The organism is Aureimonas sp. Leaf454, assembly GCF_001424685.1.
Taxonomy (GTDB): domain Bacteria; phylum Pseudomonadota; class Alphaproteobacteria; order Rhizobiales; family Rhizobiaceae; genus Plantimonas.
Window position 1 is genome coordinate 281,196 of sequence record NZ_LMQT01000024.1, and the last position, 56,984, is coordinate 338,179.

General features: G+C 68.9%; 54 protein-coding genes and 1 pseudogene (1 of these 55 only partly in view). 40 read left to right on the forward strand and 15 right to left on the reverse strand.

Features of this window, described 5'->3' with window-relative positions; genetic code table 11:
• Positions 1-20 precede the first annotated feature (20 nt).
• On the forward strand, positions 21-1,772 hold the full coding sequence (locus tag ASG43_RS20610) for a hypothetical protein (RefSeq protein ID WP_156386813.1): 1,752 nt from the start codon (positions 21-23) through the stop codon (positions 1,770-1,772).
• A 55-nt stretch (positions 1,773-1,827) separates the two neighbouring features.
• Here the strand turns inward: ASG43_RS20610 and ASG43_RS20615 are convergent, their stop codons facing one another.
• From ASG43_RS20615 to ASG43_RS20645, 7 genes are all read right to left on the reverse strand, one after another.
• A complete protein-coding gene (locus ASG43_RS20615; RefSeq protein ID WP_056508861.1) occupies positions 1,828-3,051 on the reverse strand; it encodes a phosphatidylglycerol lysyltransferase domain-containing protein in 1,224 nt (407 codons plus the stop codon).
• A 240-nt stretch (positions 3,052-3,291) separates the two neighbouring features.
• Positions 3,292-3,603 (reverse strand): HPr family phosphocarrier protein, encoded by a 312-nt coding sequence (locus tag ASG43_RS20620; protein WP_056509238.1) that lies wholly within the window; start codon positions 3,601-3,603, stop codon positions 3,292-3,294.
• Positions 3,604-3,608: 5 nt separating this feature from the next.
• The gene (locus ASG43_RS20625; RefSeq protein WP_056509242.1) at positions 3,609-4,010 is read right to left on the reverse strand and encodes a PTS sugar transporter subunit IIA; all 402 of its coding nucleotides are present in this window, start codon (positions 4,008-4,010) and stop codon (positions 3,609-3,611) included.
• A 301-nt stretch (positions 4,011-4,311) separates the two neighbouring features.
• On the reverse strand, positions 4,312-4,773 hold the full coding sequence (locus ASG43_RS20630) for a hypothetical protein (protein WP_056508867.1): 462 nt from the start codon (positions 4,771-4,773) through the stop codon (positions 4,312-4,314).
• A 35-nt stretch (positions 4,774-4,808) separates the two neighbouring features.
• The gene (locus ASG43_RS20635) at positions 4,809-6,506 is read right to left on the reverse strand and encodes a sensor histidine kinase (protein WP_244488188.1); all 1,698 of its coding nucleotides are present in this window, start codon (positions 6,504-6,506) and stop codon (positions 4,809-4,811) included.
• Positions 6,507-6,684: 178 nt separating this feature from the next.
• On the reverse strand, positions 6,685-7,383 hold the full coding sequence (locus tag ASG43_RS20640; protein WP_056508878.1) for a response regulator transcription factor: 699 nt from the start codon (positions 7,381-7,383) through the stop codon (positions 6,685-6,687).
• 414 nt (positions 7,384-7,797) lie between these two features.
• The gene (locus ASG43_RS20645; RefSeq protein ID WP_056508881.1) at positions 7,798-8,277 is read right to left on the reverse strand and encodes a pyridoxamine 5'-phosphate oxidase family protein; all 480 of its coding nucleotides are present in this window, start codon (positions 8,275-8,277) and stop codon (positions 7,798-7,800) included.
• A 311-nt stretch (positions 8,278-8,588) separates the two neighbouring features.
• Between ASG43_RS20645 and ASG43_RS20650 the strand changes: the two genes are divergently transcribed.
• From ASG43_RS20650 to ASG43_RS20675, 6 genes are all read left to right on the forward strand, one after another.
• Positions 8,589-10,199: a phosphoenolpyruvate carboxykinase gene (locus ASG43_RS20650; protein ID WP_056508883.1), complete on the forward strand. Its 1,611-nt coding sequence runs from the start codon at positions 8,589-8,591 to the stop codon at positions 10,197-10,199.
• Between the two features lie 308 nt (positions 10,200-10,507).
• Complete coding sequence (gene arfB, locus ASG43_RS20655) at positions 10,508-10,948, forward strand: alternative ribosome rescue aminoacyl-tRNA hydrolase ArfB (protein WP_056508886.1); 441 nt, start codon at positions 10,508-10,510, stop codon at positions 10,946-10,948.
• 356 nt (positions 10,949-11,304) lie between these two features.
• Positions 11,305-11,862: a fasciclin domain-containing protein gene (locus ASG43_RS20660; RefSeq protein WP_056509244.1), complete on the forward strand. Its 558-nt coding sequence runs from the start codon at positions 11,305-11,307 to the stop codon at positions 11,860-11,862.
• Between the two features lie 214 nt (positions 11,863-12,076).
• Positions 12,077-12,574: a peptide-methionine (R)-S-oxide reductase MsrB gene (gene msrB / locus ASG43_RS20665; RefSeq protein WP_056508889.1), complete on the forward strand. Its 498-nt coding sequence runs from the start codon at positions 12,077-12,079 to the stop codon at positions 12,572-12,574.
• 210 nt (positions 12,575-12,784) lie between these two features.
• Positions 12,785-13,222 (forward strand): Hsp20 family protein, encoded by a 438-nt coding sequence (locus tag ASG43_RS20670; protein WP_056508892.1) that lies wholly within the window; start codon positions 12,785-12,787, stop codon positions 13,220-13,222.
• A 148-nt stretch (positions 13,223-13,370) separates the two neighbouring features.
• Entirely contained in the window at positions 13,371-13,619 is a 249-nt protein-coding gene (locus ASG43_RS20675) for a DUF1150 domain-containing protein (protein WP_056508894.1), read from the forward strand.
• A 283-nt stretch (positions 13,620-13,902) separates the two neighbouring features.
• Here the strand turns inward: ASG43_RS20675 and ptsN are convergent, their stop codons facing one another.
• The 6 genes from ptsN to ASG43_RS20705 form a co-directional block, all read right to left on the reverse strand.
• A complete protein-coding gene (gene ptsN, locus ASG43_RS20680) occupies positions 13,903-14,367 on the reverse strand; it encodes a PTS IIA-like nitrogen regulatory protein PtsN (protein ID WP_056508897.1) in 465 nt (154 codons plus the stop codon).
• A gap of 163 nt (positions 14,368-14,530) precedes the next feature.
• Entirely contained in the window at positions 14,531-15,109 is a 579-nt protein-coding gene (raiA, locus tag ASG43_RS20685; protein WP_056508900.1) for a ribosome-associated translation inhibitor RaiA, read from the reverse strand.
• Positions 15,110-15,356: 247 nt separating this feature from the next.
• On the reverse strand, positions 15,357-16,925 hold the full coding sequence (gene rpoN / locus ASG43_RS20690) for an RNA polymerase factor sigma-54 (RefSeq protein WP_056508901.1): 1,569 nt from the start codon (positions 16,923-16,925) through the stop codon (positions 15,357-15,359).
• Positions 16,926-17,134: 209 nt separating this feature from the next.
• Positions 17,135-17,869: an LPS export ABC transporter ATP-binding protein gene (gene lptB / locus ASG43_RS20695; RefSeq protein WP_056509248.1), complete on the reverse strand. Its 735-nt coding sequence runs from the start codon at positions 17,867-17,869 to the stop codon at positions 17,135-17,137.
• A 240-nt stretch (positions 17,870-18,109) separates the two neighbouring features.
• Positions 18,110-18,679: an LptA/OstA family protein gene (locus tag ASG43_RS20700; protein WP_056509252.1), complete on the reverse strand. Its 570-nt coding sequence runs from the start codon at positions 18,677-18,679 to the stop codon at positions 18,110-18,112.
• Positions 18,680-18,684: 5 nt separating this feature from the next.
• On the reverse strand, positions 18,685-19,392 hold the full coding sequence (locus tag ASG43_RS20705; RefSeq protein WP_156386815.1) for a hypothetical protein: 708 nt from the start codon (positions 19,390-19,392) through the stop codon (positions 18,685-18,687).
• 260 nt (positions 19,393-19,652) lie between these two features.
• Between ASG43_RS20705 and sppA the strand changes: the two genes are divergently transcribed.
• From sppA to ASG43_RS20720, 3 genes are all read left to right on the forward strand, one after another.
• Positions 19,653-20,633 carry a signal peptide peptidase SppA gene (gene sppA, locus ASG43_RS20710; RefSeq protein ID WP_056508904.1) on the forward strand — a complete coding sequence of 327 codons (981 nt, stop codon included), beginning with the start codon at positions 19,653-19,655 and terminating at the stop codon, positions 20,631-20,633.
• Positions 20,634-20,732: 99 nt separating this feature from the next.
• Positions 20,733-21,017 (forward strand): integration host factor subunit beta, encoded by a 285-nt coding sequence (locus ASG43_RS20715; RefSeq protein ID WP_056508908.1) that lies wholly within the window; start codon positions 20,733-20,735, stop codon positions 21,015-21,017.
• Positions 21,018-21,325: 308 nt separating this feature from the next.
• A complete protein-coding gene (locus tag ASG43_RS20720) occupies positions 21,326-21,706 on the forward strand; it encodes a lipopolysaccharide assembly protein LapA domain-containing protein (RefSeq protein WP_056508911.1) in 381 nt (126 codons plus the stop codon).
• 260 nt (positions 21,707-21,966) lie between these two features.
• Here ASG43_RS20720 and ASG43_RS20725 read toward each other — a convergent pair whose 3' ends face one another.
• Positions 21,967-22,446 carry a carbon monoxide dehydrogenase subunit G gene (locus ASG43_RS20725; RefSeq protein WP_056508914.1) on the reverse strand — a complete coding sequence of 160 codons (480 nt, stop codon included), beginning with the start codon at positions 22,444-22,446 and terminating at the stop codon, positions 21,967-21,969.
• Positions 22,447-22,702: 256 nt separating this feature from the next.
• Between ASG43_RS20725 and ASG43_RS20730 the strand changes: the two genes are divergently transcribed.
• The 5 genes from ASG43_RS20730 (at position 22,703) to ASG43_RS20750 (ending at position 27,339) form a co-directional block, all read left to right on the forward strand.
• On the forward strand, positions 22,703-23,731 hold the full coding sequence (locus ASG43_RS20730) for a class I SAM-dependent methyltransferase (protein ID WP_056508917.1): 1,029 nt from the start codon (positions 22,703-22,705) through the stop codon (positions 23,729-23,731).
• 4 nt (positions 23,732-23,735) lie between these two features.
• Positions 23,736-24,602, forward strand: coding sequence for an RNA methyltransferase (locus ASG43_RS20735; protein WP_056508918.1), 867 nt, complete (start codon positions 23,736-23,738; stop codon positions 24,600-24,602).
• A gap of 23 nt (positions 24,603-24,625) precedes the next feature.
• The gene (gene lspA / locus ASG43_RS20740; RefSeq protein ID WP_056509254.1) at positions 24,626-25,111 is read left to right on the forward strand and encodes a signal peptidase II; all 486 of its coding nucleotides are present in this window, start codon (positions 24,626-24,628) and stop codon (positions 25,109-25,111) included.
• A gap of 78 nt (positions 25,112-25,189) precedes the next feature.
• Positions 25,190-26,182 (forward strand): MDR family oxidoreductase, encoded by a 993-nt coding sequence (locus tag ASG43_RS20745; protein WP_056508922.1) that lies wholly within the window; start codon positions 25,190-25,192, stop codon positions 26,180-26,182.
• Between the two features lie 311 nt (positions 26,183-26,493).
• Positions 26,494-27,339: a GNAT family N-acyltransferase gene (locus tag ASG43_RS20750; protein ID WP_244488189.1), complete on the forward strand. Its 846-nt coding sequence runs from the start codon at positions 26,494-26,496 to the stop codon at positions 27,337-27,339.
• A gap of 52 nt (positions 27,340-27,391) precedes the next feature.
• On the opposite strand, the gene ASG43_RS20755 is transcribed toward ASG43_RS20750, so the two are convergent.
• Positions 27,392-27,700 (reverse strand): DUF1236 domain-containing protein, encoded by a 309-nt coding sequence (locus ASG43_RS20755; RefSeq protein WP_056508930.1) that lies wholly within the window; start codon positions 27,698-27,700, stop codon positions 27,392-27,394.
• A gap of 346 nt (positions 27,701-28,046) precedes the next feature.
• Here ASG43_RS20755 and mutS point away from each other — a divergent pair, with 346 nt between their 5' ends.
• From mutS to infB, 25 genes and pseudogenes are all read left to right on the forward strand, one after another.
• Positions 28,047-30,743, forward strand: a complete 2,697-nt coding sequence (gene mutS / locus ASG43_RS20760) for a DNA mismatch repair protein MutS (RefSeq protein WP_244488179.1) — start codon at positions 28,047-28,049, stop codon at positions 30,741-30,743.
• A gap of 132 nt (positions 30,744-30,875) precedes the next feature.
• Complete coding sequence (locus ASG43_RS20765; RefSeq protein WP_056509260.1) at positions 30,876-32,330, forward strand: MFS transporter; 1,455 nt, start codon at positions 30,876-30,878, stop codon at positions 32,328-32,330.
• A gap of 185 nt (positions 32,331-32,515) precedes the next feature.
• Complete coding sequence (locus ASG43_RS20770; protein WP_056508933.1) at positions 32,516-33,361, forward strand: SDR family oxidoreductase; 846 nt, start codon at positions 32,516-32,518, stop codon at positions 33,359-33,361.
• 223 nt (positions 33,362-33,584) lie between these two features.
• Entirely contained in the window at positions 33,585-36,437 is a 2,853-nt protein-coding gene (locus ASG43_RS20775; RefSeq protein ID WP_082491090.1) for a [protein-PII] uridylyltransferase, read from the forward strand.
• Positions 36,438-36,465: 28 nt separating this feature from the next.
• Positions 36,466-38,067 carry a murein biosynthesis integral membrane protein MurJ gene (gene murJ, locus ASG43_RS20780; protein ID WP_056508934.1) on the forward strand — a complete coding sequence of 534 codons (1,602 nt, stop codon included), beginning with the start codon at positions 36,466-36,468 and terminating at the stop codon, positions 38,065-38,067.
• Positions 38,064-38,450: a VOC family protein gene (locus tag ASG43_RS20785; protein WP_056508935.1), complete on the forward strand. Its 387-nt coding sequence runs from the start codon at positions 38,064-38,066 to the stop codon at positions 38,448-38,450. The genes murJ and ASG43_RS20785 overlap by 4 nt, the downstream gene beginning before the upstream one ends.
• Positions 38,451-38,615: 165 nt before the next feature.
• Positions 38,616-39,854 (forward strand): acyltransferase, encoded by a 1,239-nt coding sequence (locus tag ASG43_RS20790; protein WP_056508938.1) that lies wholly within the window; start codon positions 38,616-38,618, stop codon positions 39,852-39,854.
• Positions 39,855-39,997: 143 nt separating this feature from the next.
• Positions 39,998-41,077 (forward strand): tryptophan--tRNA ligase, encoded by a 1,080-nt coding sequence (trpS, locus tag ASG43_RS20795; protein WP_244488180.1) that lies wholly within the window; start codon positions 39,998-40,000, stop codon positions 41,075-41,077.
• Between the two features lie 146 nt (positions 41,078-41,223).
• The gene (locus ASG43_RS20800) at positions 41,224-41,715 is read left to right on the forward strand and encodes a universal stress protein (RefSeq protein WP_056509266.1); all 492 of its coding nucleotides are present in this window, start codon (positions 41,224-41,226) and stop codon (positions 41,713-41,715) included.
• Positions 41,716-41,858: 143 nt separating this feature from the next.
• Positions 41,859-42,425: a NifU family protein gene (locus ASG43_RS20805; RefSeq protein WP_056508947.1), complete on the forward strand. Its 567-nt coding sequence runs from the start codon at positions 41,859-41,861 to the stop codon at positions 42,423-42,425.
• Between the two features lie 11 nt (positions 42,426-42,436).
• Positions 42,437-43,138 carry a tRNA (adenosine(37)-N6)-threonylcarbamoyltransferase complex dimerization subunit type 1 TsaB gene (tsaB, locus tag ASG43_RS20810; RefSeq protein WP_056508950.1) on the forward strand — a complete coding sequence of 234 codons (702 nt, stop codon included), beginning with the start codon at positions 42,437-42,439 and terminating at the stop codon, positions 43,136-43,138.
• A gap of 177 nt (positions 43,139-43,315) precedes the next feature.
• Positions 43,316-43,837 (forward strand): GNAT family N-acetyltransferase, encoded by a 522-nt coding sequence (locus tag ASG43_RS20815; RefSeq protein WP_056508952.1) that lies wholly within the window; start codon positions 43,316-43,318, stop codon positions 43,835-43,837.
• Between the two features lie 151 nt (positions 43,838-43,988).
• A complete protein-coding gene (locus tag ASG43_RS20820) occupies positions 43,989-44,783 on the forward strand; it encodes a lysophospholipid acyltransferase family protein (RefSeq protein WP_156386826.1) in 795 nt (264 codons plus the stop codon).
• 124 nt (positions 44,784-44,907) lie between these two features.
• Entirely contained in the window at positions 44,908-46,449 is a 1,542-nt protein-coding gene (gene miaB, locus ASG43_RS20825; RefSeq protein WP_156386817.1) for a tRNA (N6-isopentenyl adenosine(37)-C2)-methylthiotransferase MiaB, read from the forward strand.
• On the forward strand, positions 46,446-47,492 hold the full coding sequence (locus ASG43_RS20830) for a PhoH family protein (protein WP_056508960.1): 1,047 nt from the start codon (positions 46,446-46,448) through the stop codon (positions 47,490-47,492). The genes miaB and ASG43_RS20830 overlap by 4 nt, the downstream gene beginning before the upstream one ends.
• Positions 47,489-48,067, forward strand: a complete 579-nt coding sequence (ybeY, locus tag ASG43_RS20835; RefSeq protein WP_056508962.1) for an rRNA maturation RNase YbeY — start codon at positions 47,489-47,491, stop codon at positions 48,065-48,067. The genes ASG43_RS20830 and ybeY overlap by 4 nt, the downstream gene beginning before the upstream one ends.
• A 19-nt stretch (positions 48,068-48,086) precedes the next feature.
• A complete protein-coding gene (locus tag ASG43_RS20840) occupies positions 48,087-49,133 on the forward strand; it encodes a hemolysin family protein (RefSeq protein ID WP_056509270.1) in 1,047 nt (348 codons plus the stop codon).
• A gap of 130 nt (positions 49,134-49,263) precedes the next feature.
• Entirely contained in the window at positions 49,264-50,910 is a 1,647-nt protein-coding gene (gene lnt / locus ASG43_RS20845; protein WP_156386828.1) for an apolipoprotein N-acyltransferase, read from the forward strand.
• A gap of 126 nt (positions 50,911-51,036) precedes the next feature.
• A complete protein-coding gene (locus tag ASG43_RS20850; RefSeq protein WP_056508969.1) occupies positions 51,037-51,462 on the forward strand; it encodes a helix-turn-helix transcriptional regulator in 426 nt (141 codons plus the stop codon).
• Between the two features lie 194 nt (positions 51,463-51,656).
• Positions 51,657-52,367, forward strand: a complete 711-nt coding sequence (locus tag ASG43_RS20855; protein WP_162244756.1) for a tRNA (guanosine(46)-N(7))-methyltransferase TrmB — start codon at positions 51,657-51,659, stop codon at positions 52,365-52,367.
• A 318-nt stretch (positions 52,368-52,685) separates the two neighbouring features.
• On the forward strand, positions 52,686-53,315 hold the full coding sequence (rimP, locus tag ASG43_RS20860) for a ribosome maturation factor RimP (protein WP_056508975.1): 630 nt from the start codon (positions 52,686-52,688) through the stop codon (positions 53,313-53,315).
• Between the two features lie 106 nt (positions 53,316-53,421).
• A complete protein-coding gene (nusA, locus tag ASG43_RS20865; protein ID WP_056508978.1) occupies positions 53,422-55,020 on the forward strand; it encodes a transcription termination factor NusA in 1,599 nt (532 codons plus the stop codon).
• 17 nt (positions 55,021-55,037) lie between these two features.
• A complete protein-coding gene (locus ASG43_RS20870) occupies positions 55,038-55,754 on the forward strand; it encodes an RNA-binding protein (RefSeq protein ID WP_082491092.1) in 717 nt (238 codons plus the stop codon).
• A 79-nt stretch (positions 55,755-55,833) separates the two neighbouring features.
• Positions 55,834-55,983, forward strand: a pseudogene (locus tag ASG43_RS23825) (translation initiation factor IF-2 associated domain-containing protein); the annotation flags it as partial.
• Positions 55,984-56,262: 279 nt separating this feature from the next.
• A protein-coding gene (gene infB, locus ASG43_RS20875) for a translation initiation factor IF-2 (RefSeq protein WP_348271100.1) crosses the window boundary here: on the forward strand, positions 56,263-56,984 show its 5' end (the start). It continues 2,092 nt past the right edge of the window; only the first 722 of its 2,814 coding nucleotides appear in the window; its start codon is at positions 56,263-56,265; the stop codon falls past the right edge of the window.

The following is a 56,984-nucleotide window of genomic DNA, read 5'->3' on the forward strand; positions in this document are numbered from 1 at the left end:
GCAAACGGGAGACGAGGACCATGACGAACACCCGACAGGGGGGCCGAAGCCCCTTGCCGCTTCGCACGCGCCTTTGCCGGACTGCCGCCGCGCTCGGCCTGTCCGCGCTCCTCCTCTCGTCGCCCGCATCGTCCACGTCTGCCCGGGCCGACGATCTCCCTGCGCTGAACCCGTTCTCCAACCTCCTCGCGCAGGGCTCGGTGGAGGGCGGGATCGCCCGCTTCCTCCTGCCCTACAGTCCCGCGATCTTCGATGTCGTGGTGACGCTGGCGCGCAGCGTCGTCGTCCTGACCTATGACGGCCGCGCCTACGATCCGCTGACGCAGACCTTCGTGCTGCGCGGCCTCAGGATCGCGCGCGGCGACTTCGAGGCCTCCGTCGATCGCGTCCGGATCGGCGCATCGACCTCCGTCTACCAGGGCCTTTCCATCGACACGCGCCGCCTGACGCTGGAGCCGGAGCTTCGCGACGCGCTGAAGCGCGTCGGCAGCGAGGTGATCGAGGGCGACATCGCGGTGTCGGTCGACCAGGATGCGCCCTCCGCCAGCTACGCGGTCGACGTGTCGGCCGATCTTCGGCGCATCGGCCGGATCGATTTCGCCGCCAGCGTCGCCGGCTTTCACCTGCTCGTGCCGCTGGACGGGACGGGCACGGACATCGACGGGGACGGCGATGTCGACGCCCTGCCAAATGCAACCGGCGGCGGCGAGCCGCAGGTGGTGGGCGAGCTTCTCGGCGCGAGCCTGTCCTTCCGCGATGCCGGCCTCGCCGATGCCGCCTTCGCCTTCGCCAAGGAGGCTCAGAACCTTTCGAAGGACGAGATCCAGGGCATCGTCGCGGCGACGATCGGACCGGTGATGCAGGGGCTCTTCCAGGATCTGCCGGGCGGGGCGAGCCCCGATCTGCAACGCCGTTCGACCGAATGGTCGCAGACGCTCCAGGCCTTTCTCGCCGAGCCCGACCATCTGGAGATCCGCTTCTCGCCCGAGCGGCCGGTGGCGCTCGCCGAACTGCAGAAGGGCGCGGTCACCTCCGCCCTCGTCGAGGCGCTCAATCCGACCGTTTCGCTCGTGCCGACGCGGGCGCCGGAGCTGATCGATCCGGCCGCCCCGGCCGGGGACGACGACGGCATCGCGATGTCGCGACGGCTCGTGGAGGGTCTCGGCGTGCCGCAGGACATTCCCGCCGGCGTGCGCCTCGCGCTCGGCGACGCCGTTCTCGGCGACGAGGCGGCGATCGACATCGCGGTCTCCGGCATCGTCCTCGATCCCGAAGCGGCCATCGGCTCCGAGGACGCGACCGATCCCTACGCTCTCCTGCTGCTCGCCAAGGCGCGGGGCGTTGCGGTGCCCGAACGCGTGCTCCAGGCCTTCGCCGACCGGCTGCCGGCCGAGACGCTGGCCTCCGGAGAGGACAAGGCCTTGTCCCAGTGGGAGAAGCTCGACACCGGCAAGGCCGCCGCCGAAGCGCTCGACGCGGCTATCGCGGCGCAGGACTGGAGCGCGATCCGGCAAGCCGCCTTCGATCATTACGAAGGCGACCGGGCCCCCCGCAACCTCACCGAGGCCTATGCGCTCGCCCAGGTCGCGGCGGCCGGCGGCGATCGGATCGCGGCCGGTCTGCGGGACCAGCTGCGCAACGGCAACACCGAAACGCGCGTCCTCTTCCCCGCCGCCACCGCCAGGGCCAAGGCCGACGCCTTGTGGCGTCGCGTGATCGCGGCGAACGGGGCCGGCGAGGGGCAGGAGGAGAGAGAGCCCGCGCAGCCCTGATCGGTTTCACCTCACCGAGGCCGTCGACGCGGCTTCTGCCCAGAACTGGGCGGTCTCACTTGCCGAAGACGCCGCGCAGCCCGCCGCTGATGAGGAGCGCGACGTCCATGACCGCGAGATAGGGATTGGCATTCGCGGGAACCGCGAGATAGCGCGACTGCCATTGCGGCTCGAACTTCGACTTGAAGGCCCGAAGGCCCTGGAAGTTGTAGAAGCTCTCGCCGCATTCGAAGATGGTGCGGCCGAGCTGGTTCCACAGCGGCGCGCCGTCCGCGTCGGCAAGGCCCGAGAGCGGCGCCATGCCGAGGTTGAGGGCCGAAAAGCCGTCCGACCGCAGGTGCTCCATCACCTTGATGAAGAGAAGGTCCATCAAGCTGCGATGGACCCCCGGCACGAAGCGCATGAGGTCGATGAAGGCCGACTGGCGCAGCGGCGTCGTCAGCACGGAGGCGAAGGCGACGAGGCGGCCGTCGAGGCGAACGACCGCCACCGGCTGCGTCGCGAGATAGTCGGGCATGAAGCTGCCGAGCGAGAAGCTCTTCTCGCGCGCCCGCGTCGCCGCCAGCCATTCATCCGAGACCGTCTGGAGTTCGCCGAGAAGCGCGGGGACGTCGCTGACCGGCACGAAGGCGAAGGCGAGCCCGTCGCGTTCGGCGCGGTTGAGGTTGCGGCGCAGGCTCTGCCACTTGCCGCCCTTCAGATCGAAGCCTTCGAGGTCGACGACCGCCTGCTCGCCGAGCTTCAGGGTCTTCAGTCCGGCCTCGAAGCAGGGACCGAGGAGACCCGGCGAGATCTGGTAGAAGACTGGCCGCAGCCCTTGGTCCCGCGCGAGGCCGACGAAGCGCTCGACGAGGTCCGGGAAGGCCTCGGCGGCTCCGACCGGATCGGACAGCGCGATCAGCGAGCGACCGCGACGCGCATGCATGACGAAGGCCTCGCCGTCTCCGGAGAGCAGGATGTCCTTGTCGGCCATGCGCACGAGATTGGCCTCGCCGTGCCCCTGCGCTTCGACGATGCGGATCGCGGCTTCCAGACCCGGGATGCCGCCGCGATCCGCCATGGCCGGCGCTTTGGAGGGAACGAGGCCTTTCAGTGCGCCGAAGATCCGGCGCCTGCCGAGCGGCGACGGGCCGGATTGCGCCTCTCCGGTGGGCCGGGCCGGACCGGGCGTCAGGCGGATGGCAGCCGGGGAAGCGTCGGCCGCCGGAAGGCCGGCGGGGACGAAGGGCGCGTCGGACGTAAGCGCGCCGGGCGAGGGCACGAGAGCGAGGTTCGGCATGACAGGTCCAGAAGGGTCGCGGAGAGCGGGGCGGGCCGCGTCTCGGCTCGGGAGAGCCGTCTCGACCGTGGAGATGCCACGCGGGCCTTTCGCAACGCTTACAACCGTCGTGTCACGGCCTGAAAATCAGGTTTGCATCGCCATCCGCGCTCGGATCTCGCCGGTCCGTTTCGCGTCGCTGCCGCGATCCTCGCGCCGTCGCTCCCGCGGCGTCGCGGCTGCGGCAGCGCCGGAAAGCGGTCAGGCTTCTTCGCCGAAACGGTCCGCGACGAGGGCGGTGATGGCGTCGAGCGCGGCCGAGGCCTCCGGTCCCGTCGCCGCGACGTCGATGCTCGAGCCGATGCCGGCCGCCAGCATCATCAGGCCCATGATGGACTGGCCTCCGACCGAGAGCCCGTCCCGGCTGACGGTGATCTCCGCGTCGAAGGTCTCGGCGAGCTGGACGAACCTCGCGGAGGCCCGGGCATGGAGCCCGCGCCGGTTGACGATCGGCAGCGTCCGCCGCAGGGCACCCTCGTCCGATTCGTCCGCCTGGTCGGTGTCGCTCGTCATCTCGTTCACTTGCCGCTGAGGATTCGGCTGGCGACGTTGATGTACTTGCGTCCCGCCTCCTGGGCGTGCCGCAGCGCCTCGCCGATCGCTTGATCCTGCCGGACGCTGGCCAGCTTGATCAGCATGGGAAGGTTCATGCCCGCGAGAACGTCGATCTGGACCCCGTCCATCACCGAGATCGCGAGATTGGAGGGCGTGCCGCCGAACATGTCGGTCACGATGATGACGCCGCTGCCTCGATCGGCCCGCGCAACGGCATCGACGATGTCGGTCCGCCGCTGCTCCATGTCGTCCTCGGGACCGATCGAGATCGTCTCGAAGGCGTCCTGCGGCCCCACGACATGCTCGACGGCCAGACGGAATTCGTGCGCCAGACGACCATGGGTGACAAGCACCAGTCCGATCATGAGGGGCATGCTCCGCTCTGGCACCGCTCCGCTCTCGGCGAGCCCGGCTTCGATACGAGGCCCGCGCGGCGACTGGCGTGCGGGCCGTAAACTGTTGGCGTCAATCCACGCGCTCCGTTGGATGCGACAGGCAGGAGCCGCAGGTCTTTGGCCGAAGGGCCGATCACTCGTTCGAGCGGACCCCGAGAAGGCTCCGCCGGAAGCCGAAGAAGCGCCCGATACGGCCTCTCGGCGATCGGTCTGCCCTCGGGCCATGGCGGCGAAGACTGCCATCGGGGCTGCGGTAAGGGAAGCCCGTCCTTTAGAATTGGTTAAGATCGTGGTTTCTGGGCCGCTTCGCAAGACTGACCAGAATGTCTGCCCCGAAGCTTGCGTCGCAGCGGGGCAGGGCGATGCGGGCGATGTCGGCCCCGGCGAACCGGATCGTGGCGCGCGCCGGCAGCCGCTCGATAGAGGCGGGGTCCTGGAGATCGACGAGAAGGCCGATGGTGGCCCGTTCGATCGAGGGCTCCTCCAAGATACCGACGCCGGAAATCTCGATGAGACCTCGGGTGGCCGGGGGTGCGACCATATCGAGCATCGCGCCCATCGGCTCGAGGAACAGCTGGTCGTCGGCGACGAGCGCGGCTTGGAGACCCGCGGCCTCCGCCCGGCGCAGGGTGGCGAGCGCCAGCGAGGACTTGCCGCTGCGCGCCGGTCCGCGGACGAGAATGCCGAGCCCGCCGATCCGGATGCCGGTCGCGTGGACGTTGTTGCGGGGCAAGGACGTGCCGGGTCCCGCCGACGGCCGCCGCTCGCTCATTCCGCCGGCAACGATACGGTGAACCGCGCGCCGGCCAACCCGTTCGGCGCATGGGGATCGCGGATGTTCTCGGCCTCCAGCGTGCCGCCATGGGCCTCCACGATCTGCCGCGAGATCGAGAGGCCGAGGCCGGAATTCTGCCCGAAGGCCTCGCCGGAGGGACGGTCGGTGTAGAAGCGCTCGAAGATGCGCTGGATGTTCTCGGCCTGGATGCCCGGTCCGTTGTCGGAGACGACCACGATGACGCGCGAGCCCTTGCGGCTCAAGCGGACGCGGATGCGCCCGCCTTCCATCGGCACGAAGGAGCGGGCGTTGTCGATGAGGTTGGTGAAGACCTGGGACAGGCGCAGGTCGTGCCCGGCCACGCGATAGGGCTTGGAGCCCATCGTGGGAAGCGCCGGCTCGACGTCGAGGCGGATGTCGGTGTCCCAGCCGTCCTTCGTGTGCGCCCGCGCGCCATCGACGACGGATTCCAGGAGGCCGGCGAGATCGACGCGCTCGCTCAGCTCGCGCGCGAGTTCGGCATCGAGGCGCGAGGCGTCCGAGATGTCCGTGATCAGGCGGTCGAGGCGACGCACGTCGTGTTCGATGACGGCGAGGAGCCGCGCCTTGGAATCCTCGCTCCGCGCCATGGGCAGCGTCTCGACAGCCGAGCGCAGCGAGGTCAGCGGGTTCTTCAACTCGTGGCTGACATCGGCCGCGAAGCTCTCGATGGCGTCCATGCGCTTGTAGAGGGCGTTGGTCATGTCGCGCAGCGCGGTCGCCAGATTGCCGACCTCGTCGGCCCGATCGCCGAAATCGGGGATCTCCTCGCGGGACTTGACGCCCCGCTTCACCCGGATCGCGGCGGCCGACAGGCGTCGGAGCGGCGTCGCGATCGTCGAGGCGAGGAGGATCGAGAGGACGATCGTGACGAGCGCGGCCACCGCGAAGACGCGCACGATCGCCATTCGCTCGGCCTGCACGATCTTGTCGATGTCACCGCCCTGCGTCGACAGGAGGAGGACGCCGAGCACGGCGCGGAACCGCTGGATCGGCACGGCGACGGAGACGATCAGCTCGCCCTTGTCGGTGACGCGAACGACCGTCGCCGGGCCGCCGGTCAGCGCGTTCATCACCTCGGGATAGGTCGCGCCGGAGCCGCCCGGCGTTTCGGAATAGATCGGGAGGTCCGAACGCTGGAAGAGGTGCTGGACCCAGCCGAGCGCGGTCTCCATCGGTCCCGTCTCCTCGTCGGCGAGCGGGGGCAGGTCGTAGCGCAGGATCTGGCCGCGCGAATAGAGATGGCGCGAATCGAGGATGAGATTGGCGTCGCGGTCGTAGAGCCGCGCGCGGGTTCGGGTCGGCGAGATCAGGCGGCGCAGGAGGGGCGCGACGCGCTCGGGATTGATCGGGAAGTCGAGGCTTTCCGCGGCGTCCGATCCCGGCTGCAGCGTGTCGCCGGCCTGGAGTTCCAGAAGGCGCTCGGGGTCGAGCGTGATCGAATTGGTCTCCACCGTGGCCGAGGAGGCGATGGCCCCGGCGATGATTTCCCCTTGCGTCAGCAGGCTCTCGACCCGCGCGTCGATGAGGCCGGCGCGGAACTGGTTGAGATAGAGGATGCCGGAAACGAGAACGATCAGCGCGACGAGGTTGAGGAAGACGATCCGGCGCGTCAGCGAGGAGAAAATGGAATGGCCGAGCAGCCAGCGCATCCTCTGGAGACTGCGTCGCACGAAGGGAAGCCGACGGAACCGTGCACGGCCGACCGCTCCCAGCCGTCGCCGTCGTTCGGCGGCGGGGTCGCGCCTCGTATCGGCCTCGCCCGATGCGGTCATCGATCCACCCGTTCAGAGCGCCGCGGCCCGACGCTCCACGCAAGGCCGTTCGGCATCAGATCTCGCGGAAGCGATAGCCCACGCCGTAGAGCGTCTCGATCATGTCGAAGTCGTCGTCGATCGCCTTGAACTTCTTGCGCAGCCGCTTGATGTGGCTGTCGATCGTGCGATCGTCGACATAGACCTGCTCGTCGTAGGCCGCGTCCATCAGCGCGTCGCGGCTCTTCACGACGCCCGGACGCTGGGCGAGCGAATGGAGGATCAGGAACTCGGTGACGGTCAGCGTCACCGGCTGGCCCATCCAGGTGCAGGTGTGGCGCTCCTGGTCCATGACGAGCTGCCCGCGCTCCAGCGAGGCTTCCGGCGAGGGACCCGCCTTCACGCCGACCTGCGCGCCGCCGCGCCGCAGGATCGCGCGCACGCGCTCGACGAGCAGGCGCTGCGAGAAGGGTTTGCGGATGTAGTCGTCGGCGCCCATCTTGAGGCCGAAGAGCTCGTCGATCTCCTCATCCTTCGAGGTGAGGAAGATCACCGGCAGGTCCGATTTCTGGCGCAGCCGGCGCAGGAGTTCCATGCCGTCCATCCGCGGCATCTTGATGTCGAAGATCGCCAGATGCGGCGGCCGGTTCGACAGTCCCTCCAGCGCGGAAGCACCGTCGGTGTAGGTCTCGACGCGATAGCCTTCGTTCTCGAGCGCGATCGAGACCGACGTCAGGATGTTCCTGTCGTCATCCACCAGCGCGATTGTCGGCATTGCGTCGTTCTCCTGTTCCAGCCGGGCGATTCGGTCGGACCGCCTCGGTCCGGTCGATCCCGTCGTCCGTCGTCGACATCGAGGCTGGACCGCGGTCTTTGCGAACCTGTCCTAGCACACTGTGCTTTCGCGACAACAATCGGCATTAAATGTGGCGCGGGGCGAGAATTACAAACAATCAATCTTTCACCCGCCGGCCACGAGCGCCTCCCAGCCGTGCGAGCGCACGATGTCCGCGGTTCGGCGGCCATCGTGCGCTCTCGGTCTCCTGACGTCTTCCGACGTCTTCCGCCTCGGTCCGCCTCGGGCGTCCGCCCCGACATCGGTCCGGTGGTCCGAGCCCTCCGGGTGGAGGCCGCGGCATCGCGCGGGCAAGGGTCTTTCCCCGCGGATGGCTCTTCGTGCGGAAGGTCCTTAGAGGGTGACCTTCTCGTGCTTGGTCGTATCCGGCCGGTCCTTGTCGCCGAGATAGGCCTTCGCGAATTCCCAGGCCTGCTTCACCTTGTTGCTCGTCACGTCCCAGATCTCGGCCTCGTCCGGATCGACCACCAGCACGACGACGGTCGGATCGTCCTTGCCCTGCGGCATCCAGGCTTCCGCTTCCTCGTCCCAGATCGAAGCGACGAGCGCGCGGCTCGTCGAGATCGAGGCGCGTCCGGAGGCCGACACGTATTCGCCGTGCTTGGAGAAGGTGAGGGCGACCTGCGGGTTCGCCTCGATCTCGTCGACCTTGTGCGAACGGCTGTCCGTCAGGAAGAGGATCTGGCGCCGCTCGTCGGAGACGCGGGGCGCCATCGGCCGCGCCCGCAGCTTCCGGCCGTCGGATGTGACGACCATGCAGGTGCCGAAATCATCGACCATGTTCCAAAACGTCTCGGTGGTATCCGCAGCCATTGCGAAGGCTCCTCGCTGTCGTCCGGAGCGCGTCCGCGCTCCGCTTCCACCGGGAAATGCGGCAGGACCGAAAAAGTGCCGGACGACGCATCACCGAAACGCTCCCGGCCGAAACACTCCTTCTTTCAATGGTTCGACAAAGTGAGGAAAGATGAGATCCAATATCGAACCGATTAGAATGCTCGCGACACAAATATAATCGATTAAGATCCTGATGTCGTTAAGCAAATTGGCCAATCTCCGCTTGCTGCAGCGCCGCAATGCCCCTATGGATTCAGCATCGGGCACTCGGCACACGGAGAATCGGCGACATGAACGAGATCGGGTTGCGCAATCCTCTCAAGGGCATCGAGACCACGGGCCTCTCCGGCCTGTCCTCGGTGCGTTGGAATCTCGGCGAGCCCGACCTCGTCGAGACCGCGATCCGTCGCGGCGAAGCGCGGCTGACCGCCCATGGCGCGCTCGTCGCCACGACCGGCCAGCACACCGGCCGCTCGCCCAAGGACAAGTATGTCGTCCGCGACGCCTCGACCGAGGGCGCCGTCTGGTGGGACAACAACAACGCCCTGACGCCCGAGGCTTTCGAGCGCCTCTACGACGACTTCAAGGCCCATGCCGAAGGTCGCGATCTCTTCGTTCAGGACCTCGTGGGCGGCGCCGATCCCGCCAACGCCTTGGCGACGCGCGTCGTCACCGAATATGCCTGGCACTCGCTCTTCATCCGCAACCTCCTGATCCGTCCCGCGCCGGAGGCGGTCGAGCGCTTCGACCCCGAGCTGACGATCATCGACCTGCCCTCGTTCCGTGCCGATCCCGCGCGCCACGGCTGCCGGTCCGAAACGATCATCGCGGTCGACTTCGCCCGCAGGATCGTCCTCATCGGCGGCACGGCCTATGCCGGCGAAATGAAGAAGTCGGTCTTCACCGTCCTCAATTACCTGCTGCCGCAGAAGGGCGTCATGCCGATGCACTGCTCGGCCAATGTCGGCGCGGACGGCGGCTCGGCGGTCTTCTTCGGCCTGTCCGGCACCGGCAAGACCACGCTCTCGGCCGATCCCCGGCGCACGCTGATCGGCGACGACGAACACGGCTGGGGCGCGGACGGCATCTTCAACTTCGAAGGCGGCTGCTACGCCAAGACGATCAAGCTCTCGGCCGAGGCCGAGCCGGAGATCTTCGCCACGACGCGCAAGTTCGCGACGGTGCTCGAGAACGTGGTCCTCGACGAGAACCGCGTGCCGGATTTCGACGACAAGTCGCTGACCGAGAACACCCGCGCCGCCTATCCGCTGCACTACATCCCGAATGCCAGCGAGACCGGCCTCGGGCCGCATCCCAAGAACATCATCATGCTGACGGCCGATGCCTTCGGCGTGCTGCCGCCGATCGCCCGGCTGACGCCGGCCGAGGCCATGTATCACTTCCTGTCCGGCTACACCGCCAAGGTCGCCGGCACGGAGCGCGGCGTGACCGAGCCGGAGGCGACCTTCTCGACCTGCTTCGGCGCGCCCTTCATGCCGCGGCACCCGTCCGAATACGGCAATCTCCTGCGCGACCTCATCGCGCGCCACGACGTCGATTGCTGGCTGGTCTCGACCGGCTGGACGGGCGGCGCCTACGGCACGGGCAACCGCATGCCGATCAAGGCGACGCGCGCCCTGCTCGCCGCCGCGCTCGACGGATCCCTGAAGGATGCCGAGTTCCGGACGGACGAGAATTTCGGGTTCGACGTTCCCGTGGCGGTGGCGGGCGTCGACGGCGCCATCCTCGATCCCCGCTCCACCTGGGCCGACAAGGCCGCCTACGACGCGCAGGCCGCCAAGCTCGTGGACATGTTCCGCCGGAACTTCGAGAAGTTCGAGGCCCATGTCGACAGCGAGGTGATGCAGGCCGCGCCGAGCGTCGCTCTCGCGGCGGAGTGAGCGGCATCCGGGGGGCCTTGCGCCCGCACCGGGTGCGATGACAATCCGGCCCGAGACATCGGGCCGAGATCTCTGGGAGGAGCCGATCCGAGGCGCCGACGGCGACGGGATCGCGAGAGAAAAGGGCCTGCGGGAGCGAACCTGCAGGCCCTTTTTCATGCCGGAAGCGTCCGGGCCACCTGCGATCCCGGGACGGCGTTCGGCGTCTGGCGGCTTGACGACGCCAAGGTCCAGCTCCCATGTCCGCCGGGATCGGTGCCGGAGGCGCGGACGGGCGGGTGCCGAGGGCGCCGACAGGAGGGCGGATCATGGCCGAGGAGGTGGGACTGCGCGTCGGTCCCAGCGTGCTGATCCCCGAGGCGTTCCTGGAGGAGAGCTTCATCCGCGCGAGCGGGCCGGGCGGGCAGAACGTGAACAAGGTCGCGACCGCCGTCCAGCTGCGCTTCGATGCGCGGGGATGCCGTGTCCTATCCGACGAGGTGGCGGTGCGGTTGATGCGGCTGGCGGGCAGCCGGGCGACGAAGGCCGGCGAGATCCTGATCGAGGCGTCGCGCCACCGCACGCAGGAGCGCAATCGCGAGGATGCGCGCGAGCGCCTCGCCGAACTGATCCGCGCCGCCCTCGTGCCGCCGCCGCCGCCCCGCAAGAAGACCCGTCCGACCAAGGGCTCGATCGAGCGACGGCTCGACGCCAAGAAGGGACGGTCGGAAACGAAGAAGGGGCGCGGTCGCCCGCTTCACGGAGACTGACGGACGCCGGCCCCTGGGGTCGATGCGGCGGCGGCGACGGAGATGCCCGTGCTCGCGGGCTGGCAACCGGACCCGCGGCCGATCCGGCACCGCGGGCGGAACCGCTATGCGGGCGGAACCGCCATCCGGAAACGAACGAGCATCGCAGCTCCAGCGAGCATCGGCGGCCGTTCGACGACCTCGTCTGCAGGTGATCCTCGCGCGTCCCAAGACACAATGACGCAGCACGAAGAATTGGACGGTCTTCTCAACAATCTGTGATCGAGGCGGATGCGTCCGGATCAGGGGTTCACCCGTATCTGGTCCACCTTTCGTTCATGGAAGGCATCCCTTTTCTCATCAAAAGGAACGCCACGATGTTGAAGTCCTTCGTTCGCAACGCCCTCCTCGCCTCCGTTCTCGTCGGCTCCGCCGGCGCGGCCTTCGCCCAGGAGCCGGTGACGGTCGGCGGCGCACCGATGTATGCCGACAAGACGATCGCCGAGAACGCACCGAACGCGTCGAACCTCACGACGCTCGTCGCCGCGGTCAAGGCTGCCGGTCTCGTCGAGACGCTCGGCACCGCAGGTCCGTTCACGGTCTTCGCGCCGGACAACGACGCCTTCGCCAAGCTGCCGGCCGGCACGGTCGACACGCTGGTGAAGCCCGAGAACAAGGAGATGCTGACCAGCATCCTGACGTACCACGTCGTCCCGGCCAAGGCGCTCGCGGCCGATGCGATGAAGATGGTCAAGGACGACGGCGGCAAGCACATGGTCAAGACGGTGCAGGGCGAGGAGCTGACGCTCGCCATGGAAGGCGACAAGCTGACCATCACCGACGCCAAGGGCGGCAAGGCGACCGTGACCCAGGCCGACGTGCTGCAGTCGAACGGCGTGGTCCATGTGATCGACACCGTCCTCATGCCGAAGTAATCAACGGCGGATCGGGGTTCGCGTCGCCGGCGGCGCGGATCCCATCGATCTTGCGGCCTCGCGCTTCCGGCATCGCCCGGAACGCGGGGCCGTGTCGTTTGGGCGCGGATCTTGTGGCCTCGGCCCATCACGTCCACTTGAGTTTCCAACAAGCTCGCATCGTCGCAAGGCTGGTGCCGAGGACCTGACGTTCGAAGCCAATCCGGAGGATGCCGTGCAGCGTCGACAATTTCTGATCACCTCGATTCTCGCCGGCGGCGCGGCCGCCCTCGGCTTGTCCCTGTCCCGATCCGCCGTGAGCGCGGAAGGATCGTTTCCCGTCTCCTTCAGCGAGGACGAGTGGCGCCGGAAGCTGACGGGCGATCAGTTCGCGATCCTGCGGCAGGAGGCGACGGAGCGGCCCTTTTCCAGCCAGCTCAACGACAACAAGAAGGCCGGCCTCTATCATTGCGCCGGCTGCGACACGGCGGTCTATTCCTCGCAGACGAAGTTCGATTCCGGCACGGGCTGGCCGAGCTTCTATGCCGCCGTCGACGGGGCGGTCGGCACGTCCACGGACTACAAGCTCGTTTATCCCCGCACCGAGGTCCACTGCGCGACCTGTGGCGGGCATCTCGGCCACGTCTTCGACGACGGTCCCCAGCCCACGGGCAAGCGCCACTGCATCAACGGCGTCGTCCTCAACTTTCGGCCGGGCGCCGTCGCCTCATGACAGGAACCGGCCCCCGAGCGATCCTCGCGGGGCCGCACGGCATGATTTGTTTACGCTTCGGGCGGACCATCCGGGATGGTCCGCCTTTTTCGATGGCGGATCGCAAAGGTTGAAATGAACGGGATCGAAATCCATATCAGTCCCGTACCGACGAAGACGCCGCTTCCAAGGGTCTTCGATAATAAGTCGCTTTCACAAGGACTTGAGACGATGAGCCGGATGACGCCCTTTTCGAGCCCTCTGCTTCTCGGCTTCGATGCCGTGGAGAAGACGCTGGAGCGGATCGGTAAGGGCGGCGAGGGATATCCTCCCTACAACATCGAACGCATTCGTGGGACCTCGCCCGACGGGCGCCCGGCCACGGACCTCCTGCGCATCACCCTCGCGGTCGCCGGCTTCCGGCCGGATGATCTGGAGGTGACGACGGAGGAGAACCAGCTGACGATCCGCGGCCGACAGGCCGAGGAGAAGGATCGCGAGTTTCTGCATCGTGGCATCGCCGCCCGGCAGTTCCAGAAATCCTTCCTCTTCGCCGACGGCATGCAGATTCTCGGCGCCCAGTTGAAGAACGGCCTTCTCCTGATCGATCTCGCCCGGCCCGAACCGGAACGGATCGTCAAGAGGATCGAAATCGCAGTCTCCGATTGAAGCGGTTGCGCTTCGAGCCTTGCGCCTTCCTCGAACCGTCCTCGGGAGGACCGGAGCCGTCGTCAAGCCGGCCCACGCTCCGCCTGCCGTCCTGAACCTGCCGTCCTTCGCTTGCCGTCCTTCGCTTGCTAGACAAGGAAACCCGATCATGACCTTCCGTCCGACCGTCACCGAAACCGATCTCGCCGCCATTGGCGAGGGGCACCTCGCCTATCTCCGCCTGATGTCGTCCGACGATATCCGCGCGCGCTTCCCATCCGCCAAGTCGATCCAGCCCGGCCTCAATCTCTGGGCGCTCTTTGCGGCCGACGGAACGCCGCTGGCGGTCTCGGACGACCGCGGCAGCATTCTGGCGAGCGCGACCGAAAACGAGCTTCTCGCCGTCAGCACGCATTGAGGAGGGACGGGTCGACAGGATCGGCCTTCCGCGACGTCCTTCGACCGCAGCGCGAAAACGACGTGCGCGACGTCATGACGGCCTGACCGGCGCAATCCGGCGGGCCGTTCGCGTTTGAGGCAAAGCGCACATCCTCGGCGGCGCGGTTGGAGCGGCTTGCCCTTGGTGCCAAGGCACGAGGAAGCCTTCGACGCTTTCGATCGGCGCGGAAGGCCGCAAGGGGCGCCTCGGACGATCCGGCTCGATCCTTTGGAAAGGCCCCGTTGTGGCGCGCGAGGCCCGGTCAGGCCGCGTGTGGCGGCGGCGTCTGCGTCATCAGCGAATAGATCGTCTCGGCATCGCGCGAGGCCCGGAGCTTGGCGACGATATCGCCGTTGCGCAGCAGGCGGGCGATCTTCGAGAGAGCCTTCAGGTGGTCCGCGCCTGCATTCTCCGGCGCGAGCAGGAGAAAGACGAGATCGACCGGCTGGTCGTCCAGCGCCTCGAAGTCGACCGGACGGTGCAGGCGCCCGAAGACGCCGACGAGGCCTGGCAGGGCGGCCAGCTTGCCGTGGGGAATGGCGATGCCGTTGCCGACGCCCGTCGAACCCAGGCGCTCGCGTTGCAGGACGGTTTCGAAGATCTCGCGTTCGCCGAGGCCCGTGCGCAGGGCCGCGCGTTCGGCGAGCTCCTGCAGGACCTGTTTCTTGGTATGGCCGCGCAGCGACGGCAGGATCGTATCCGGGCCGATCAGATCGGCCAGATCCATCGTCGGCGCCGAGGAAGAAGACGGTACACTCATCGAGCGGGATGGTTTCCTGCACAAGCGGCGGCCGACGGCGTCGGCCAGCCGAGGCGGGGCGACGCCGTGCCGGCCGCCCGAAGGCGACCGGCCGATGCGTCGGTCCCGGATGGGAGGGCCGAGGCCAAGTTTAGCCTGCGGTCTTGTAGGTCGAGGGATCGACCCATCCGAAATTGCCGTCGGGGCGGCGATAGACGATGTTGACCTCGCCGCTTCCGGCATTGCGGAAGACGACGACCGGGCTGTCCCGGCGGTCGAGCTCCATCACCGCGCCGGCGACCGTCATCGTGCCGACCTTCAGCGAGGTCTCCGCGATGATGGCGGGCGCGTAATCCTCGGGAATCTCGTGGTCTTCCTCGGCCGGCATCGGGGCGACGACGCTGTAGGCGACCTCGCGCTGGCCGTTCAGGCCGGAATGATGGTCCTTGAGGCGGCGCTTGTAGCGGCGCAGGCGTTTCTCGATGCGGTCGACCGCTTCCGCGAAGCTCGCTTCGGGGTCATGGGTCTCGCCGGCGGCCTGGAAGACCACGCCGGAATCCAGGTGCAGCATGCAATCGGCGGAGAAGCGGGTGCCCTCCTTGGTCAGCGTCACGGTTCCCGTGTAGTTCCCGTCGAAATATTTTCCGACCGACTGGTCCAGGCGGTCCTCGATGCGCGAGCGAAACGCCTCGCCGACATCCATATGCTTTCCCGAAACCCGAACACTCATCTGCAAAGCTCCCTCCGGACGTGCCGTAGCCGTTTCCGCTTCGTCGACACCCGCCGCCGGGATGGTGGCGGGTCTTCTCATGAACGCGGCGCGAGAGCGGGGGTTTCTCCGCCACGTTCCGCTTCCCGGGCGACCCGGTCGGGTGGCGCCTTCTAAGAACCTCCGCCCGGCCTGTCAACGCGCCGGTGACGCCGCGCGACTTCGCGAAACATCCCGTGATGACCGCGGACGGTCGATCCCGCCCGTTTCAAGAGGCGATCCGCCGCGCGTTCATCTCCCGCCGACGCTGGATCGAGGAAGGGATTCCGAGCGCCTCGCGATACTTGGCGACCGTTCGTCTGGCGAGTTCGACGCCCTCCTCCTTCAGGCGGTCGGCGATGTCGTCGTCCGACAGGACGGCGCCGGGGCCTTCCGCGGCGACGAGCGTCCGGATGCGGTGCTTCACGCTTTCGGCCGAATGGGGATCGCCCCCGCCGGTCGAGGCGATGGCGACGGTGAAGAAGAATTTCAGCTCGAACGTGCCGCGCGGGGTCGCGATGTACTTGTTGGCGGTGACGCGGCTGATCGTCGACTCGTGCATGCCGACGGCCTCGGCGACCGCCATCAGCGTCAGCGGCTTCAGGCCGGTGATCCCCTCCGTCAGGAAACCGTCCTGCCGGCGCACGATTTCCGAGGCGACCTTGAGGATCGTGCGGGCGCGCTGGTCGAGCGAACGCACGAGCCAGTTGGCGGAGGCGTGACAATCGGTGAGGAAGGTGCGCTCGTCGGCCGAAAGCCGTCCCGTCGCGATGCGCTCGACATAGTGGGAATGCACGAGGACGCGCGGCAGCGCGGCGGGATTGAGCTCGATCCGCCACGATCCGTCGGAGGCCTCGCTGACGACGACGTCGGGCACGACCACATCGGCCGGTCCGCTCTCGAAGGCATGGCCGGGTTTGGGGTCGAGGCGGCGAATCTCGGCCAGGATGTCCAGGAGCCCGGCCTCGTCCTCGCCCGTCAACCGGCGAAGCGTCGCGAAATCGCGCCGGGCGAGGAGATCGAGATGGGCGAGGACCGTCTCCATCACGGGATCGAGGCGGCCCTGACGGCGCAGCTGTATGGACAGGCAATCGGCCAGGTCGAGGGCGAAGAGACCGGCGGGCTCGGCCTCCGCCTGGAGGCGGCGGAGGATGCGCAGGAGCCTTGCCTTGGGAACGCCGAGCGCGACGGCCATCTCCGAGACGTCGATCCGCAGATAGCCCGCCTCGTCGAGATGCTCGACCATCGCCTCCGCGATGCGCCGGTCGAGCGGATCGGCGATCGCCTCCGCGAGTTCGCCGAGCGCATGGACGGCGAGCGAGGGACGCGGCTCGGCGAAGCCCTCGATCGAGGGCGCTCCGTCCGCATCGGTTCCCCCGCCGCCCGAACCGGTTCCGGCGCCGGGCAGTCCGTCCGACAGCTCGGACCGCCGCTCGCGCTCGGGCTCGGCCAGAGCCGGGGCGGCATCGCCGCCCTCCTCGAAGCCCGGGCCGTCGAAAGCGCCGACCTCGAACCCGTCGGCGATCGCCTCGCCGTCCTGGCGCTCGCCGGACAAGGCGGTCTCCGCCGGGGAGGTCGCGGCGGTGACGGCGTCCGGGGGCTCGGCCCCGGCGGCCTCGCGCCAGTCGACCTCGACCCCGTCTCCCGCGTCCAGAAGGGGATTGCGCTCCATCTCCTGGTCGACGAAGGCCTGGAGTTCGAGATGCGAATACTGGAGGAGGCGGATCGACTGCAGCAACTGGGGCGTCATCACCAGGGACTGGCTCTGCCGCATCTGAAGCTTGGCCGACATCATCATAACGCTACGCCCCGCTTGTCAGCCTCCTTCGGAGGCAGGCCGGTCACGCGTTGGGCAATGGCTGCGGATGGGTCTGCCCTGGCCGATGCGCGGCAAGGCGAATGGACCGGTCCGCGGCTGCCCTTTTCGGCGCCGGCTGACGGTCCTCATCAAACTGGTCCGCATCTTGCTTGTCAATGCGCCCCGCCCTCGAAAGGGGCGTGATCGCCTCAGAAGGTGAACTGCTCGCCGAGGTAGAAGCGGCGCACGTCGACATTGTCGACGATCTCCTGCGGCCGGCCATGCGTCAGCACGGCACCGGCATGCATGATGTAGGCACGGTCGATGAGGCCGAGCGTTTCCCGGACGTTGTGGTCCGTGATCAGAACGCCGATGCCGCGCTGCGTCAAGTGACGCACCAACCCCTGGATGTCGGCGACCGCGATCGGGTCGACACCCGCGAAGGGCTCGTCGAGCAGCATGAAGGTCGGCCGGGAGGCCAGCGCGCGCGCGATCTCGCAGCGCCGCCGTTCGCCGCCGGACAGGGCGGTCGACGGGCTCTTGCGCAGGTGCTCGATGTGGAACTCCTCGAGCAGCGCGGTCAGCCGATCCTCGCGCTCGCGCTTGTTCGGCTCCACGACCTCGAGGACGGCGCGGATGTTGTCCTCGACGGAAAGGCCGCGGAAGATCGAGGCCTCCTGGGGAAGGTAGCCGATGCCGAGCCGCGCGCGGCGGTACATCGGCACGCCCGTGATGTCGTGCCCGTCGAGCTCGATGCGTCCCTGGTCCACCGGCACGAGGCCGGTGATCATGTAGAAGCACGTCGTCTTGCCCGCGCCGTTCGGGCCGAGCAGCCCCACGGCCTCCCCGCGACGCACGAAGACGTCGACGCCGTCGACGACGCGCCGCCCGCGATAGGCCTTGGACAGGCCGCGGGCGATCAGCGTGCCCTCGGCGCTGTCCATGCGCGGGGCCGCGCCCGGTGCGGGGCCGCGATGGGCGGACCCGGTCTCCGGCTCGTCGCCGCGGCTCTGCGCCGGGGATGCCGGAGTCGCATAAGATATCATGGGTCGCGCTGATCCTTCTCGTCGGTGCCGGCCGCGCGCGGTCCGTTGCATCCTGGCACGGGCCCTGGCCCTGGCAGCTGGCACGGGACGCAGACCGTCCGGTGCCTCCTCCGCGCGCCTCCTCGCGCCGCGAACCGTCTACTGCGCCGGCTGCGAAGCGTTCGGCGCCATCAGGATCTTGACGCGTCCGCCGGACTTCGCGCCGCCGAGGCGGGCGAGGCCCGTGTCCATGTGGATCGTCAGGGTCTCGCCGCGGGCGACGTTCTCGCCCTGCGTCATCACGACGTTGCCCGTCATGAGGACGATCTGCGTCTTCATGTCGAAATTGGCCTTTTCCGAGGTGGCGACCTGGTCGGCCGACTTCACGTAGACCTTGCCGCTAGCCTCCAGCCGGTCGATCTCGTTGGATCCGCCGGGCATCGCCGCCGCCGTCTTGACCGGCTGGGCGCCGCCCTCGGGCTTCTTGGCGTAATAGACGACGAGCTTCGAGGTCTTCAGCAGCGTCTCGCCCTGCTGCACGTTCACATTGCCGGTGAAGGTCGCCACGGACTTGGCGTCGTCGACGTCGAGCTGGTCCGATTCGATCGCGATCGGCTGGTCGTTGGAAACCTGCAGGCCGTTGAAGGAATTGCCGAAGGCCTGTGCAAGGGCGCTGCCGGTTCCGGCGGCGAGGGCGGCCGCGGCCGCGAGGAGAAGAAGACGCTTCATGTCGGTCACTCCGGTGTCGCATCGTCGCTGGCGCCGTTCGTCGGCGGCGGGGAAGGCTGGGATGTCGTCGTGTCGCCCGACGACGGGAGGAGGGTCATCTTGACGCCGCCTCGGAAGCTGAGAGTCTTTCCGCCGTCGGCGACGGACAGCGTGCCGGCTTCGATGGTCTGACCGTCGGTGCGGATCTCGACGGGGCCGCTGCCCTCCATCGACCCGTCGTCGAGGAGGATGTCCGCCCCGGACATGTCGATGACCATGCCGTCCGACGTCTGGACGTGCAGCCCCTCGAAGAGCCGGAGCCGTTGGGCCGTGGCATCGTAGAGGCCGCGCGCGGCGACGATCGCCGCGGTGGCGTCGGCGCTGATGCCGACCTCCGCCTTCACGGCCTCGAGTTCCACCCCGCCCCCGCCCGTCAACGACTGGATGGCGCGGTCGGCGATCATGGAATAGGGCCGGTCCTGCCCGTCGACGCCGGACAGACGCGGCGCCTGCATGACGAGACGACCGTTTTCCAGGCCGAAGGCGTTCAGCGGCAGCTCGTCGGGAAGACTGCGCGCGAGAAGGGTGACGCCGGCGCCGCCGAGGACGATCAGCGCCGCCACGAACGGCAGCGCGACCTTGAGAACCCGAACCTTGCGCGAGTGACGGCGGGCGCGCGTGAACTCGGCGTCGCGCCGGCCGTCCCGGCCGGAGCCGGTCTCGGCCGTCGACATCGCACGGTCCCTGTGCGCGCGGTCCATCTGTGCTGCCGTATCGACCAAGCCGTGCGGTCCCATCGTTTCAAGAATGCATCGAGGTTTCCGGACGACTGACGATCAGTCGCGCGGTCAGCGATAGCACTGGTCGCCCAATATGGGGATTTTCCGTCCTCTGCCTAGCGCCTGCGGCACGTGCGTCAACCACCGGCTTGGCATTCGTCGCGTTCTTAGTCTATCGGTCGCTGCCTTAGCGAACCGTAAACCATGGACCTCCCGTGACCCTTGCGCAGGACCTCATCGACCGGCGTCGCCTGCGCCGCAAGCTCGGCTTCTGGCGCGTCGCCACGATTCTCAGCCTCGGCGCGCTCGTCGTCGGCGTGCCGTTCGCGCTGACGATGCGGGGCGGGGGCGATGCCGCGATCGGCCGGCAGATCGCCCGCGTCGCCATCGAAGGCGTCATCACCGAGAACGAGAAGCTTCTCGAACTGTTGAAGGACCTGAAGGAGGACGACCGGGTCAAGGCCGTGATCCTGAAGATCGATTCGCCCGGCGGCACCACCGTCGGCGGCGAAACGCTCTACCGCGCCGCCCGCGAGATCGCCGCCGTGAAGCCGGTGGCGGCCGAGGTCGGCACGCTCGCGGCCTCCGCCGGCTACATGGTGGCGGCCGCGTCTGACCACATCGTCGCCCACCAGACCTCCATCGTCGGCTCGATCGGCGTCCTCTTTCAATATGTCGATGCCTCCGTGCTCCTCGGACATGTCGGCTTGAAGGTCTCCGCGATCAAGTCCTCGCCGCTGAAGGCCGAGCCGTCGCCCTTCGCCCCCGCGCCGCCGGAGGCCGAGGCGATGATCCGGCGCACCGTCCTCGACACCTACGAATGGTTCGTCGCGCTCGTCGACGAGCGCCGTCCCTTCGACGCCGCCGAAGCGCGCCGTCTCGCCGACGGATCGGTCTTCACCGGCGGGCAGAGCCTGGAGAACCGGTTGATCGACGCGATCGGCGGCGAAGCCGAGGTCCGGGCCTGGCTGGAAGGGCCGCGCGGCGTCGAAAAGGATCTCGAGATCGTGGATCGCGAGCCCGAAACGGAGGGCGGTTTCGGCGCCTCCATCTTCGCCGGCGCCCGCGCTTCCCTGTTCTCCACGCTGGGCCTCGACCCGAGCGCGACCTCGCTCCCCGATGCGCTCGGCCGCAGCGTCGGCCATCTTGACGGTCTCCTGTCGCTCTGGCAGCCTCCATCAGGCCGGACGGAGTAACGTAAAGTTACCTTACGAACCTTGCGTCGTGTCCGGGCAACATCCGGGCGCGCCGGCTCTCTTCACCATGCCCGTTACGAAGCGATCCTGGAGTTTCCCTTGATCAAGTCCGAACTCGTGCAGATCATCGCGAGCCGCAATCCGCATCTCTATCAGCGCGACGTCGAGACGATCGTGAACGCGATTTTTGACGAGATCACGGAAGCCCTGTGCGAAAGCAACCGCGTCGAGCTGCGCGGCTTCGGCGCGTTCTCCGTTAAGAATCGCCCGCCGCGTGCCGGCCGCAATCCCCGCACGGGCGACGCGGTGGACGTGGAGGAGAAGTGGGTGCCCTTCTTCAAGGCCGGCAAGGAACTGCGCGAGCGCCTGAACGACGCGGCCTGACAGGATCGGTATCGGTCCGGGATCGGCCGCGCCGTCGGCCGCGACCACGTTTCGTCGCATTGCAGCGCAGTTCACGCGCTTCATCGATCCTCAGGGAATTGACGCCGCCGCCGGCACCGCCATATCGGGGTGAAGGACCGGGCGTCTCGCGTGAGGCTCCCATCCCCGACGATGCGCGCGGGCGATGATCGCCTCGCTCATCGGCGCCGGCCATGTCGGCGGCGCCCCGATCACGACGCCGTGGTCCGGGCCGGGACGTCCGGTGTTCGACGGGGAAACCCGATCATCGACGAAGAAGGTTGTGAACGATGGTAAGCCGTATCCTGTCCTTCCTGATCCTCGTGCCGCTGGCGATCCTGCTGATCGTCTTCTGCGTCTCGAACCGGGGACCGGTCACCGTTTCGCTCGATCCGCTCGGCACCCTGCCGCAGTTCACCTATTCGATGCCGCTCTTCATTCTCCTGATGGGCGCCGTGATCGTCGGCCTTCTGCTCGGCGGTCTCGGAACCTGGTTCACGCAGGCGCACTATCGCCGCAAGGCGTGGAAGCGCCGCAACGAGATCGAGCGCCTGAAGCGCGATGCCGACGAGGCGCGCGAGCGCGTCCGCGTTCTCTCCGAGGAGCGGGCGAAGGCAGCGTCGATCGCCGCGCCGGGCTCGACGGCTCTGGCGGCGCCGCGAGCGGCTTGAGGCCCGAGCGACGGGCTCGGGTGGACGTGGCGCCCGACGGCGCCGTCCACCGGATGGCGCGATGCGCCCCTTCCGCCTTGCCGGCCATCTCCCCCCGCGAGGGGGAGATCGGTTTCGTCAGGGCGGCACGGAATGATCGCCTCTCTCGAAGCCGCCGATCATCCTGCTGAGCGGACTGTCCGGCTGGACAGGATGTCTGGCAGCGCAGGTCGGAGGCGTTTTGCGCCGCCCTGTCCCCCCGACCACTGCGCCGCCCGGCCTCAAACGGCTGCGGTCGTCCCCTCCGCGCCGCTCGCCGTTCCGCCCGTCACATGAGCCGCAAAGGCGTCGAAGAACTGCGCGGACAGCTTCTTCGCCGTGGACTCGATCAGCCGACCGCCGAGTTGGGCGATCTTGCCGCCGACCTGCGCATCCACCGAATAGGTGAGGATCGTGTCCGGGCCGTCTTCCGCCAGATGAACCTTGGCGCCGCCCTTGGCGAAGCCCGCAATGCCGCCTTTGCCCTCGCCGACGATCGAATAGCTCTCCGGCGCGACGATGTCCTCCAGGCGCACCTCGCCGGAGAACTTCGCCTTGACCGGCCCGATCTTGGTGACGACGGTCGCCGCCATCTCGTTGTCGCCCTTCATCTCCAGGCTCTCGCATCCGGGGATGCAGGCGCGCAGGACGTCCGGATCGTTCAGCGCGGCCCAGACCCTCTCGCGCGGCGCCGGCAGCCGGTATTCACCCTTGAGATCCATGCAGTCCCTCCCGTTCGTCTGCGGTTGCGAGCGACGTCCCCGTCGGCTTCGCCTCACCGTCGGCGATCATCGGTTCCGCCGCGGCGCGGACAGCCTATGCACCCTCTCCGGGGAAAATCGAGTCCGACTTTCGCAAGGTCGTCGTGGAGCCCTCCGTCGGCCCGGCCGCGCCGATCGCCGCCGCCGCTCTTTGCCAATTGGCGAGCCGTCCGTTAGATGGACCGATGACCGCAGATCCTTCATCCGGACCGCTCGCGTGAGCGGCGAACGTCGCAGGCCGGGCCGCGATGCGCCCCGGGACGCCAAGCTGCGTGCCGCCGAGCCGCGCGAGGAGGGGCCGCGCGCCGAGGCAGGGCCGCGTCCGGCTCCGCCGCGCCGCGCCGGTGCCCGGCCGACCGAGCGCCTTCCGCTCGTCCTCACCGTCGAGCCCGACGACGATTACGCGCTGCTCGACTGCGGCGACGGCGAGAAGCTGGAGCGCTACGGGCCGCTGATCGTGCGCCGGCCGGAGAACCAGGCGATCTGGCCGCGCCTGCGACCCGAGCGCGAATGGGACGTCGCGGACGCGGTCTTCACCGGCGATACCGACGAGGAGGGCGCCGGGCGCTGGCGTTTCCCGAAGGTCCCGCTCGGCGAGACCTGGCCGCTCTCGCATCGGGGCCTCTCCTATCTCGGCCGCTTCACCTCCTACCGTCATGTCGGCGTCTTTCCCGAACAGGCGAGCCACTGGGCCTTCATGACGGATGCGATCGAGGCCGCGCGGCGGCCGGTTCGCGTCCTCAACCTCTTCGGCTATACCGGGCTCGCCTCGCTGCTCGCGGCGCGTGCGGGCGCGGAGGTGACGCATGTCGATGCCTCCAAGAAGGCGATCGGCTGGGCGCGGGAGAATGCCGAACTCGCGGGACTGACGGAGAAACCCGTCCGCTGGATCTGCGAGGATGCCATGCGCTACGTCGAGCGCGAGGTGAAGCGCGGCAGCCGCTACGACATCATCCTCGCCGATCCCCCGCGCTTCGGCCGGGGACCGAAGGGCGAGGTCTGGCAGCTCTTCGAGCACCTGCCCCATCTTCTCGCCGGATTGCGCGACCTCGTTTCCGACCGGCCGATCGGCGTCGTTCTCACCGCCTATTCCATCCGCGCCTCGTTCTTCTCGCTTTCCGCCCTGATGGCCGAGAGCTTCCGGGGCATGGGCGGCACGGTGGAGTCAGGCGAACTCGTGATCCGCGAGGAGAATGACGAGCCGCGGCTCCTCTCCACATCGCTCTTCTCCCGCTGGAAACCATAAGCCCATGTCCGACGAACCCGAAGGCGAGCGCCGCGAGAAGCGCCCCGATCTCTCCGCGCCCGGCCGCGTGAAGGGACTGTCCAGCGTCTCCAACCCGATCATCAAGGACATCCGCGCGCTCGGCGCCAAGAAGGGCCGCGACGAGACCGGTCTCTTCATCGCCGAAGGGCTGAAGCTCGTGCTCGACGCGATCGACACGGGCTGGGACATGAAGACGCTCGTCGTCGCCAAATCCCAGCTGCACAATCCGCTCCTGGAAAAGGCCGCGGCCCGCGCGGTGGCGCTCGGCGCCGATCTCGTGGAGGCATCCGAGAAGGTGCTCGGCGCCATCACGCGGCGCGACAATCCGCAGAGCGCCATCGGCGTCTTCAAGCAGCGCACCGTGTCGCTCGACCGGCTCGATTTCGGCAAGGACGGCGTCGTCGTCGCACTCGACCGCGTGCGCGATCCCGGCAATCTCGGCACCATCCTGCGCACGATCGACGCGGTCGGCGCCAAGGGCGTGATCCTCATCGGCGACTGCGTCGATCCGTTCTCGCTGGAAACCGTGCGCGCGACCATGGGCTCGATCTTCGCCGTGCCGATTGCCCGCGCCAGCGAGGGCCAGTTCCTCGGCTGGCGCACGAAGTTCAGGGGCCTCGTCGCGGGCACCCACATGGCGGGCACCGTGGACTACCGCACGCCCGACTATGCCGGGAGGCCGCTGATCCTCCTCATGGGCAACGAACAGTCGGGCCTCTCCGAACCGCTCGCCAAGGCCTGCGAGCAGCTCCTGCGCATTCCCCAGGCCGGCAAGGCCGACAGCCTCAACCTCGCCATCGCGACGGGCGTCATGCTCTTCGAGGCCCGGCGCAAGGCGCTCGCCCTTTGACGATCGTCGCGCCCGAGCCTCGTCTGCGACGGCCCTTCCGGACCGGCGCCCTCATCATCCTTCTGTCGGTCGTCGCCGATCAGGCGATCAAGGCGCTCGTCGTCGCCACCATGCCGCTCGGCGCCTCGATCCCGCTCCTGCCGTTTCTCGCGCTTTTCCATGCGCGCAACGAAGGCATCGCCTTTTCGATGTTCGACGGGTTCGACGATCTCGGTCTGGCGCTCCTGGCGGGCGCGGTGCTGCTCTTCGTCGGCTGGCTCTGGTGGAAGACGCCGCCGGAGCGACGCTGGTCGCATCTCGCCTTCGCGATGATCGTCGGGGGCGCCGTCGGCAATCTCATCGACCGTCTTCGCCTGGGCTATGTCGTCGACTACATCTTTTTCCACACGCCGGTCTGGAGCTTCGCCGTGTTCAATCTCGCCGATGCCCTCATCTCGATCGGCGCGGCGCTGGTGATCCTCGACGAGTTCCTTCTCTCGGGCCGCGCGGACAAGACGGTCCGCGACTGAGGACGGCGGGCCGGGCCCTCTGGGAGCCGGCCGGATTGAACGACGCCCGATGGGGCGGGCTGCAGAGGAGCGGACGGCATGGACGAGGCATTTCGGGCAATTCTCGTGTCCCGGGGCGAGGACAAGGTCCAGCGCGTCGACGTCGTGGAGATGACCGCCGGCGATCTCATGGACGGCGACGTCGACATCGCCGTCGAGGCGACGACGGTGAACTACAAGGACGGCCTCGCCATCACCGGGGCCTCGCCCGTCGTGCGGCGATGGCCGATGATTCCCGGCATCGATCTCGCCGGCACGGTGCTCGCCTCGCGAAACCCGAACTGGCAGGCCGGCGACCGCGTCGTCCTCAACGGCTGGGGGGTCGGCGAGGTGCATTACGGCGCCTATGCCGGCCGGGCGCGCCTGATGGGGGATTGGCTGGTGCCGCTGCCGGATGCCTTCACGCCGGTGCAGGCCATGGCGATCGGCACGGCCGGCTACACCGCGATGCTCTGCGTCATGGCGCTGGAGAAGGCCGGCCTGTCGCCGGCGGACGGACCGGTGATCGTGACGGGCGCGGCGGGCGGCGTCGGCTCGGTCGCGGTCGCGCTTCTTTCCAAGCTCGGCTGGCACGTGATCGCCTCGACCGGCCGGCCGGCGGAGGCGGACTACCTCAAGGCCCTCGGCGCGGCCGAGATCCTCGACCGGCGCGAGCTCTCCGAGCCGGGCAAGCCGCTCGGGCGCGAGCGCTGGGCGGCGGGCGTCGACGCTGTCGGCAGCCACACGCTCGCCAACGTTCTCGCCGGCACGCGCCGGAACGGCGCGGTGGCGGCCTGCGGGCTCGCGCAGGGCATGGACCTGCCGGTGACGGTCGCCCCCTTCATCCTGCGCGGCGTCTCGCTGCTCGGCGTGGATTCGGTGATGGCCGACAAGGCGCTCCGCCTGGAAGCCTGGCGCCGCCTCTCGGTCGATCTCGATCCGGCGCGTCTGTCGGCCCTGACGACCACGATCGGTTTCGACGAGATCGTCGATGCCGCCCACCGGATCGTCGCGGGCGGCGTGCGCGGCCGGCTCGTCGTCGAGATGGGCTGACGCGGGCCATGGAGACATCCGGGAGAGGCGTTCGCGGGCGGCCGTCGCGGGCTCTGGCCTTCGTGCCGCGGCGCCCCGATCCGCGCGACGTCGATCCCGGCGCCCCCGCCATCGAGGGGCCGGCCCGCTTCCTCTGCGGGCCGGCCGCCGTCTGGTCACGAAACCGTTGTCGAGCTAGATTAAGCGGGGAGGCATGGGACGCCCGACGGGCGGCCGCGAAGGAGACTTCGATGAACCTCTTCAGGACGGCGACCCCCGAAGGCGAGGCCCTGAGCCAGCTCGCCCCCGCGATCCGCAGCGCGCTCGAAGGGATGATCCCGGCGAGCGTGCGCCGAATTCCCGGCCGCTTCGATCCGCAGGCGGGGCTCCTGGGGCGCCTGGGCTCCCTCGAGGTGCGCCTCGCCCGCTCCGCCGCCGAAATCCGCGCCGCGCAGCAGCTGCGGTATCGCGTCTTCTACGAGGAAATGTCCGCACGGCCGACCCGGCTTCAGAAGATGACGCGCCGCGACAAGGATGCCTTCGACCGCTATTGCGACCATCTTCTCGTCATCGATCACGATCGCGACGGCGATCTTTCGGACCGCATCGTCGGCACGTACCGGCTGATGCGCCAAGAGGCCGCCGATCTCGCGGGCGGCTTCTACACGCAGTCCGAATTCGACATCACGCCGATGCTCGCCCGGCACGAAGGGCTGCGCTTCCTGGAGCTCGGACGGTCCTGCGTGCTGAAAGACTATCGCGGCAAGCGAACGGTCGAACTGCTCTGGCAGGGGATCTGGTCCTATGTGCGCAAGCACGGGGTCGACGTGCTCTTCGGCTGCGCCTCGCTCGCCGGTACCGACCCCTCGAGCCTCGCGACGCCTCTCGCCTTTCTGCGCGAGATCTCCGTGCCGCCGGCCGAATGGCGCGTGCGCGCCCATCCCGCGCGCCGAGCCCCCGTGGTGGAGGCGCCGGCCGGCGCCGATCCCCGCCGCGCGCTGGCCTCGCTGCCGCCGCTCCTGAAGGGCTATCTCCGCCTCGGCGGCCATATCGGCGAGGATGCGGTGGTCGACCGGCAGTTCGGCACGACGGACGTGCTGGTGGTCCTGCCCGTGGCGAACATCCACCCCCGCTACATCGAATATTACGGCGATGAGTCGGGAAGGTTCGTGGCGTGAAGACAAGCTGCGGTCTGCGAGCGAGCCACGGGTCCGACGGGACCCGGCGGCATCACTTGCCGAATCGCACCACGCTGCGCGTGTTCAGATCCACGATCACCGGCCGCCCGTTGTAGTAGAAATAGGCGTAGCCCGCATCCTCGCTGAGCGGCACGAGGCTGACGGTGACGGGCACGGTCTCGCCGAGCGAAGGGGGAATCGGCAACGGCGAATCGTCGACCGGATTCTCGACCGCATACTGGTAGACGTTGACGTCCGATCTCTGGTCGGCCGCGGCGGGCAAGGTAGCGATGGCGGCGCAGACGGCGACGATGGCGCCGCGGGCGGCGCCGAGAGCGGCAGGGAGACGACGAACACGCATGAAAACCTCGCGAGATGCGCAGGGAAAGCTTCGCGATCGAAACCGGGAACATGTCCCATCGGTTTCCTCGCGAGCCTAACGTCCTGTCCCTAAGGGACGACTATGCTCGAATTCCGGTTCCGCGGCAATTGCCGCATCGCAACAAACCTTTTCCGGGAAAGCCACTTCGGCGCGGTGTCTTCCGCGAGGCCGGGAGTCGTGGAGGACGGGGTTTCGGGCCTTTTGCGAGGGCCCTAAGGTCTGTAGGACGAACGGGCCGGCGGCGAGACCGGCACGGGCCGGACCTCAGCGTCGTCCGCCCCGCCCGAACGGGACGATGCGGACGCGACATGGGCCGGGACGATTGATGGCGGGCGAGAAGGATGCCGGGCCGACGCCCATGATGGCGCAGTACATCGAGATCAAGGCGGCCAATCCGGATTGCCTTCTCTTCTACCGCATGGGCGACTTCTACGAGCTGTTCTTCGAGGATGCCGCGATCGCCGCCCGCGCGCTCGGCATCACCCTGACCCGGCGCGGCAAGCACGAGGGCCAGGACATCCCGATGGCCGGCGTGCCGGTCGTCTCGGCCGACGACTACCTGCGCAAGCTGATCGAGCGCGGCCATCGCGTCGCCGTCTGCGAGCAGATCGAGGACCCCGCCGAGGCGAAGAAGCGCGGCGGCAAGTCGGTCGTCAAGCGCGACGTCGTGCGCCTCGTCACGCCCGGCACGATCACCGAGGAAACGCTGCTCGAGCCCGGCCGCGCGAACTTCCTGATGGCGCTGTCGCGCCTCGGCGGCGCCGGTGCCGGCGCGAGCTTCGCGCTGGCCTGGGCGGATCTGTCGACCGGCGCTTTCAAGGTGCGCCAGAGCGAGCCGGGCCGTCTCCTCACCGACATCCTCGCCGTCGAGCCGAGCGAGATCGTGGTGCCCGACGCCGTCTTCCACGATGCGAGTCTCGCCGAGCCCTTAGCCCGCCTCGGCGCGCTGGCGCGTCCCGAGCCGGCCGTCCTCTTCGACGGGGCGACCGCCGAGGAACGCCTCTGCCGCTTCTACGGCGTCGCGACGCTCGCCGGCTTCGGCGATTTCTCGCGCGCGGAGCTTTCGGCGGCGGCGGGGCTGCTGGCCTATCTCGGCAAGACCCAGAAGGCCGCGCGCCCCGCGCTGCAGCGGCCGGAGCGGGTGGAGGAGGGCGCCGTCCTCCTGATCGATCCCGCCACCCGGACCAGTCTGGAGCTCACGCGCTCCGTCGGCGGCGGGCGGGCGGGAAGCCTCCTCGCCACCATCGACCGCACGCTGACCGGCCCCGGCGCCCGCCTGCTCGCCACGCGCCTCGCCGCGCCGCTGACCGCGCCTGCCGCCATCGCCCGCCGGCAGGCCTCGGTCAGGGCCTTCGTCGAGGATCCCGATCTTCGCCGGGCGCTGCGCACGAGCCTGAAGTCGGTGCCGGACATCGAGCGGTCGCTGTCCCGCCTGTCGCTCGACCGGGGCGGGCCGCGCGATCTGAAGGCCGTGCTGTCGAGCCTTCTCGCCGCGCGCGAGATCGCCGGCCGCCTCGGCGGCGAACTGCCGGGGGAACTGGCCGACGCGCGCGACGATCTGGCGGCCCTGCCGGCGGCTCTGGAGGCGCATCTGTCCGGCCGGCTGGCCGACGACGTGCCGCTCCTCAAACGCGACGGCGGCTTCGTGCGCGACGGTGCCATTCCCGCGCTCGACGAGGCGAGGGCCCTGCGCGACCGCTCGCGCCGCGTCATCGCGGACCTGCAGGGGCGCTATGCCGAGGAGACCGGCGTCCGGTCCCTCAAGATCAAGCACAACAACGTGCTGGGCTATTTCGTCGAGATCGCGGAAACCCATGCGCCGGCGCTCCAGGCGGACGGGGAGGGTCGCACGCGCTTCTTCCATCGCCAGACCATGGCCAACTGCATGCGCTATTCCACCGACGCCCTGGCGGAGCTGGAAAGCCGCATCGCGGGCGCGGCGGCCGAGGCCCTGGCGCTGGAACTGTCCGCCTATGGCGCCATGTCCGATCGCGTGGTCGCCGAGGCCGAGCCGCTGCGCGCCGCCGCCCACGCGCTGGCGGTGCTCGACGTGTCCGCGGCTCTGGCGGAGCTCGCCGTCGCCGAGAACTGGTCGCGGCCGGAGGTCGACGACAGCCTTTCCTTCCGGATCGAGGGCGGTCGCCATCCCGTGGTCGAGGCCGCGCTGAAGAGCCATGCCGGCCCCGCCTTCGTCGCCAACGACTGCGATCTCTCCCCGCCCGCCGGCACGAAGAAGCCGGAGGCCGGCGCGATCTGGCTCCTGACCGGTCCGAACATGGGCGGCAAGTCGACCTTTCTCCGGCAGAACGCGCTGATCGCGGTGCTCGCGCAGATCGGGGCCTACGTGCCCGCGGCCCAAGCCCGGCTCGGCGTCGTCGACCGTCTCTTCAGCCGCGTCGGCGCTTCCGACGATCTGGCGGAGGGACGCTCGACCTTCATGGTGGAAATGGTCGAGACCGCCGCGATCCTGCACCAGGCGGGGCCGCGCACCCTCGTCATCCTCGATGAGATCGGCCGGGGCACCTCGACCTATGACGGTCTCTCCATCGCCTTCGCCGCGGTCGAGCATCTCCACGAGACCAACCGCTGCCGGGCGCTGTTCGCGACGCATTTCCACGAGATGACGGCGCTCTCGGCCCGCCTGTCGCGCCTCAGGAACGCGACGATGCGGGTGAAGGAATGGGAGGGCGAGGTGATCTTCCTGCACGAGGTCAAGGCGGGCGTCGCCGACCGGTCCTACGGCATCCAGGTCGCCAAGCTCGCGGGGCTTCCCCCGGCGGTCGTGGAGCGCGCGCGGCACGTGCTGGCCGAACTCGAACGGGCGAGCGAGGGCGGTGGCAAGCGCACCGCCTTCATCGACGATCTCCCCCTCTTCACCGCCGCCGCGCGCAAGGCCGAACCCCCGAAGCCGGCCGCCGATCCCGTCCGGGACGCCCTGGCCGCGCTCGCACCGGACGAGATGAGCCCGCGCGAGGCGCTGGAGGCGCTCTATCGGTTGAAGGGACTCGCTCCGGGATCCTGACGCCGCCGTTAAGAACTCAGGGAACCTTTGCGATCTCGCCGGCATTTCCGCACCGCTGAATCCCGGACATCGAGGCGCCCTGCGACCGATGTCCGCGCAACCCGGATGCCGCCCTCGGCCGGAACGATCGACATGAGCACCCTTGCCGTCGGCGAGCGTGGCGCAAGCCGCGCGAGCGCAACCAGACCGGCGCGGGGCCGGTCCGTGAAGGCGCTGAGCGCCGTCAACTTCTTCCTGGCCGACGTGCGCGACGGGCTCGGGCCGTTCCTCGGCATCTTCCTGATCGGACAGGGTTGGGGCACCGACACGATCGGCTACGTCATGACGATCGGCGGGATCGCCGGGATGCTCGCGACGACGCCCCTTGGAGCCCTCGCCGACGCCTCGAAGGCCAAGCGCTTCATGGTCGCCTTCTGCGCGGCCCTCGTGATCGCGGCCTCCCTCGCCATCCTGTTCGTCCCGACCTTCGCCTTCGTGGCCGCCTCGCAGATCGCGACCGGCATCGCGGGCGCGGCGATCGGCCCGGCTGTCGCCGGCCTCACCCTCGGTCTCGTCGGGCAGAAGGGCCTCGCCCACCAGCTCGGCCGCAACGAAGCCTGGAACCACGGCGGCAACGTCGCCGCCGCCGCCGGCTGCGGCTTCTTCGGCTACGAGTTCGGCCTGACCGCCGTCTTCATCCTGATGACGGTCATGGCCGCGGGCTCGATTCTCGCGGTCCTCCTGATCAAGCCGGGCGACATCGACCACGACGCCGCGCGCGGCCTCGACAAGCCCGAGGCGGGTGCCGAGCGCGAGCCGCCGTCCGGCTTCGGCGTCCTCTTCAAATCCGGCCCGCTCCTGATCCTGGCGGGAACGCTGATGCTCTTCCACTTCGGCAACGGGGCCATGCTGCCCCTGCTCGGCCAGCAGGTCGCCGCGCAGGCGCAAGCCGCCCAGACGCAAGCGCCCTCCGCAGACGCCGCCGTCGCCGCCACCGCCGGCACCGCCAACGCGCCCGCCGGCACCGCGACCGCGACCGCGCCGGGGACGACCATCGCGCCGGGATCGGCGACATCGGGGCGCCCCGCGAGCGGCCCGGTCACCGAACCCTCCACCCTCCAGGCGCTCCTCGCCGATCCCGTCGCCTACACGGCCGCGACCGTCATCATCGCGCAGCTGACCATGATCCCGATCGCGCTGCTCGCGGCCGGTTTCGCCGGACGCCGCGGCTATTTCCTCCTGCTCGTCGCGGCCCTCGTCGCCCTCCCGATCCGCGGCCTGATCGCGGGCCTCTGGCCGAGCCCCTATGCGCTGATCCCGGTTCAGATGCTCGACGGCGTCGGCGCGGGTCTCCTCGGCGTCGCGGTACCGGGCCTCGTCGCCCGCATCCTCAGGGGCACCGGCCACGTCAATGCGGGTCTTGGTGCCGTGATGACCATCCAGGGTGTCGGCGCCTCGCTGAGCCCGGCGCTCGCCGGCTTCGTCGTCGCCCGCTACGGCTTCTCGGCGGCCTATCTCGTGCTCGCCGGCTTCGCCGTCTGCGGTCTCGTGCTCTGGCTGGTCTCGGCCGCGAAGGTCTCGAAGGCCTGCGCGGCGCATGTGGACTGAGCGGCCCGGGGGTCAGCCGGATCGAGAGGGGAGCGATCGAAGGCCCGGCGCTTCGATGAGACGACGGCTAAGGGCTTTCAGGCGGCCGGCGAGGAACGGCGGGCGGCCGCCCGGCCTTGGATCGGGCAGAGGGGGCGCCGACGACACGGCCCCCCGAACTCCCGCAAGATCCGAAGGCATGTCCCATGGCGAACTTTCCCGAACAGCACCAGAATGCCGATCCCGGCCGCGAACACGAGATGAACCCGCGCCCCGATTACACCCCGCGCTTTCCCGGCTCCGGACGTCTGGCGGGCAAGGCCGCGATCATCACCGGCGGCGACAGCGGCATCGGCCGCGCGACGGCGGTCGCCTTCGCACGGGAGGGGGCCAACGTCGCGATCGTCTATCTCGACGAGGATCGCGACGCAGAGGAGACGAAGGGCCTGGTCGAGGCCGAAGGCGGCAAGGCGCTGCTGATCAAGGGCAATGTCCGCCGGAAGGACTTCTGCCGAGCGGCCGTGGACGAAGCCGCCCGGACCTTCGGCCAGCTCGACATCCTCGTCAACAACGCCGCCCACCAGGAGATCGCCGAGGATGTCCGGGACATTTCCGAGGAGCAGCTGGCCAAGACCTTCGAGACCAACATCTACGCCTACTTCTACATGACGCAGGCCGCCCTCGATCACCTGAAGCCCGGCTCGGCGATCGTCAACGTCACCTCGGTCAACAGCTACAAGGGCAACGAGAAGCTCATCGACTATTCCTCCACCAAGGGCGCGATCACGGCCTTCACGCGGTCCATGGCCTCCAATCTCGTGGAGAAGGGCATCCGCGTGAACGGCGTCGCGCCGGGGCCGATCTGGACACCCTTCATCCCCATGTCCTTCCCCGCCGACAAGGTCGCCGAGTTCGGAAGCGAGGTGCCGATGAAGCGGGCGGGCCAGCCGAACGAGGTCGCCTCCGCGCTCGTGTTCCTGGCCTGCGAGGATGCCTCCTACTTCACCGGCCAGGTTCTCCATCCGAACGGCGGAACGATCGTCGGCGCCTGACACCCTTGGGCGGGCCTGCCGGCTCAAGGCCCCGGACAGGCTCGCCGCTTAACCTTGCCCCGGGAGCGAACCTCGCCGTGCCGCGTTTCGTGGCGCGGCAAACTGGTTTATAGGCGGCACGCCCGACGCGATCGCCCGTTGCCGTGTCCGTTTCGCCGCCGGGTCAAGCGATCCTGACTTTCGACCCCCTGGGGAACGCCGTTCCATGCCCTTGCCCGCTCGGATGACCGTCTCGCGCCGCGCCGCCGGGGGGGCCGAAACCGCAGATGCCCTTCTCGTCGGCATCCTCGACAGGACCTCGCTCGACGCCGATCTCGATGCGCTCGCCGTCGGGCGCGAGCAGGGCGGCGGCGCGTCCCATGCGGTGCGGGCCGAGGTGCTGGCGCTTCTCAAGGGGCACGTGGTGGAAGGGCGCAAGGCCGCCGAGGCCATGCTCTTCGAGGAGGGCAGCGGTCTTCGCTGCGCCCGCCGCCTGTCCGCGCTCCAGGACGCGCTGATCCGCGCCATCTATCGCTTCGCCGTCCTGCACGTCTTCGACGGCTCCAACCTCTCGGTCGGGGAGCGCATGACGGTCGTCGCGGTCGGGGGCTACGGGCGCGGCACGCTCGCGCCGGGCTCGGACATCGACCTGCTCTTTCTCCTGCCCTACAAGCAGACCGTGCTCGGCGAGCAGCTCGTCGAGTACCTCCTCTACATGCTCTGGGATCTCGGCTTCAAGGTCGGCCACGCCACGCGCACCGTCGAGGAATGCGTGCGGCTCGCCAAGGCCGACTTCACGATCCGCACCGCGATCCTGGAACGCCGTCCGATCGTCGGCGACGAGGCGCTCTTTGCCGAACTGTCCCGGCGCTTCGACAGGGAAGTGGTGGAGGGCACGAGCCGCGCCTTCATCGCCGCCAAGCTCGCCGAGCGGGACGTCCGGCACAAGCGGGGCGGCGACACGCGCTATCTCGTCGAGCCCAACGTCAAGGAGGGCAAGGGCGGCCTTCGCGACCTCAACACGCTGTTCTGGATCGCCAAGGACCATTACCGCCTGGAGACCTCCGAGGAGCTCGTCGCGGCGGGCGTCTTCTCGCGCCGCGAAGCGCGGCTCTTCCACAAGGCCGAGGATTTCCTCTGGGCCGTGCGTTGCCACATGCATTTCTTCACGGGGAAGGCCGAGGAGCGCCTGTCCTTCGACATCCAGCGCGAGATCGCCGCCCGGCTCGGCTACAATGCCCATCCCGGCATGCGCGACGTCGAGCGCTTCATGAAGCACTACTTCCTGATCGCCAAGGACGTGGGCGACCTCACCGGCATCTTCTGCGCCGCGCTGGAGGAGGAGGAGGCCAAGGACGCGCCGACCCTCAAGAACTTCGTGCGCTCCCTGCGCCACCGCGCTCGCAAGATCCCCGGAACGCTCGATTTCACCATCGACAACAACCGCATCAACGTCACCGCCAAGGACGTCTTTCAGAAGGACCCGGTCAACCTCATCCGGATCTTCAAGCTCGCGGCCGCCATGCAGCTGGAATATCACCCGGACGCGCTGAAGCTGATCCGCCGCTCGCTGATGCTGGTCGATGCGGTCCTTCGCGCGAACCGGGAGGCCAACAGCCTCTTTCTCGACGTCCTCACCGACCGCACCGATCCCGAGCTGCACCTGCGGCGCATGAACGAGGCGGGCGTCCTCGGGCGCTTCATCCCCGATTTCGGCCGCATCGTCTCGATGATGCAGTTCAACATGTACCATCACTACACGGTCGACGAGCATCTCCTGCGCTCGATCGCCATGCTGTCGCGCATCGAGCGGGCCGAACTCGGCGAGGAGCTTCCGGTCTCGACCGCCATCGTCAAGGACATGAAGGACCGCGTGCCGCTCTACGTCGCGCTTCTCCTCCACGACATCGCCAAGGGTCGGCCGGACGATCACTCGGTGGCCGGCGCGCGGATCGCGCGCACGCTCTGCCCCCGCCTCGGTCTCGACGAACGCGAGACCGACCTCGTCGCCTGGCTCGTCGAGGACCATCTCGTCATGTCCATGACGGCCCAGCAGCGCGACCTCAACGACCGCAAGACCATCCTCGACTTCGCCGAGCGCGTGCGGACGCTCGATCGCCTGAAGCTCCTGACGGTGCTGACCACCTGCGACATCCGCGCCGTCGGCCCCGGCGTCTGGAACGGCTGGAAGGGCCAGCTCATCCGCACGCTCTACTGGGAGACCGAGCCGGTCCTGACCGGCGGCTTCTCGCAGACCCCCCGGTCCCAGCGCTTCGCGAGAGCCCGCGACGTCCTCGCCGAGCGCCTGTCGGACTGGCCGGCCGCCGAGCGCGACGCCTATATCGACCTCCATTACCAGAACTACTTCCTCACCGTTCCGCTCGAGGAGCAGCGCCGCCATGCCGATTTCGTTCGGCGGGCGAGCGCGGGCTCCGACGCGCTCTGCGTGGAGGCGCGCACCGACGCCTATCGCGCGATCACGGAGATTACGGTCCTGGCGCCCGATCACCCGCGCCTCGTCTCGCTGATCGCGGGCGCCTGCGCCGCGGCCGGCGCCAACATCGCGGACGCGCAAATCTTCACCATGGCCGACGGACGGGCGCTCGACATCATCACGCTCAACCGGGAGTTTTCCGGCGACGAGGACGAGATGCGCCGGGCCGAGCGGATCGGCGGGCACATCCGCAACCTTCTCCACGGGCGCGACGCGATGCCCAAGCTGATGGCGGCGCGCAAGGGCCCGCGCATCGCCCGCCCCTTCAGCGTCAAGCCGCGCGTGTCGATCGACAACGCCCTTTCGAACCAGTTCACCGTCGTCGAGGTCGAGGGCCTCGACCGGCCGGGCCTTCTCGCCGACCTCACCAGCGCGCTCTCCGACCTCAGCCTCGACATCCGCTCGGCACACATCTCGACCTATGGCGAGAAGGTGGTCGACGTGTTCTACGTCACCGACCTCACCAACATGAAGGTGTCGAGCGACGCCCGCATGGAGCGCATCGAGAGGCGGATGATCTCGGTCTTCGAGAAGCCCGAGCGCGAACTGTCCTCGCCGACCGCCCGCTCCAGCGTGCGCGCCTTCGGCATCGCCGCCCCGTGAGCCACCGTTCCCTTCCGAGTTCCACGCCATGAGCCTTGCCGCAAAATTCGCGACCGTCGGGGGCGCGACGCTGCTGTCGCGCCTCTTCGGCTTCGGCCGCGAGATGATGATGGCCTCCGCGCTCGGCATCGGGCCCGTCGCGGACGCCTTCAACCTCGCCTTCCGCTTTCCGAACCTCTTCCGCCGGCTGTTCGCGGAGGGCGCGTTCAACGCCGCCTTCATCCCGCTCTTCGCCCGCAAGCTGGAGGAGGAGGGGGAGGAGGGCGCGCGGGGCTTTGCAACGGAAGTCTTCTCCACGCTCTTCGTGGTGCTCGCCGGCCTCACCGTCCTCGCCATGATCTTCATGCCGTTCCTGGTGAAGACCATCATCGCCCCGGGCCTTGCCGCCTGCATCGACGATGCGGCGTCGGCCCAGGCGATCTCCTGCGCCGACCGCTTCGACATCACGGTCGCCTTCTCCCGCATCATGTTTCCCTATCTCGCCTGCATGTCGCTGATGGCGATGGTGTCGGGCATTCTCAACGCCTTCCGCCGCTTCTTCGCCGCCGCGGCCGCGCCGACCATCCTCAACATCGTCCTCATCTCGGTTCTCGCCTGGTGCTGGTGGACCGGCGCGAACACGACGGTGATCGGCTTCCTGATGAGCTGGGGCGTTCTCGTCGCCGGCATCGCGCAGCTCGCCATGGTCACGATCGCCATGCGCATGGCCGGGTTCGGCGTGGCGCTCCGGCGCCCGCGCTGGACGGCCGGGCTGAAGCGCCTCCTGATCCTCGCTGGACCCGCCGCGCTGATCGGCGGCATCACTCAGATCAACCTCTTCGTCGGCCAGGCCATCGCCTCCTACAAGCCGGGCGCGGTCTCGATCCTCCAATATGCCGACCGGCCCTACCAGCTGCCGCTCGGCATGGTCGGCGTCGCGATCGGCGTCGTGCTCCTGCCCGAACTCGCCCGCGCGCTGAAGGCCGGCCGCATCGCCGAGGCGCAGCACACGCAGAACCGAAGCCTCGAATTCGCGCTCTTCCTGACCGTGCCGGCCGCCGTCGCGCTCTACGTCATTCCCGAGCCGATCATCCGCCTGATCTACGAGCGCGGCGCCTTCGACGCCACGACGACCGGGCCGGTCGCCGCCGTCCTCGGCCTCTATGCGCTGGGGCTTCCCGCCTTCGTCCTCATCAAGGTCTTCTCGCCCGGCTATTTCGCGCGCGAGGACACGCGGACGCCGATGATCGTCACGGGGGCCTCGGCGCTCGCCAACATCGCCCTCTCGCTTGCCCTCTTCCAGATCTACGCCGAACGGGGCATCGCGCTCGCGACGACGCTCGCCGGCTGGTTCAACGCGGTCCTCCTCTTCGAGGGCCTGCGCCGCCGGGGCCTCTGGAGGCTCGACGCCGCCCTCGTCAAGCGCGGCGCGCTCGTCGTCCTCTCCGCGCTCCTGATGGGCCTCTCGCTCGTCGGCCTCGTGCGGGTGCTCTCGCCCTGGCTCCGGCCGGGCTCCAGCGTCTTCGAACAGGCGTCCGGCGTCCTCGTCCTCGTCGGCGTCGCCATGCTCGTCTATTTCGCCCTGACGCTGGCGACGGGCGCGGTCGACCGCAGCCTCGTCCTGAAGGTCGTGCGGCGGCGGCGTTCATGACGCTGATATCGTTGATATCCGTGGTCGTCGACGATGATGACGAGGCGATTGTCTGGTATGGCGCGCTGCCGGGATTTCGTCTCCACGAAGACCGAATCCAGCCGGATGGCAAGCGGTGGGTCGTGGTCGGGCCGCAGCACGGCACGAGACTGCTTCTCGCGAGAGCGGCCGACGACCGGCAGCGGCTGCGCGTGGGCGATCAGACAGGTGGGCGGGTCTTCCTGTTTCTGGAGACGGACCACTTCGATGCGGATCATCGATCCATGCTGGCGGCGGGAATCCTCTTCGAGGAACTTCCAAGACGTGAGCCCTACGGAAAGGTCGCGGTCTTCCGGGATCTCTACGGCAATCGCTGGGACTTGATCGAACGAAGCGTCACGTAAAAGCGAAGGCCTTCGAGATGCCCTTGTCGCGTCCAAGGTCCTCACGGCGTTGATCCGCCGTTAACCGCATGCCGATGTTGGTGTCGCCCTACATCCGGTTTTAACGCGGGCATCCCTAGACATCGTCCGGCGGGCTTTCGGATCGTCCCGCGGGGATGGTCGATCATGGAGCGAACGGACCGGCTTCACTATGTCGACGCGCTGCGGGTCGGCGCCTTCGGCCTCCTCATCCTCTACCACGCGTCCGTCGCCTTCTTTCCGCACATGACCTGGCTGGTCCATGCCGCCGAGACGAGCGCCGGCCTGGAAGCGGTGATGGATCATCCGCGCGCCTGGCGGCTCGCGCTGCTCTTCTTCGTGTCCGGCATGGGAACCTGCTTCGCCGCGCGGGGCCGTCCGCTGCCCGCTTTCCTGCGCGAGCGCGCGGTGCGTCTCGGCGTGCCGCTTCTCGTCGCCATGGGCCTCGTCGTCGTGCCGCAGGTCTGGATGGAGCGCGTGATCGAGGAGGGCTACGACGGCTCGCTCCTGCGGTTCTGGCTGACGCGCTACTTCGTCGAGGGGCGCTATCCCACCGGCCAGATCACCTGGGCGCATATGTGGTTCGTCGCCTATCTCCTCGCCATCCTCGCGATCGGCCTTCCCATTCTCCGGATGATCGCGGAGGGGCGCGGCCGGGCCGTCTCGACCGCCTTCGAACGGCTCGCACGCGGACCCTGTCTGCCGCTCCTCTTCCTCCTGCCGCTCGCACTGAACCTCGTGCTGACGCCCTTCTTCCCCCGCGAAACCAACGCGCTCTACAACGACGGCGCCTGGGCCGCGACCTGGGGCGCGTGGTTCGGCCTCGGCTACCTCTTCGCCCGTCACCATGCGACGCTGATCGGCGGCATCGTCGCGCGGCGCCGGCGCCACGCGGCGCTCGCCTTCGGCATCACGGTCGTCCTCGCCTCGACGTCCGGGCACGAGGGCGGCCACGCGGGCGGACCCCTCTCGATCGGCAGCTACGAGGCGATGACGCCGGCCTTCAAGTGTCTCACCTTCGCGCTGGCCTGGTCGATGATCCTGACGCTCGTCGGTGTCGCCGCGCACCACGTGCGCCGCCTCCCGCGCCCCGTCGCCTGGCTGAACGAGGGGGTGTTCGCCTTCTACATCGTGCACCAGACGATCGTCGTCGCCGCGCTCTTCTGGCTCCTGCCGCTCGATCTCGGCCTCTGGACCACCTATGCGCTGGTGACGGCGGCGACGGTCGCGGGCTGCTGCCTGTTCTTCGCGCTCGCCCGTCGCCTGCCCGGCCCGCTGCCGATGGCCTTCGGCATCCGGCGGTCGGCGCCTCCGATCCCGCGGCCGATCCGTCCGCTGGAGACACCGGTCTGCGAGCCGGCCGAGGCGCCGCGCCGCGCCGCCTGAGCCGCCGCTCGCGCCCGACCACCGTCCGGCGGCTTGATCGCATGGCGGCCCCGGTGCATAGGTCCGCCCCGCGGGGATCGACCTCGCGCGTCGGGAGACCGCGCGCGGGCCGTCTCCGCCGGGACGGATCGGCCGGAGGCGCCATGTCAATGCTCAGTTCGGCCGGCTTCGAGCCGCGCGTCTTTTCCGGCGTGCAGCCGACCGGCAATCTTCATCTCGGCAATTATCTCGGCGCGATCCGCAAGTTCGTGGCGCTGGGCGAACGCCAGTCCTGCCTGTTCTGCGTGGTGGATCTCCATTCGATCACCGCGCAGCTCGTGCACGAGGACCTCGCCGGCCAGACGCGCCAGATCGCGGCCGCCTTCATCGCCTCGGGCATCGATCCGAAGCGGAACATCATCTTCAACCAGAGCCGCGTTCCCGGCCATGCCGAGCTTGCCTGGATCTTCAACTGCGTCGCGCGCATCGGCTGGATGAACCGCATGACGCAGTTCAAGGAGAAGGCCGGCAAGGACCGCGAGAACGCCTCGCTGGGGCTTCTCGCCTATCCCTCGCTGATGGCCGCCGACATCCTCCTCTACCGCGGCACGCACGTGCCGGTTGGCGACGACCAGAAGCAGCACCTGGAGCTGACGCGCGACATCGCCGCCAAGTTCAACAACGACTTCGCCGCGCGCATCGAGGCGCTCGGCCTCGGCCGGACGCTCGGTGGAAGCGACGGGGCGACCGGGTATTTCCCGATCACCGAGCCGCTGATCGAGGGCCCGGCGACCCGCGTCATGAGCCTCAAGGACGGATCGAAGAAAATGTCGAAGTCGGACCCGTCCGATCTCTCGCGCATCAACCTCACCGACGACGCGGACACGATCGCGCGCAAGATCCGCAAGGCCAAGACCGATCCGCAGGACCTGCCCTCCGATGTCGCGGGCCTCGCCGGCCGGCCGGAAGCGGACAATCTCGTCGGCATCTTCGCCGCGCTCGCCGGGCGCGACAAGGCTGCGATCCTGTCCGAATTCGGCGGGCGGCAGTTCTCGTCCTTCAAGCCGGTTCTCGCCGAGCTGGCCGTCGAGGTGCTCGGGCCGATCACGTCCGAGATGCGCCGCATCATGGACGACCCCGCCGAGATCGACCGCACGCTCTCCGACGGCGGCGCCCGGGCGCGCGAACTCGCCGACCGGACGATGCGCGACGTGCGGGAGATCGTCGGCTTCCTCGCGGATTGACGTCGGCGATCCGTTCGTCGCGCCGCCCGCCGGCCGACGTCGCCTGCGTGCAAGCGCTGGCAAAGACGGGTTCGGGCGGCCGCGTTCGAAGGGAGGGCGCGCATCCCGCGCTTGCCCTTCCACCCCCACGCTGCCATCTTCCCGCCATGGTTTCAAAACGAACGAGCCGGGACGCCGGCGGCAAGCGCAAGTTTCTTGCGATCATCGACGCGACTCCCGAATGCGGTCGCGCGGCGTCCTATGCGGCGCGGCGTGCCAAGTCGAGCGGGGGTGCGGCGGTCTTTCTCTACGTGGTGGAATCGGCCGATTTCCAGCACTTCCTCGGCGTCGAGAAGATCATGCGCGCCGAGGCCGAGGCCGAGGCGAACGCGCGCCTTTCCAAGATCGCCGAGGAGATCCGCGAGAGCGTCGGCATCGAGCCCGAACTCGTGGTGCGGGAAGGCAAGACCGACGAGGAGATCCACGGGATCATCGAGGCCGATCGCGAGATCGCGATCCTGGTCCTCGCCTCCGGCAATTCCACGGAAGGCCCGGGACCCCTCGTGTCCTCGGTCGCCGGGCGGGCGGCCGCCTTCCCGATCCCCGTCACGATCGTCCCCGCGACGCTGACGGACGAGGAGATCGAGAGCCTCAGCTGACCCCTTTCGCCTGTGGCGCGAAGCCCTTATCTCAGTCGTGACCGGGCCCGCGCCTTGCGGCGGCGGGCCCGGACGAGTAGATTGGAATCATTCCAAGAGAAGCGGGCACGGCCTTGACCCGTCGCCTTAGCGAGGACACGTCCATGTTCATCCAGACCGAAGTCACGCCGAACCCGGCGACCCTCAAGTTCCTGCCCGGCCGCGTGGTGGTCGAGGACGGCGCGGTGGAATTCCTGACGCGCGAGGACGCGGACGCCCGCTCGCCGCTCGCCGCCCGGCTGATGGAAATCCCGGGCGTCACCGGCGTCTTCTTCGGCTACGACTTCGTCACCGTCACCAAGGACGGTCCGGACTGGCAGCACCTGAAGCCCGCGATCCTCGCCGGCCTGATGGAGCATTTCATGTCCGACCGCCCCGTCATGGCGCCGGCCGGCGGCGCGGCGCCCGCGGGGGACGGCGAGGAATTCTACGAGGAGGGCGATGCCGGCATCGTCGACACCATCAAGGAGCTGCTGGAATCGCGCGTGCGTCCGGCGGTGGCGCAGGATGGCGGCGACATCACCTTCCGCGGCTTTCGCGAGGGCACGGTCTATCTGAACATGCGCGGTTCCTGCGCCGGCTGCCCGTCCTCCACGGCGACGCTGAAGCACGGCATCCAGAACCTCCTGCGCCACTTCGTGCCCGAGGTCGAGCAGGTCGAGGCGGTCTGACGACGCGGACGATGGCGGCCGGGCGCGACCTTCTTCTGGCCATCGACACCGCCGGCTCGCGCTGCGCGGCCTGTCTCTTCGACATCGGGGGGAACCGCGTCCTGTCGCGCGGCGATCCCGATATCGGCAAGGGTCATGCCGAGCGTCTGATGGACGACATCGCCGACCGGCTGCGCGAAGCCGGCGCAGGCTACGGGGACCTTTCGCGGCTCGCGGTCGTCGTCGGACCCGGCTCCTTCACCGGCCTTCGGGTCGGCGTCGCCGCGGCGCGGGGACTGTCGCTCGCCCTGAAGATCCCCGCCGTCGGCATCGGTACGCTCGAGGCGCTGGCCGAGCCGCATGCAGACGCGGGCGTGCCCGTCCTCGCCGTTCTCGACGCCAAGCGCGGCGAGCTCTATGCCGCGTTTCACGGCGCCGACGGCAGCGAGATCGCGGCGCCGCGTGCCGTGCCGCCCGAGGCGCTGGCGGGAATGCTGTCGCCTCTGCCGGACGGCGCGCCGCTGCTCGTGACGGGAAGCGGTTCCGAGATCGCGCTGGAGGCGCTGGCCGGGCGCTGGGCGATCCGGCTCGCATCGGCGCCACATCCCGACATCGCGTCCGTCGCCCGTCTCGGTGCCCGACGCGAGACGGATCACGCCCCGAGCCCGCTCTATCTGCGCGGCGCCGATGCCAAGGCGCCGACGCGGGAACCGATCGCGCGGCGGGTTGCCTGACCGCGAGAATGGCGACGGGTTGCCGGATCCTCCGGGTGCGAATTATCCTGATGGGAAGGAAGTCGGCGTTAGGATGGGACGTGCTCCTGGACCGGGCGCCAAGACCCGAGCCAGAGCACCAAGCCGGAGCATCCAGCTCCGGCGGCCGGATGGCCGGCCGGGAGGAGGAGCCTTCACATGTACTGGGTTCTGCCGTTCGTCTGGTCGATGTCGTTCTGGGACAGCCTGCTGCACGGAGCGCCGCCGGTCACGACCGAGCTTCTGCCCGAGGATCTCGACTACGCCGCCGCGCTCCACAGCGAGGCCTTCGCCCGGCCCTGGTCGGGCGACGAGTTCGCCGCTCTTCTCGCCCAGCCCGGCACGTTCGGCTTCGTCGCGCGCCGCGTCGGCTCGAGCGGCGCGCCGCTCGGCGTCGTGCTGGTGCGCCAGGTGCTCGACGAGGCCGAGATCCTGACGATCGCCGTCGCGCCGAAAGCGCGCGGTCACGGCATCGGGCGCCTTTTGATGGACAGCGTTCTCCAGCGTCTCCACGCCGAGCGGACCGCCTCGCTCTTCCTGGAGGTCGACGAGGAGAACGACGCCGCGCTGGCCCTCTACCGCCGCCTGCGCTTCGTCGAGGTCGGCCGGAGGCCCGCCTACTACGCCGACGACGAGGGCCGCCGCACCAGCGCGCTTGTCCTCAAGCGGACACTGCGTTAGAGCGCCGGCAGGTCCGTTCGGGACGGCCATCGGCGCTTTCGGCGTGCCGGAAAACGAGGCGGGCTCGACCCGGACGACGGATGCGTGCTGTGAGATCCTGGGGACCGGGCGGGGCATCCCGAACACGCGCCGACGAGGGCCGCGCGACGTGATCGCATGGCTTCGCATCGCGGCCCTCCTCGTCGTCCTTGCCGGGGCTTCGGCGGTCGTCGCCCCCGTCCAGGTCCTCGCGATCCGCTTCGGCTGGCCGCTCGGCCGGCGCCTGCCGCTCCTCTGGCACCGAATCGTCTGTCGCCTCGTCGGCCTGCGCATCGTCGTGAAGGGCCGTCCCTGCACGGACCGGCCGCTTCTTCTCGTGGCCAACCACCAATCCTGGGCCGATATCCTGGCGCTCGGCGCCGTGACGGAACTGTCCTTCATCGCCAAGGCCGAGGTCCGGTCCTGGCCGATCTTCGGCTGGCTGGCGCGGCTGCAGCGCACCGTCTTCGTGGCGCGGGAGGAGCGCGGGCGCACCGCCGAGCAGGCCGACGCGATCGCCGACCGGCTTTCGGCGGGAGACGCCATGGTGCTGTTCGCCGAGGGCACGACCTCCGACGGCAATGGCATCCTGCCCTTCAAGACCGCGCTCTTCGGCGCCGCGCAGGCCGCGCTCCGCCGCTCGCAGGCCGACAGCGTGGCCGTGCAGCCCGTCGCGGTCGCCTACACCAAGGTTCACGGACTGCCGCTCGGACGCTACTTCCGCCCGCTCGCCGCCTGGCCGGGCGACGTCGCCCTCGGCCCCCATCTCCTCGCCTTCCTGAAGGAGGGCGCCATCGACGTCGAGGTCTCCTTCGGCGAGCCGCTGTCTTTCACCCGGACGAGCGACCGCAAGGCCTTGGGACGCCGGACCGAGGCGGCGGTGCGAAACCTCCTCGCGGAAAGCCTTCTCGCCCGTCCCCACGCCTGATGTCCGCCTGCCGAACCGGCGTCGACCCGCGGCGGATCGCGCCCTTGCGCGAATCCGAGATTGCGTCTCGACGCTATCGGCCCGATATGGGAGGATGGATCTCCAGACGGTTTCAGAAGAGCGCATGGACGCAAGACGAGAAGACGCGGCGGTCGGGCCGGTGGCCACGGGCGCCGCAGACGCAGAAGGCGTGCCGGCGCGCAAGGTCTTCATCAAGACCTACGGCTGTCAGATGAACGTCTACGACTCGCAGCGGATGGGCGATGCCCTCGCGCGGGACGGCTACGAGCCGACCGAGACGATCGAGGAGGCCGATCTCGTTCTCCTCAACACCTGCCACATCCGGGAGCGTGCCGCCGAGAAGGTCTATTCCGAACTCGGCCGCATCCGCGTGCTCAAGGCGGAGCGGGAAGCCGCGGGCGCCTCGATGCGGGTCGCGGTGGCGGGCTGCGTCGCGCAGGCCGAGGGGCAGGAGATCCTCGACCGCGCCAAGGTGGTCGATCTCGTCATCGGCCCCCAGACCTATCACCGCCTGCCGCAGGCGCTCGCCCGCGTTTCCGCCGGAGAGCGTGTCGTCGACACCGACTATGCGGTGGAGGACAAGTTCCAGCACCTGCCGGACCAGCGGGCGCGCGAGATCCAGCGGCGCGGCGTCACCGCCTTCCTGACCGTCCAGGAGGGCTGCGACAAGTTCTGCACCTTCTGCGTCGTGCCCTACACGCGCGGCGCCGAGGTCTCGCGCCCCGCAGACGCGATCCTGTCCGAGGCGCGGCGGCTGGCCGATGCGGGCGTGCGCGAGATCACGCTGCTCGGGCAGAACGTCAATGCGTGGAGCGGCGAGATCGCCGGACGCAGGGCGGGCCTCGGCGCGCTCCTGCGGGCGCTGGCCGAGATTCCGGGCGTGGCGCGCCTTCGCTACACGACCTCCCATCCCCGCGACATGGACGACGATCTCATCGCCGCCCATCGCGATCTCAGCTCCCTGATGCCGTACCTGCACCTGCCGGTGCAGTCGGGCTCCGATCCCATCCTGAAGGCGATGAACCGCCGGCACACGGCGGCCGACTATCTGCGTCTTCTCGACCGCATCCGGGCCGCGCGCCCGGACATCGCCCTGTCCGGCGATTTCATCGTCGGTTTTCCCGGCGAGACCGAAGCGGATTTCGAGGCGACGATGAATCTCGTGCGCGAGGTCGGCTATGCGTCGGCCTTCTCCTTCAAATACTCGCCGCGCCCCGGCACGCCCGGGGCCTCGCTGGCCGATCACGTGCCCGACGCCGTGATGTCCGACCGGCTCGACCGGCTGCAGGCCCTCCTGCGCGACCAGACCGCGCGCTTCATGCGCTCGCTCATCGGCCGCGACATCGAGGTGCTCGTCGAGAAGCCCGGCCGATATCCCCATCAGATCGTCGGCCGTTCGCCCTATCTCCAGCCCGTGATCCTTCCGGTCTCGGCCGGCGCCGTCGGCGACGTCGCGAGCGTCCGGATCGCCGGTCTCATCGCCAATTCGCTGTTCGCGGACGGCGCTGCGCCCGGCGAGGACGAACGCCGTCCCGCCCGCCCGATGCATCCGGCTCCGGCCGCGTCGGTCCCGTTCGAACCGTCACCCACCCGTCTATCGTCCCCCGAGGGACCCGAAGACCGGCCATTGAGGAAAAGCGCATGAAGGCAGCCCGCGGCGCGGTGCCCCAGTCCGGTGCCTCCGACATGGCGCACATCGTCCTCACCTTCGAGGACAACCGTCTGGCGGGGGCTCTGTTCGGCCAGTTCGACGAGAATCTCGCCCGGATCGAGCAGAAGCTCGAGGTCGATGCGAGGACGCGCGGCAACAAGGTCGAGATCCGTGGCGACGCGGTGGCCTGCGAGCAGGCGCGCCGCGCTCTCGACTATCTCTACGGCCGTTTGCAGGCCGGTGCCGAACTGCAGCCCTCCGACGTCGACGGCGCGGTGCGCATGGCGATCGCCGAGGATGCGCAGCTCGTCCTGCCGACGCTGGAGAAGAAGGGACGCATGTCGCTCTCGCAGATCTCGACCCGCAAGAAGACGATCCACGCGCGGACCTCCACGCAGGACGCCTACATGCGCGCCCTCGACCGCTCCGAGCTCGTCCTCGGCATCGGGCCCGCCGGAACCGGCAAGACCTATCTCGCCGTCGCCCATGCCGCGATGCTCCTGGAGCGGGGCCAGGTCGACCGCATCGTCCTGTCGCGTCCGGCGGTGGAGGCCGGCGAGCGGCTCGGCTTCCTGCCGGGCGATCTCAAGGAGAAGGTCGATCCCTACCTCCGGCCCCTCTACGACGCCCTCTACGACATGATCCCGGCCGAGAAGGTCGAGCGCGCGCTCGCCGCGGGCGCGATCGAGGTCGCTCCGCTCGCCTTCATGCGCGGCCGCACGCTCGCCAATTGCTGCGTGATCCTCGACGAGGCGCAGAACACGACGTCCATGCAGATGAAGATGTTCCTGACGCGTCTCGGCGAGAACGCGCGCATGGTCGTGACCGGCGATCCCTCGCAGATCGACCTACCGCCCGGCCAGAAATCCGGCCTCGTGGAGGCTCTTCGCGTTCTCGACGGCGTGCCGAACGTCGTGACCGTGCGCTTCGAGGCCAAGGACGTCGTTCGCCATCATCTCGTGCAGGCCATCGTCGAGGCCTACGAGGCCGACGCCGAGCGGAACCGCGGTCCGGTCCATCCGGTCGGGGCCGCGTGAGCCGGCCGGCTCCCACATCCCGGCCGGGCGAGGCCTATGCGGGTCTCGCCATCGCGCTGTCCGTCGAGGACGAGGCCTGGACCGCGGCGCCCTTCGCGGCCGATGCCGACGGGCTGGAGACCCGTCTGCGGCGTGCCGTCGAGGCGGCCCTCCTCGGCGCCGGGATCGATCCGAACGTGCGGACCGAACTCGGCATCACGCTGACGGGCGACGACGAGGTGCGGGCCCTCAACGCCGAATGGCGCGGCAAGGACAAGCCGACCAACGTCCTGTCCTTTCCGCTCGAGGATCTCGGGGAGGGCGAGACGCCCGGCCCGATGCTCGGCGATCTCGTGCTCGCGCGCCAGACCGTCCTTGCCGAAGCCGCTCTGGAAGAGAAGGCCCCGGCCGACCATCTCTGCCATCTCGTCGTCCATGGCACGCTCCACTGTCTGGGCTACGACCATGTCGACGCCGATGAGGCCGACGCGATGGAAGCCCTGGAGATCGCGATTCTCGGCGGTCTCGGGATCGACGATCCCTATGGCCTGCCGTCGGAGGACGGCCCTGTCGAACCATCCCCTTCGAAACCTTGAGGAGTTGAACGTCGCCGCGATGAGCGAACTTCCTGCCGATACCGCCGGCGAGCCGGCATCGAACGGCGAATCCGGTCCCTTCGAGGACCGAAGTCCCCGGGCCGAGGACCGCAGTCCGCGAGGCGAGGAGCGGGGTCCGCGCGATCTCGCGGGCGCCGGAGAGCGCTGGGGTTTTCTCGCCAATGTCTTCGGGCGCCTGAAGCCCCGCGAGCCCGCTTTCTCCCGCGCCGATCTCCTCGACGCCTTTCTGGAGGAGGGCGGCGCCGACGTCTTCGGCGCGGACGAGCGCGCCATGCTGAAGAACATCCTGACGCTGCGCGATCTGCGCGTCGACGACGTCATGGTGCCGCGCGCGGAGATCGACGCCGTCTCGGCCGCGATGACGCTGTCCGACACGATGCGCGCCTTCGAGACGTCGGGCCATTCGCGCATGCCTGTCTACGGGGAAACGCTCGACGATCCGATCGGCATGATCCACATCCGCGACGTCGTCGGCCATATCACCCGAACCGCGCTCGGCGCCGCTTCGGCCAACGATCTGGACCTGATGCGGATTGACCTGTCGCGGCCGATCGGCGATCTCGATCTCCTGCGCAAGGTGCTCTTCGTTCCCCCCGCCATGCCCGCCTCCAATCTGATGGCGAAGATGCAGGCGACGCGCACGCAGATGGCGCTCGTGATCGACGAATATGGCGGGACCGACGGTCTCGTGTCGCTCGAGGACGTGATCGAGGTCGTGTTCGGCGACATCGAGGACGAGCACGACGCGGAGGAAGCGCTGATCGTGGAGCGCGGGGACGGCGGCTTCGTCGTCGAGGCGCGAGCCGAACTCTCCGACGTGCGCCGCCGCATCGGCGCCGATTTCGACACGACGCGTCACGAGGAGGAGGCCGACACGATCGGCGGGCTCCTGTTCCACGCGCTGGGCCGCGTTCCCGCCAAGGGCGAGCGCCTGGAGCCCGTGCCGGGCTTCGTCTTCGAGGTGCTCGACGCCGATCCGAGGCGGGTCCGCCGCGTCGCGATCGAACGGCGCGGCGGGCGGGAAGGGCGCATGCGCATCGCCTGACGGACCGACGGTTCACGCGCCCGTGCGTCAAAAGCCTTGACGCCCGTACGCCAAGCGTATGGGAAGGCAAGGGGGGCGGCGGCGCGCCGCACCCGCAAGATGCCGTCCGCCGGGAGAGACCGTCCGCATGCTGCGTTCCCTAGCCGCGTCCGTGGTCTTGCTCGACGGTTGGCGGCGGGCACTCCTCGCTGTCGCCGCCGGTGCGGTCACGACGCTCGGCCTGCCGCCGTTCAACGTGCCGTTGGCCGGCTTCTTCGGCTTCCCCGTCCTCGTCCTGCTTCTCGACGGCGCCGCGGGAATGCCGGGCCATGGCGCGCTGCGCCGCCTCGGCCCGGCGTGGCGGATCGGCTGGTGCTTCGGGTTCGGCTATTTCGCCGCCGGCCTCTGGTGGCTCGGCGCCGCGATGCTCGTCGACGCCGGCGAATTCCTCTGGGCGCTGCCGCTCGCCGTCCTCGGCCTGCCCGCCGTTCTGGCGCTCTATCACGGTTTCGCCGCCGCTTTGGCACGCATGCTCTGGAGCGAGGGCTCGGGACGCATCCTGGCGCTGGCCGCGAGCTTCGCGTTGTTCGAGGTCCTGCGCGGGCGTCTCTTCACCGGCTTTTCCTGGAACGAGATCGGCATCATCGCGGCTCCCGTTCCGCTGCTGATGCAGACGGTTTCGCTGGTCGGATTGCACGGATTGACGCTGCTCGCGCTCGTCGTCTTCTCGGCGCCCGCGCTGCTTGCCGATCGAGGCTCCCGCCGCTTCGGCCTCGGCCTCGCCGCCGTTCTCCTCCTCGCGCATGTCGGCTACGGCGCCCTTCGCCTCGGCATGGCGCCCGCCGCACCGGCCGAGACGGCGGAGGTTTCGGTGCGGATCGTGCAGCCGAACATCCTGCAGAGCCAGAAATGGGATGCGGCCGAGGCGGAGCGGATCTTCGACCGGCTCGTCACGCTGACCGCCGAACGACCGGAGGAGGGGCTCGCCGGCGGCGGGGCCGGCGAGCCCCTCCTGCCGGCGCCCGAGCGCAAGACCCTCGTCGTCTGGCCCGAATCCGCGCTGCCCTTCCTCCTCACCGACCGGCCGGACGCGCTGACCCGGATCGCCGAGGTGCTCCGGCCGAACGAGATGCTGCTGGCCGGCGCCGTGCGCGTCGAGCCCGCGGACGATGGGCGCGAGCCGCGCTACTACAATTCGATCTTCGCCATCGACGACGAGGGTCAGATCATCCACGCCGCCGACAAGGTGCATCTCGTGCCCTTCGGAGAATACCTGCCCTTCCAGGCCCAGCTGGAAGCGCTCGGCATCAGCCAGCTCACCCAATTGCCGGGGGGCTTTTCGGCGGCCGGGCGCACGCGTCTTCTGGACGTTGTGGGCTGGCCAAGCGTTCTTCCCTTGATCTGCTACGAGATCATCTTCCAAGATGAGGTCGATGCCGCGCTCGTCGAGCAGGCGGGCGCGATCGTCAACGTCACGAACGATGCCTGGTATGGAAGGACGCCCGGGCCCTACCAGCATCTGAGGCAGGCCGAACTCACCGCCGTCGCCTTCGGGCTCCCGCTGATTCGCGCCGCCAATACCGGGATTTCCGTCGTGACGGACGGCTACGGCCGCACGATGGATGCCCTGGCGTTGAACGCCACCGGAGTGGTTGCAACCGGATTGCCCGATCGTTTGCCACGAACAAACTTTGCCATCTATGAAAATACGTATTTTTGGGTAATCTTGGCCCTGGCCATGATGGTTTGTGTGGCTTTGCGTTGGTACGAGTGGCGTCAACAGCGATTGACGCTGTAAAAAACCACCGTAATACCTCATTTGCGCCTTGGGTTTCCGAAGGGGCAATGCGGGACAAACGGACGATCGCCTTCGTGCCGGCCTGCCGGTTCCGTGGGAACCGATGAACTCGTGGGGTCTGGACGCATGGTGGCGGTGGAAAGCAAGAAGAAGGCGAACCCGGTGGACATCCATGTGGGCTCGCGCGTCCGCTTGCGGCGTACCATGCTGGGCATGAGCCAAGAAAAGCTCGGCGAGGCCCTCGGCATCACCTTCCAGCAGATCCAGAAATACGAGAAGGGTTCCAACCGGATCGGTGCGAGCCGTCTGCAGCGCATCTGCGAAGTGATGAAGGTGCCGGTCTCCTTCTTCTTCGAGGACGCGCCCGGCGGCAGCCCGAACGCCAACGGCTTCGACGAGGCGACGGGTCCGGACTATGTCGTCGACTTCCTGTCGACCCCGGAAGGGCTGCAGCTGAACCGCGCCTTCGTCCGGGTCCGCGACGCGAAGGTGCGCAAGCGCATCATCGATCTCGTGCGCTCGCTCGGCGAGGAGCCCGAAGCGTCGGAGTGAGGCTCCCTCGACCGGTTCTGCCGCTTTCGGCTTGACGCCCCCGCGGCGGCTCTGCCATGGCCGGGCCGGCGGACGCGAGGGCGACGCCGCGATGCGCCGGTCGCCGGCGCGCAGCCGATCCGGAATCACGACATGCCGCACGCACCGCAATCTCCCCGTCCTTCCCGGGCGGCCTGACCCCGATGCCGCCACGCATCGAGGGCGAGGAGCAGCGCCACCGCCTGCGCGAGGCGTTCTTCGGGCGGGTCAAGGGCAAGCGCCTTCGCCCGCGCCAGGAAGAGCTGATGGCCGAGCTTCTGCCGCGTCTGTCCGTCGATCTCGACGAGGCCCCGCCCCGCCATGTCGCGGACCTCTTTCCGATCCCGGTCGAGACCGTTCGCCTCGAGATCGGCTTCGGCGGCGGCGAGCATCTCCTCTCCATGGTCGACCGGCATCCCGGCACCGGCTTCATCGGGGCCGAGCCGTTCGTCAACGGAATGGCGAAGCTGCTGATGGTTCTGGACGAAGCCCCGCGTCCGGCGATCCGCCTCTATGGCGACGACGCGACCCGTCTCCTCGACTGGCTGCCCGAAGCCTCGCTCGACGGCGTCGATCTGCTCTATCCGGACCCCTGGCCGAAGTTCAAGCACTGGAAGCGGCGCTTCGTCGGGCCCGCCAATCTGGATCGGCTGGCGCGGGTGATGAAGCCGGGCGCGATCTTCCGCTTCGCCTCCGACATCGACACCTACGTGAACTGGACGCTGCTCCACATTCGCGACCATGCCGCCTTCCGCTGGCAGGCAAGCCGGGCCGCCGACTGGCACACGCCCTACGAAGACTGGCCCGGCACGCGCTACGAGGCCAAGGCCCTTCGCGAGGGCCGGCGGCCCGCTTACCTCAGCTTCGAGCGGATCGGAGCGGGCTGACCCGTCGAGGGTTGCTGCGGGACGGATTTTGTCTTATAGAGCGGTGAAAGTCTCTTCGATGCGATCGTGAGAGTGGGTCCTGCCGGTCCCGCTCTTTTTTGTTACCGGGGGTTCGGTTCAGGGACCGAGCGACGGTGGACGGGCGACGAGCCCCGCGTCGGGAGACGACGAAGACCTCTCCGGTGCATGGCGCGCCGGGCGGGTTCTCGCTCAATCGAGGCTGCACCCGCGGGACGCGTCCCGCGGCGAGGCCGTGATGCCGGAGCACGCGTGAACGACGATACGACCGCCGAGATGCCAGTGACCCCGTCTGCGGGGATGAACCCTTCGACGGGGCCGGACCATTCCCCGTCGGCCGTGGAGCCGCGCATCATCCTGGAGGATGGGCTGGAGGCGCGCATCGCCGCGATCGTCGAGCCCGTCGTCGAGCAGCTCGACTACCGCCTCGTGCGCATCCGGCTCTCGCAGATGAACGGCCTCACGCTGCAGATCATGGCCGAGCGTGCCGACGGCACCATGTCGGTCGACGATTGCGAGGCGATCAGCCGCGCGGTCTCCCCGGTTCTCGACATGGAGGACCCGATCGACCGCGAGTATCATCTGGAGGTCTCCTCGCCCGGCATCGACCGTCCGCTCGTGCGGCGCGGAGACTTCGAGGCCTGGAGCCATCATCTCCTGAAGCTGGAGGCGACGCGCATCGTGGAGGGGCGCAAGCGTTTCCGGGGCAAGGTCGTCGCCGTGGAGGCGCACGGCATCCGGCTGGAGCGCTCCGAGGTGCAGCCCGGCGAGGACGAGGTGGTGTCCATCCCCTTCGACGCCATCGCCGATGCCCGCCTCCTTCTGACCGACGAACTGATCGACGCGGCCCTCAAGGCCGACAAGGCGGCCCGCAAGGGCCTCGTCGGGAACGACAACGACAACGACCCAGGCGACGACGCCGAGGCGTGACGAATTGGGGGCACCGCCATCGGCGCGGCCCCGGCAGGGACAGGACCGGCATCTCGGCGACGGACTATGTCGGCCGAGATGCGGAGACCGACGAGGAGACACTTCGATGGCAGTCAGTGCGAACAGGCTCGAGCTTCTGCAGATCGCGGACGCCGTCGCGCGCGAGAAGTCGATCGATCGCGAGATCGTCATCGAGGCGATGGCGGACGCGATCCAGAAGGCCGCGCGTTCGCGCTACGGCCAGGAGACCAACATCCGCGTCGACATCAACACGCGCACCGGCGAGATGAAGCTGCAGCGCCTGCTCGAAGTGGTCGAGGAGGTCGAGGACCCGAACACCCAGATCTATCTAGAGCTCGCCCGCGACAAGAATCCCGACGCCGAGCCCGGCGACTTCATCGCCGAGCAGCTGCCGCCGATGGATTTCGGCCGCATCGCCGCCCAGTCGGCCAAGCAGGTCATCGTGCAGAAGGTGCGCGAGGCCGAGCGCGACAAGCAGTACGACGAGTACAAGGACCGCATCGGGGAGATCGTCAACGGAACGGTCAAGCGCGTCGAATACGGCAACGTGATCGTCGACCTCGGCAAGGGCGAGGGCATCATCCGCCGCGACGAGCAGATCCCGCGCGAGCTCTTCCGCTACGGAGACCGCGTGCGCGCCTTCGTCTACGACGTGCGCCGCGAACAGCGCGGGCCGCAGATCTTCCTGTCGCGCACCCATCCGCAGTTCATGGCCAAGCTCTTCACGATGGAAGTGCCGGAGATCTACGACGGCATCATTGAGATCAAGTCGGTCGCCCGCGATCCCGGCTCCCGCGCCAAGATCGCCGTGATCTCGCGCGATTCCTCGGTCGATCCGGTCGGCGCCTGCGTCGGCATGCGCGGCAGCCGCGTCCAGGCGGTCGTCGCCGAACTGCAGGGCGAGAAGATCGACATCATCCCCTGGTCGCCGGATGCGGCGTCCTTCCTCGTCAACGCGTTGCAGCCGGCCGAAGTCTCGAAGGTCGTGCTCGACGAAGACGCCGAGCGCATTGAAGTCGTGGTTCCCGATGACCAGTTAAGTCTGGCGATCGGACGCCGTGGACAGAACGTGCGCCTCGCCTCGCAGCTGACCGGCTGGGACATCGACATCCTCACCGAGCAGGAGGAGTCCGAGCGGCGGCAGAAGGAATTCGCCGAGCGTTCCGATCTCTTCATGAACGCGCTGAACGTCGACGAGATGGTCGGCCAGCTCCTCGCGTCCGAGGGATTTGCGACCGTCGAGGAAGTGGCCTATGTCGACCGCGGCGAGGTTGCCGCGATCGAGGGCTTCGATGCCGACACGGCCGAGGAGATCCAGAACCGGGCGACCGAGTATCTGGAGCGTCGCGAGTCCGAGTTCGACGACAAGCGAAAGAGCCTCGGCGTCGCCGACGAGCTTCGCGAGATCGACGGATTGACGACGCCGATGCTGGTGGCGCTCGGCGAGGACGGCGTGAAGACGATGGAAGATTTCGCCGGCTGCGCGGCCGACGACCTCACCGGCTGGAGCGAGCGCAAGGACGGCGAGACCAAGCGGTTTCCCGGCGCTCTCTCGGCCTTCGAGATCAGCCGCACCGATGCCGAGCGCATGATCATGCAGGCCCGCGTCAAGGCGGGTTGGATCACCGAGGAAGAGCTGGCGGGTCCCGCCGGCGAAGACGATGAAGAGGCGGAGGCGGTCTGAGGGCCGGGGACGCCGGAATGGGCGAGGTCGAGATCGGCACGGACGAGGAGACGAAGCGCGAGGCGCCGGCGGACGACGAAGCCCGCAATCCGCGCACCTGCATCGTCTCGCGCAAGGCTTTCGAGCCGGACGAGCTGATCCGCTTCGTCGCAGCGCCCGATGGAACACTGGTCGCCGATCTCCGGCGCAAGCTTCCCGGGCGGGGCGCGCATGTCGAGATGCGGCGTTCGGTCGTGGAGCAGGCGGTCAAACGCAAACTCTTCGCCCGGGCGCTGAAACGGGAGGTGGCGGGTGCGGAAGCGCTGGCCGATCAGGTCGACGAGCAACTCGCGCGCCAGATCCTGAGCTTCTTCGGGATGGCACGAAAGGCGGGCCAACTCGTTGTCGGAGCAACGAAGGTGGATGCCGCGGTTCGCGCCGGGGCGGCCTTGGCCGTGCTGCACGCGATCGACGGCGCAGAGGACGGCATACGCAAGATCGCGAATGCCCGACGCGCTGCCGTCGCGATGGGACTGGCCGACGAGGTTCCCGCTTTCCGCCTGTTCACGGTGGATGAAATGGGTTTGGCCTTCGGCGGCGGGAATGTGATACATGCAGCCGTCCTTGCCGGAGAGGCGGGCGCTGCGCTCTTGAGGCGCCTTCAAGCGCTTTCGAACTACCGGGGTGAGCACCCCACGGCGATGGCCGGCGACGCCAATGAAGCGACGCCGGATGAAGCGGTCGCCAGCGATTGAGACGGCGGCATCCCCCGGGGATGTCGGGTGCACGGATGTTTGGCGTGGGATCGACCCCATGCAGGAAGCGGAAGCGGTAATGAGCGACACGAAATCCGGCGACGACAAGACGCTGAGCGTGAACACGAAGAAGACCCTGAGCCTGAAGCCTCGTGGCGTCGAGCAGTCGACGGTTCGCCAGAGCTTTTCGCACGGGCGCACGAACAACGTTCTCGTCGAAACGAAGAAGCGTCGGATCGTGAAGCCGGACGAGAAGGAGGCGGCGTCGGTGGCGGCCGCGCCTGCCGCGCGCGCACCGGTTCCCGCAGCGCCCGTTCCGGCAGCGGCTGCTCCGTCCGCACCGGCTCCGTCCGCCGAGGTGACGGCGGCAGCGCCGTCGGTCGTCGAGGCGAAGGCGACGCCCGCGGCTCCCGCCGCGACCCCGGCTCCGGCTCCGGCGCACGTGGAAGCCAAGGCGGCTGAGCCGAAGGCCCCCGAGGCCAAGGCGCCGGACGCGCCTGCCAGCCCCGTGAGCGCTCCCGAAGCGAAGGCACCCGAAGTGAAGGCGCCCGAGGCGAAGGCGCCGGACGCGCCCGTTCCGACGCCTGCGCCGGCCGCCAAGGTCGAGGCTCCGGCCGCCGCCGCGCCGGTCGAAGCGAAAGCGCCGGCCGCGACCGAGGCTGCGCCGATTCCCGCTCCCGCCGCTCCGGCGACGCCCGCCACTCCGGCTGCCCCGGTGGCCGCAACGCCGCAGGCACCGCGTCCGTCCGCCTCCACGCCGAACCAGGGACCGCGCCCGTCCGCGCCGGTGTCCGGCCAGCGTCCCGCGCCCGGCGCTCCGCAGGGTCAGCGTCCCGGCTCCGCGCCGCAGCGTCCCGGCGCTTCGGTTCCGCCGCGTGGCGCCGCGCCGGCCGGCGCCGGCCGACCCGGCCAGCCCGGTCAGCCGCCGCGTCCGGGTGCTCCCGGCGCGCGTCCGGCCGCTGCCTCTCCCGGCGCGCGCCAGCCCCGCGGCGCGGTGCTGAACGATCTGTCGTCGCGTGAGATGGATGCTCGGCGCCGCGCGCTCGAACTCGCTCGCCAGCGCGAGGCCGAGGATCGCCGTCTCTTCCTTCAGGAGGAGGCGCGCCGCATCGCCGACGACGAGCGTCGCCGCCAGGAGCGCGAGGAATCCGAGCGCCGTCAGGCCGAGGAGAACGCGCGTCTCGAGGCCGAGGCCGCCGCGCGCCGGAAGGCCGAGGAGGAGGCCGCCAA

Coding starts and splice junctions, on each gene's coding strand:
- ASG43_RS20770 (WP_056508933.1), top strand. CDS start 32,516: ATGGCGAACTTTCCCGAACAGCACCAGAATGCCGATCCCGGCCGCGAA.
- ASG43_RS20615 (WP_056508861.1), bottom strand. CDS start 3,051: ATGCCGAACCTCGCTCTCGTGCCCTCGCCCGGCGCGCTTACGTCCGAC.
- ASG43_RS20675 (WP_056508894.1), top strand. CDS start 13,371: ATGACCTTCCGTCCGACCGTCACCGAAACCGATCTCGCCGCCATTGGC.
- ASG43_RS20620 (WP_056509238.1), bottom strand. CDS start 3,603: ATGACGAGCGACACCGACCAGGCGGACGAATCGGACGAGGGTGCCCTG.
- ASG43_RS20775 (WP_082491090.1), top strand. CDS start 33,585: ATGACCGTCTCGCGCCGCGCCGCCGGGGGGGCCGAAACCGCAGATGCC.
- ASG43_RS20645 (WP_056508881.1), bottom strand. CDS start 8,277: ATGGCTGCGGATACCACCGAGACGTTTTGGAACATGGTCGATGATTTC.
- ASG43_RS20870 (WP_082491092.1), top strand. CDS start 55,038: ATGGGCGAGGTCGAGATCGGCACGGACGAGGAGACGAAGCGCGAGGCG.
- lptB (WP_056509248.1), bottom strand. CDS start 17,869: ATGGACAGCGCCGAGGGCACGCTGATCGCCCGCGGCCTGTCCAAGGCC.
- ASG43_RS20805 (WP_056508947.1), top strand. CDS start 41,859: ATGTTCATCCAGACCGAAGTCACGCCGAACCCGGCGACCCTCAAGTTC.
- ASG43_RS20735 (WP_056508918.1), top strand. CDS start 23,736: ATGTCCGACGAACCCGAAGGCGAGCGCCGCGAGAAGCGCCCCGATCTC.
- ASG43_RS20660 (WP_056509244.1), top strand. CDS start 11,305: ATGTTGAAGTCCTTCGTTCGCAACGCCCTCCTCGCCTCCGTTCTCGTC.
- ASG43_RS20640 (WP_056508878.1), bottom strand. CDS start 7,383: ATGCCGACAATCGCGCTGGTGGATGACGACAGGAACATCCTGACGTCG.
- ptsN (WP_056508897.1), bottom strand. CDS start 14,367: ATGGATCTGGCCGATCTGATCGGCCCGGATACGATCCTGCCGTCGCTG.
- rimP (WP_056508975.1), top strand. CDS start 52,686: ATGAACCCTTCGACGGGGCCGGACCATTCCCCGTCGGCCGTGGAGCCG.
- mutS (WP_244488179.1), top strand. CDS start 28,047: ATGGCGGGCGAGAAGGATGCCGGGCCGACGCCCATGATGGCGCAGTAC.
- ASG43_RS20850 (WP_056508969.1), top strand. CDS start 51,037: ATGGTGGCGGTGGAAAGCAAGAAGAAGGCGAACCCGGTGGACATCCAT.
- ASG43_RS20750 (WP_244488189.1), top strand. CDS start 26,494: ATGATCCCGGCGAGCGTGCGCCGAATTCCCGGCCGCTTCGATCCGCAG.
- ASG43_RS20765 (WP_056509260.1), top strand. CDS start 30,876: ATGAGCACCCTTGCCGTCGGCGAGCGTGGCGCAAGCCGCGCGAGCGCA.
- ASG43_RS20745 (WP_056508922.1), top strand. CDS start 25,190: ATGGACGAGGCATTTCGGGCAATTCTCGTGTCCCGGGGCGAGGACAAG.
- tsaB (WP_056508950.1), top strand. CDS start 42,437: ATGGCGGCCGGGCGCGACCTTCTTCTGGCCATCGACACCGCCGGCTCG.
- nusA (WP_056508978.1), top strand. CDS start 53,422: ATGGCAGTCAGTGCGAACAGGCTCGAGCTTCTGCAGATCGCGGACGCC.
- rpoN (WP_056508901.1), bottom strand. CDS start 16,925: ATGATGATGTCGGCCAAGCTTCAGATGCGGCAGAGCCAGTCCCTGGTG.
- miaB (WP_156386817.1), top strand. CDS start 44,908: ATGGACGCAAGACGAGAAGACGCGGCGGTCGGGCCGGTGGCCACGGGC.
- ASG43_RS20625 (WP_056509242.1), bottom strand. CDS start 4,010: ATGATCGGACTGGTGCTTGTCACCCATGGTCGTCTGGCGCACGAATTC.
- ASG43_RS20725 (WP_056508914.1), bottom strand. CDS start 22,446: ATGGATCTCAAGGGTGAATACCGGCTGCCGGCGCCGCGCGAGAGGGTC.
- ASG43_RS20800 (WP_056509266.1), top strand. CDS start 41,224: ATGGTTTCAAAACGAACGAGCCGGGACGCCGGCGGCAAGCGCAAGTTT.
- ASG43_RS20790 (WP_056508938.1), top strand. CDS start 38,616: ATGGAGCGAACGGACCGGCTTCACTATGTCGACGCGCTGCGGGTCGGC.
- ASG43_RS20755 (WP_056508930.1), bottom strand. CDS start 27,700: ATGCGTGTTCGTCGTCTCCCTGCCGCTCTCGGCGCCGCCCGCGGCGCC.
- arfB (WP_056508886.1), top strand. CDS start 10,508: ATGGCCGAGGAGGTGGGACTGCGCGTCGGTCCCAGCGTGCTGATCCCC.
- ASG43_RS20720 (WP_056508911.1), top strand. CDS start 21,326: ATGGTAAGCCGTATCCTGTCCTTCCTGATCCTCGTGCCGCTGGCGATC.
- ASG43_RS20830 (WP_056508960.1), top strand. CDS start 46,446: ATGAAGGCAGCCCGCGGCGCGGTGCCCCAGTCCGGTGCCTCCGACATG.
- ASG43_RS20700 (WP_056509252.1), bottom strand. CDS start 18,679: ATGAAGCGTCTTCTTCTCCTCGCGGCCGCGGCCGCCCTCGCCGCCGGA.
- ASG43_RS20635 (WP_244488188.1), bottom strand. CDS start 6,506: ATGCGCTGGCTGCTCGGCCATTCCATTTTCTCCTCGCTGACGCGCCGG.
- ASG43_RS20815 (WP_056508952.1), top strand. CDS start 43,316: ATGTACTGGGTTCTGCCGTTCGTCTGGTCGATGTCGTTCTGGGACAGC.
- raiA (WP_056508900.1), bottom strand. CDS start 15,109: ATGAGTGTTCGGGTTTCGGGAAAGCATATGGATGTCGGCGAGGCGTTT.
- ASG43_RS20610 (WP_156386813.1), top strand. CDS start 21: ATGACGAACACCCGACAGGGGGGCCGAAGCCCCTTGCCGCTTCGCACG.
- ASG43_RS20670 (WP_056508892.1), top strand. CDS start 12,785: ATGAGCCGGATGACGCCCTTTTCGAGCCCTCTGCTTCTCGGCTTCGAT.
- ASG43_RS20650 (WP_056508883.1), top strand. CDS start 8,589: ATGAACGAGATCGGGTTGCGCAATCCTCTCAAGGGCATCGAGACCACG.
- ASG43_RS20705 (WP_156386815.1), bottom strand. CDS start 19,392: ATGTCGACGGCCGAGACCGGCTCCGGCCGGGACGGCCGGCGCGACGCC.
- trpS (WP_244488180.1), top strand. CDS start 39,998: ATGTCAATGCTCAGTTCGGCCGGCTTCGAGCCGCGCGTCTTTTCCGGC.
- murJ (WP_056508934.1), top strand. CDS start 36,466: ATGAGCCTTGCCGCAAAATTCGCGACCGTCGGGGGCGCGACGCTGCTG.
- ASG43_RS20785 (WP_056508935.1), top strand. CDS start 38,064: ATGACGCTGATATCGTTGATATCCGTGGTCGTCGACGATGATGACGAG.
- ASG43_RS20840 (WP_056509270.1), top strand. CDS start 48,087: ATGAGCGAACTTCCTGCCGATACCGCCGGCGAGCCGGCATCGAACGGC.